Source organism: Pseudomonas mosselii (assembly GCF_019823065.1).
GTDB lineage: Bacteria > Pseudomonadota > Gammaproteobacteria > Pseudomonadales > Pseudomonadaceae > Aquipseudomonas > Aquipseudomonas mosselii.
The window spans coordinates 1,514,702-1,569,507 of the sequence record NZ_CP081966.1; the positions used below are offsets into that span (position 1 = coordinate 1,514,702).

Below are 54,806 nucleotides of genomic sequence, written 5' to 3' on the forward strand. Positions count from 1 at the left end.
CATCAGTGTGCCTTGAGGTTCTGCAGCTCGACCTGGGCGGCGCCTTCGGCGGCCACGTCGATACGGCCAATCACCCACGGTTGCTCGCCTTCGGCGCGCAGCACGTTGAGGGCATTGTCGACCTGGTCCTGAGCCACGCAGATGACCATGCCCACGCCGCAGTTCAGCACGCGGTGCATTTCATGCTCGTCGACGTTGCCTTTTTCCTGCAGGAAGTCGAACACCGCCGGACGCTGCCAGCTGGCCACGTCGACCACGGCCTGGGCGCCCTTTGGCAGTACGCGCGGGATGTTGTCCAGCAGGCCGCCACCGGTGATGTGGGCCATGGCCTTGACAGCGCCGGTCTGCTTGATCAGTTGCAGCAGCGGCTTGACGTAGATGCGGGTAGGCGCCATCAGCAGGTCGGCCAGCGGCTTGCCGTCGAGCTGGGTGTTGTCGATGTCGGTGCCGGAAACCTCGAGGATCTTGCGGATCAGCGAGTAGCCGTTGGAGTGCGGGCCGGAGGATGGCAGCGCGATCAGGGCGTCGCCGGTGACCACTTTCGAGCCGTCGATGATCTCGGACTTTTCCACCACGCCGACGCAGAAGCCGGCCAGGTCGTAGTCTTCGCCTTCGTACATGCCAGGCATCTCGGCGGTTTCACCACCGACCAGCGAGCAGCCGGCCAGTTCGCAACCGGCGCCGATGCCGGTGACCACGGTGGCGGCCACGTCGACGTTGAGCTTGCCGGTGGCGTAGTAGTCGAGGAAGAACAGCGGCTCGGCGCCGCATACAACCAGGTCGTTGACGCACATGGCGACCAGGTCCTGGCCGATGCTGTCGTGCTTGTTCAGGTTCAGCGCCAGGCGCAGCTTGGTGCCGACGCCGTCGGTGCCGGAGACCAGCACCGGCTGCTTGTAGCCGGCCGGGATCTCGCAGAGGGCGCCGAAGCCGCCCAGGCCACCCATGACTTCAGGACGTGCGGTGCGCTTGGCGACGCCCTTGATGCGTTCGACCAGTGCTTCGCCGGCGTCGATGTCTACACCGGCGTCTTTGTAGCTCAGGGAGGGTTGCTTGCTCATTGATCCAGGCCTTTAGGAGGGAGGGATTCAGAAAAACGACCGGGACGGCCAAGGCCGGTTTCAGAAACGGCGGCTGCCTGTACGTCACTGGTCTGCGAAGGCGCGCGATTTTATCAGGGTTGCCCCAAGGCGGCCATCCTCAGGCCGACGGGCAGGCGGGAAATCTGGGCAAAAAACCGTGTTTCACCCCCTGTGACTGGTTGGCGCGCCGGTGCCTGTATAAGGTATAGGCATGGCGACCCACGCAACGGGCCGGCAACGCGGAGTATTTGCCGTGGTTGCGCGGTCACAGCCGACAGGCAAGGGCGTGTCGCCCCAAGGTCATCTGGACAGGAATCCTCAATGCGTCTTCTCAATTTCCTCGCTGGCGCCTGCCTGCTTGTGGCCGGCACCGTCGCCCAGGCCGAAACCATCTCTGGCTTGTACCAGGTGCGCGAGCCTGTCGAAGGGCAGGGCAGCGAAGCCCGCGCCCAGGCGACCGGCAAGGCCCTGGATACCCTGGTGCTGCGCCTGACCGGCGATCCCAAGGCGGTGCAGAACCCGGCATTGGCCGCGCTGCGCAAGGACCCGCAGCAGATCATCAACCAGGTCGGCACCGAAGCCGGGCCGCCGGAGTCGGTGCTGGTCGAGTTCGACCCCGGCAGCACCGAGCGCGCCCTGCGCCAAGCTGGCCTGGCGCTGTGGGGCAGCAACCGGCCGTCGATTCTTGGCTGGTGGCTGAATGACAGCGTCGAGGGCAGTAGCCTGGTCGGCGATGGCCAGGCTGTCGCCGAACCCCTGCGCCGGGCCGCCCAGCACCGCGGCCTGCCGTTGCGCCTGCCGTTGGCCGACCTGCAGGAACAACTGGTGGCCAATGCCAAGCTGCTCGAAGGCAACGACCCGGCGCCGCTGCGCGAGGCCTCCGAGCGCTATGGCGCCGATGCGCTGCTGGCGGTGCACGCCCATGAAGCCGACGGCAAGTGGCAGGGCAAGTGGCAGTTGTGGCTGGGCGACCAGCGCGAGCAGGGCAGCGCCGAGGGCGCCGACCAGGCGGCCCTGGCCGATGCCGTGCTGCTGGCGGTGAGCAACCGCCTGGCGCCGCGTTACGTCACCCGTCCCGGCGCCAGCAGCGAGCTAGAGGTGCAGGTCCAGGGCATGAACCTGCAACGCTACGCCGAGCTCAGCCGAGTCCTGGAGCCATATGGCGCGCGCCTGCAGATGGCCGATGGCGGCACCCTGACCTACCGCGTCAGCGGCAATCGTGAGCAACTGCGCGCGCAGTTAAGCCTGGCCAAGCTCCAGGAACTGCCTGCCGAGCCCGTGCCCGCGACACCTGCGCCAAACACGCAGGACCCGGCCGGCGCCACGCCGCCGGCCACCGCCGCCAAGCCGTTCGACGGCTTGCGTTTTCGCTGGTAAGGAGTGGCTGAATGACTGACCTGCGTCGCTGGATCTGGCTGGGCGCGGCTTTTGTGATTGCCGTGCTGCTGTACTTCCTGCACAACATTCTCTCGCCGTTCCTGGTGGGCATCCTGCTGGCCTACCTGGCCGACCCGCTGGTCGACCGCCTGGAACGGTTCGGCCTGTCGCGCACCTGGGGCGTGGTGGTGGTGTTCAGCCTGTTCACCCTGATATTCCTGGCCCTGCTGCTGGTGCTGGTGCCGATGCTGGCCAAGCAGTTGCTACGCCTGTACGAACTGGCGCCGCAGATGCTCGACTGGCTGCAGCATGTGGCGCTGCCCTGGGTGCAGAGCCGCCTGGGCCTGGCCGATGGGTTCTGGAAATTCGACAAGATCAAGGCCGCCATCGGCGAGCACATGGGCCAGACCACCGACATCGTCGGGGTGCTGCTGTCCCAGGCCACTGCTTCGAGCCTGGCGTTGATTGGCTGGCTGGCCAACCTGGTGCTGATCCCGGTGGTGGGCTTCTACCTGCTGCGCGACTGGGACCTGATGATGGCCAAGCTGCGCAGCCTGCTGCCACGTCAACGCGAACCGCAGGTAGTGGGACTGGCCGGCGAGTGCCACGAGGTGCTGGGGGCGTTCGTGCGCGGGCAGTTGCTGGTGATGCTGGCGCTGGGCGTCATCTATTCCACCGGCCTGATGCTGGTGGGCCTGGAACTGGGCCTGCTGATCGGCATGCTCGCGGGGTTGGCGGCGATCGTGCCGTACATGGGCTTCATCATCGGCATCGGTGCGGCGCTGGTCGCCGGGTTGTTCCAGTTCGGCGGCGAGCTCTACCCGATGCTGGGCATCGTCGCGGTGTTCATGGTTGGGCAGGCGCTTGAAGGCATGGTGCTGACACCGCTGCTGGTGGGCGACCGCATCGGCCTGCACCCGGTGGCGGTGATCTTCGCGATCCTGGCCGGCGGCGAGCTGTTCGGCTTTACCGGCGTGTTGCTGGCGTTGCCGGTGGCGGCGGTGATCATGGTGCTGCTGCGGCATGTGCATGACCTGTACAAGGAATCGGACATGTATGCCGGGGAGATCGACCCCGACCTATGATCAATCGCGGGGCAAGCCCGCTCCCACGCTACCCTGGCAGAGGCTATAACGTGGGGGCGGGCTTGCCCCGCGATGCTTGTGAAACAGTGCAACTACTTGATTTTACTTGCGCTATTCCCCTCGCCGATTGTGCCGTCCGCGCTGCGGGTATAGACTTTGCACACTGTTCATCAAAGGCCCCCTGTGGTCCCCGCGACCGCCCGCGAGCATGAAACCGATCCAGTTGCCCCTGGGTGTGCGTCTGCGCGACGACGCCACCTTCATCAACTACTACCCCGGCGCCAATGCCGCGGCACTGGGCTATGTCGAGCGGCTGTGCGAAGCCGACGCCGGCTGGACCGAAAGCCTCATCTACCTGTGGGGCAAGCAGGGCGTGGGCCGCACCCACCTGTTGCAGGCCGCCACCCAGCGTTTCCAGCAGTTGGGCCAACCCGCTGTCTACCTGCCCCTGGCGCAACTGCTTGATCGCGGCGTCGAACTGCTCGACTACCTCGAACAGTACGAGCTGGTGTGCATCGACGACCTGCATGTGATTGCCGGCAAGGCGGACTGGGAAGAGGCGATGTTTCACCTGTTCAACCGCCTGCGCGACAGCGGCCGGCGCCTGCTGCTGGCGGCGTCCAGTTCGCCACGGGAACTGCCGATCAAACTGGCCGACCTCAAGTCGCGGCTGACCCTGGCGCTGATCTTTCAGATGCGTGGGATGTCCGATGAGGACAAGCTGCGCGCCCTGCAACTGCGTGCCTCGCGCCGTGGCCTGCACCTGACCGACGAGGTCGGCCACTTCATCCTCACCCGCGGTACGCGCAGCATGAGCGCGTTGTTCGACCTCCTCGAACGCCTCGACCAGGCCTCCCTGCAGGCCCAGCGCAAGCTGACCATCCCGTTCCTCAAGGAAACCCTCGGCTGGTAGCCCTGAGAACACGGTGCCAGAGCATCAAAACGGAAAAGTCACATCTTTTTCGATAAAATTTGCAAATGGGTCCGATAGAAGGCATAGTTTCCCCCTTCTAAAGGACTACAGACACGGTCGTGCCCATGCTGAAGCGCTTCGCACCCCTCGTGCCACTTGCACTTGTCACCCTTCTTTACGGCTGTGCCTCCACCGGCCCGGTCGCACCCTCGCAGGACCACCGCGTGGCCGCCGAGCAATCGGTCAAGGCCAAGGCTTCCGCCTCTTCCGTATTCACCGAGGAAGAGCTGGCCAGCGAAGACGACCTTGACGCCTTCTCCAGCAACGGCAAGCCATACCAGCTGCCTGTGCTGGCCGACAGCATTCTCGAACGCGGCATGGCCCTGATCGGCACCCGCTACCGCTTCGGCGGCACCTCCGAGAAGTCCGGCTTCGACTGCAGCGGTTTCATCGGCTACCTGTTCCGCGAAGAGGCGGGCATGAACCTGCCGCGCTCGACCCGCGAGATGATCAACGTCGACGCGCCCAAGGTCGCCCGTAACAAGCTCAAGCCCGGCGACCTGCTGTTCTTCAGCACCAACGGCCGTGGCCGCGTGAGCCATGCCGGCATCTACCTGGGTGACAACCAGTTCATCCACTCCAGCAGCCGCCGCAGCGGTGGTGTGCGTATCGACAGCCTGGGCGATCGCTATTGGAGCAAGACCTTCATCGAGGCCAAACGCGCGCTCGCCATGGCGCCGACCACGATCTCGCGCAATTGATTTGATATCAAAATGCTGTAACCTCGCACGGCGGCGTAGCTGAAAAGCTCGCCGCCGTGCGCATTTACAGAAAGCGTCTAATCTAAATTCTCAACTCTTTTTACCTTCGGCCGTGGCCGTCGGATTTTCGACAGGACGTTCGCATCATGGCGATGTTGGCGCGCTTCGCATTCTTTTCCCTGGTGGCCCTGCTTGCGGCCTGCTCCAGCCGTGCACCTGCGCCGGCGCCCACGCCCAAACAGCCGATGGTGTTCAATCAGGCGCCTTCGTCGCCTGCGGCCGACGATGTATTGTTTCGCGCCATCGGCCTGGTGGGCACACCGTATCGCTGGGGTGGCAATACACCGGATGCCGGGTTCGATTGCAGCGGCCTGATCGGCTATGTCTACCGTGATGCGGCGGGTATCAGTCTGCCACGCTCGACTCGCGAGATGATCGTCATGCGCGCGCCAAATGTGGATATCAATTCGCTGCAGTCGGGTGATCTGGTGTTCTTTGCCACCAGCGGCGGGTCGCAGGTCAGCCATGCCGGCATCTACGTCGGTGAAGGGCGCTTCGTGCATGCACCGTCGACGGGCGGCACCGTGCGCCTGGACTACCTGTCCAACAGCTACTGGGCCAAGGCCTACCTCCAGGCCAAACGGGTGCTGCCGCCGGGGCATCTGGCGCAGAATCCCTGATACCTACCGGCGCGGGCAGGGTATGAACTTGGTCCAGTATTGCCTGGCTGGCATCAAGCCTGTTTGAGCAGAAGCGCCACTCCGGGATAGTACTGCCCCAGTTCGTTGTGCAGCTTGCGGTAGGCATACGGGAAGTACCAGGCAAGCGCACAGGCCGTGTGCTTCTGCAGATCGTCCACCAGGTCCTGCAGTTCCTCGGGGCTGGCATGCTGGCCGGCCTTCCACGGTGTGACGAACAGTGCCCCGGCCTTGAGTTGGCTGCCATACGCGATCGGCTTGGCCAGGGCGGCGGTTTCCTGCAGGGCCGCTGTCAGGTCGAGGCGAGCGATGCGCGGCCAGCGCTGGCCAGCGTGCAGGTACAGCGACTCCTCGGCGCTGCTGATCGACAGGTCGCAGCGCCCGTCGCGCTCGCCCTCGTCGCGCTGTTTCTTGCTCATGTGCCGTTCCAGCGCCACCAACTCACCCTGCCAGGCGGCAGCGGCGAGCAGGCCGACGTTGCTGGCTGTGCCGTGCCAGTAGGGCGCCTCGTTGTCGCCCTGCAACTGGTTGAAGCGGTCGATGCAGTCGACCCAGCGCTCGAGGGCCGGGCGCAGGAACTCCAGGCGCGGGTTGTTGATCATCAGGCCTTGCATGCTGCGCTCTCCTTGTCATTGTGATCCGGGTCGGCCGGGTGATGGCTATGTGATATCACTGCTCTGAGTGTGGCACAAGCTGGTGAATCGGCCATTGATCCAGGCCAGATCGGCCCTCGCTCGATTGACGCTCCCGGTGCAACCCTCTAACCTTCGCGGCGTGCTTCAGGTGCCCCGCGAGCTGCGGTTCGGCAGGGTGAAACTGGGAAGCCGGTGGGCGCCAGTAGGCGCGAGTCCGGCGCTGCCCCCGCAACGGTAGATGAGTCGACGGCTACGCAAGGCCACTGGATGTCCATGTCCGGGAAGGCGCGTAGCCAGGGCCTGCGCCCGCTCATGAGCCCGGAGACCGGCCTGTCACTGCCAAACGGCATCACGGAGGGTGATGCGCGGTGCGATGTGGCCCTTGCCATGCCTCCTGCGCGCTCCTCGTCTGCCTGCCTTTTACCTGTCGCCGCCGCTGCGACAGCCTGCGGAGACCCCTGATGAGCGAATCCATCGAACGCGACGAACGTCACCTGGCGCGCATGCAGCGCAAGAAGGCGATCATCGACGAGCGCATCGCCAATTCCCCCAATGAATGCGGCCTGCTGCTGGTGCTGACCGGCAACGGCAAGGGCAAGAGCAGCTCGGCCTTCGGCATGCTTGCCCGCGCCCTTGGCCATGGCATGCAGTGCGGCGTGGTGCAGTTCATCAAAGGCCGCAACAGCACCGGCGAGGAGCTGTTTTTCCGCCGATTTCCCGAGCAGGTGCGTTATCACGTGATGGGCGAGGGTTTTACCTGGGAAACCCAGGACCGCCAGCGCGACATCGCCGCTGCCGAGGCCGCCTGGGCGGTGTCGCGGCAGTTGCTGCAGGACCCCTCTATCCAGTTCGTCGTGCTCGATGAGCTGAACATCGCCCTCAAGCACGGCTACCTGGACCTCGACCAGGTGCTATCGGATATCCAGGCGCGTCCGCCGATGCAGCATGTGATCGTCACGGGGCGCGCTGCCAAGCCGGAGATGATCGAACTGGCTGACACCGTCACCGAGATGGGCATGCTCAAGCACGCCTTCCAGGCCGGTATCCGCGCGCAGAAGGGCGTCGAACTGTGAGTGAGTCGCGCCAGTGTCCCGCCGTGCTGATCGCGGCCCCGGCCTCGGGCCAGGGCAAGACCACGGTCACTGCCGCCCTGGCCCGCCTGCACCGCAACCTCGGGCGCACGGTGCGGGTGTTCAAGTGCGGGCCTGACTTTCTCGACCCGATGATCCTCGAGCGCGCCAGCGGTGCACCGGTCTACCAGCTCGACCTGTGGATGATCGGCGCCGAGGAGAGTCGCCGCCTGTTGTGGGAAGCGGCGGGCGAGGCCGACCTGATCCTGATCGAGGGCGTGATGGGCCTGTTCGACGGCACGCCGTCGAGCGCCGACCTGGCGCGCCACTTCGGCGTGCCGGTGTTGGCGGTGATCGACGGCACGGCCATGGCCCAGACCTTTGGTGCCTTGGCTCTAGGCCTGGCGCGCTACCAGCCCGACCTGCCGTTCGCCGGGGTGCTGGCCAACCGGGTCGGCAGCCTGCGTCATGCGCAACTGCTCGAAGGCAGCCTGACCGAAGGCCTGCGCTGGTACGGCGGGTTGTCCCGCGAGCGCGGCATCGAGCTGCCCAGCCGTCACCTTGGCCTGGTCCAGGCCAGCGAGTTGAACGACCTGGATGCACGCCTGGATGCCGCCGCCGAAGCCCTGGGCGCCAGTTGCGATGCCGCGCTGCCGCCACCGGTCCGTTTTGCCGAGCCTGAGCCTGTGAATGTGACTGCGTCGCTGGCCGGGGCGCGCATCGGTGTGGCCCGCGATGAGGCCTTCGCCTTCACCTATGGCGCCAATCTTGACCTCCTGCGTGGCCTCGGTGCGCACCTGGAATTCTTCTCGCCGGTGCATGACCGCGAGCTACCCGTGGTGGACAGTCTCTACCTGCCCGGCGGCTACCCCGAACTGCATCACCAGGCGCTGGCCGCCAACGCGCCGATGCTGGAAGCGATCCGCGCCCATCATGCCGCCGGCAAGCCGTTGCTGGCCGAGTGCGGCGGCATGCTCTACCTGCTCGACGCGCTGACCGACGTGGCGGGCGAGCGCGCCACGCTGCTGGGCCTGCTGCCGGGCGAGGCGACCATGCAGAAGCGCCTGGCGGCCCTGGCCCTGCAGGCGGTCGAACTACCCGAAGGCACCCTGCGAGGCCACACCTACCACCACTCGCTGACCAGCACGGAGCTTGCGCCGATCGCCCGCGGCCAGAGCCCCAACGGCGGTCGGGGCAACGAGGCGGTCTATCGTCTGGGGCGTCTGACCGCCTCCTACGTGCACTTCTACTTCCCCTCCAACCCCGACGCGGCGGCGGCGCTGCTGCGACCATGAGCCGACACGCCTACAGCGAAGCCGAACGCCAGGCCATCTACCGGGCCATTGGCGAACGCCGCGACATGCGCCATTTTGCCGGGGGCGAGGTGGCCCCCGAGTTGCTCGGACGCCTGCTCGCCGCCGCCCACCAGGCGCCCAGCGTGGGCCTGATGCAGCCGTGGCGGTTCATCCGTATCAGCCAGCGTGCCTTGCGCGAGCGGATCCAGGCGCTGGTGGAGCAGGAGCGGGTGCGCACCGCCGAGGCCCTGGGCGAGCGCTCCGATGAATTCATGAAGCTCAAGGTCGAAGGCATCAACGACTGCGCCGAAGTGCTGGTGGCCGCGTTGATGGACAAGCGCGAGGCGCATGTCTTCGGCCGCCGCACCCTGCCCGAGATGGACCTGGCCTCGCTGGCCTGCGCCATCCAGAACCTGTGGCTGGCGGCACGCGCCGAAGGGTTGGGCATGGGCTGGGTATCGCTGTTCGACCCCGAGGCCCTGGCCGAACTGCTGGGCATGCCCGCGGGCGCCAAGCCCATGGCGGTGCTGTGCCTGGGGCCGGTGACCGAGTTCTATCCGGCGCCGATGCTGGTGCTGGAAGACTGGGCCGAACAGCGGCCCTTGAGCGAGATGCTGTACGAGAACCATTGGGGAGAGCGTCCATGAGCGTGGCCTTGCTGACCGTGGCGGGCGTGGCCCTGGATGCGCTGCTGGGCGAGCCGCGCCGGCGTCATCCGCTGGTGGGCTTCGGCAACTTCGCCTCGCGCCTGGAGCAACGTTTCAACGCCGGTGGGCGCGGCTGGCGCAGCCATGGCGTCACCGCGTGGTTCCTGGCGGTGGTGCCGCTGACCCTGCTGGCGCTGATCCTGTCCTGGCTGCCGTACATCGGCTGGCTGGTGGATGTGCTTGCGCTGTACTGCGCCCTGGGCCTGCGCAGCCTGGGCGAGCATGTGCTGCCGGTGGCCCAGGCCTTGCGCCAGGGGGACCTGGCCGAGGCGCGGCGGCGTGTCGGTTGCCTGGTCAGCCGCGAAACCCGCGAGCTGGACGAGCCCGCCGTGGCCCGGGCGGCCACCGAGTCGGTGTTGGAAAACGGCAGCGACGCGGTGTTTGCCGCGCTGTTCTGGTTTGTCGTGGCCGGTGCGCCGGGGGTGGTGCTGTACCGCCTGAGCAATACCCTGGATGCCATGTGGGGCTATCGCAACGAGCGCTTCGAACGCTTCGGCTGGTGCGCGGCGCGCATCGACGATGGGCTGAACTATATTCCCGCCAGGCTGGTGGCGCTGACCTATGCGCTGCTGGGCAAGACCCGCCTGGCCCTGGCCTGCTGGCGCAACCAGGCGCCGCTGTGGGATAGCCCCAACGCCGGCCCGGTGATGGCCGCGGGTGCCGGCGCGCTGGGCGTGGAGCTGGGCGGCCCGGCGGTGTATCACGGCGAGCTGCATGAACGACCGCGCCTGGGTGAGGGGCCGATGGCCGACGCCCAGGCCATCGAGCGCGGCTGGAGCCTGGTGCAGCGCGGCGTGTGGTTGTGGGTGCTGTTGATCTGCGTGGGAGCCTATCTGAATGCTTGAACACGGTGGCCGCCTGCTGCGGGCGGTGAAACAGTACGCCATTCCACGGGAGCAGTGGCTCGACCTGTCCAGCGGTATCGCGCCATGGTCCTATCCGATACCGCCGATTCCGCTGGAGGCCTGGGCCCGTCTGCCGGAGACCGAAGACGGCCTGGAGACGGCGGCGCGAAAGTATTATGGCGCGCAGCCGTTGCTGGCGGTGGCCGGCTCCCAGGCGGCGATCCAGGCCTTGCCGCACCTGCGCCCGAGCGGGCGGGTCGGGGTCCTGTCGCCGTGCTATGCCGAGCATCCGCATGCCTGGGCACGGGCAGGGCACACGTTGGTCGAACTGGACGAGACCGAGGTCGAGGACGTGCTCGACAGTCTTGACGTCCTGGTGCTGGTCAACCCCAACAATCCCACCGGCCGTCGGGTAACCCGCGAACGCCTGCTGGCCTGGCATGCGCGTCTGGCCGAGCGCGGTGGCTGGCTGCTGGTGGACGAAGCCTTCATGGACAATACGCCCGAACACAGCGTGGTCGAGCAGGCCGGGCAACCTGGCCTGATCGTGTTGCGCTCGTTCGGCAAGTTCTTCGGCCTGGCCGGTGTGCGGTTGGGCTTCGTCGTCGCTCAGACGGATGTGCTGCGACGTCTGGACGAGGCACTCGGGCCCTGGGCCGTCAGCGGCCCGACCCGAGTGCTGGGGCAGGCCTGTTTCGCCGACGACGCGGCGCACCTGGCGCAGATTGCCCGTTGCGCCCAGGCCAGCCAGCGCCTGGCCTCGTTGCTCGACGGCGCGGGCCTGCCACCCAGTGGCGGCTGCGACCTGTTCCAGTACGTGCGTGATGAGCGCGCCGCGCACCTGCATGACTTTCTCGCCCGCCGCGGCATTCTGGTGCGCCTGTTCGATCAGCCGCCCGCGCTGCGTTTCGGCCTGCCCGCCACGGCCGCCGACGAACAACGCCTGGCCCAGGCCCTGGCGGACTACCAGAAGGAATCGGCATGACCACCCTCATGGTGCAAGGCACCACCTCCGATGCCGGCAAGAGCACGCTGGTGACCGCCCTGTGCCGCTGGCTGCTGCGCCAGGGCATCGCCGTGGTGCCGTTCAAGCCGCAGAACATGGCGCTCAACAGCGCCGTGACCGCCGACGGTGGCGAGATCGGCCGCGCCCAGGCGGTGCAGGCCCAGGCCTGCCGGCTGGCGCCGCACACCGACATGAACCCGGTGCTGCTCAAGCCCAACAGCGACACCGGCGCCCAGGTGATCGTCCATGGCCGTGCGGTGACCAGCATGAACGCCGTCGCCTACCACGACTACAAGGCCATCGCCATGCAGGCGGTGCTGGCGTCCCACGAGCGCCTGAGCGAAGCCTACCCGGTGGTGATGGTCGAAGGCGCCGGCTCCCCGGCGGAGATCAACCTGCGTGCCGGCGACATCGCCAACATGGGCTTCGCCGAGGCGGTCGACTGCCCGGTGATCCTGGTGGCCGACATCAACCGCGGCGGCGTGTTCGCCCACCTGGTCGGCACCCTGGAACTGCTGTCGGCGAGCGAGCAGGCGCGGGTCAAGGGCTTTGTCATCAACCGTTTCCGTGGCGACATTGCCTTGCTGCAACCGGGCCTGGACTGGCTGGAGCAGCGCACCGGCAAGCCGGTGCTGGGCGTGTTGCCCTATGTCACCGACCTGCACCTGGAGGCCGAGGACGGGATCGATACCCGCCAGGGGGCGAAGGGCGAGCGCGTGCTCAAGGTGATCGTTCCGGTGCTGCCGCGAATCAGCAACCACACCGACTTCGACCCGCTACGCCTGCATCCGCAGGTGGACCTGCAGTTCATCGGCCCTGGCCAGCCGATCCCAGCCGCCGACCTGATCATCCTGCCCGGCTCCAAGAGCGTGCGCGGCGACCTGGCGCAACTGCGCGAGCGTGGCTGGGATACCGCCATCGCCCGGCACCTGCGCTACGGCGGCAAGCTCATCGGCATCTGCGGTGGCCTGCAGATGCTCGGCGAGCAGGTGCATGATCCACTGGGCCTGGAAGGGCCCGCCGGCTCCAGTGCGGGCCTCGGCCTGCTGGCCTACAGCACCGTGCTGGAGGCCGAGAAGCAGCTGCGCAACGTGGCCGGCACGCTCGATCTCGAGCAGGTTCCGGTGTCGGGTTACGAGATCCATGCCGGGGTTACCCACGGTCCGGCGCTGGAGCGTCCGGCGGTGCTACTGGCCGATGGCCGCGCCGACGGGGCCATCAGTGCCGACGGGCAGATCCTCGCCACCTACCTGCATGGCCTGTTCGAGGGCACCCAGTCGTGCGCCGCGCTGCTGCGCTGGGCGGGTCTGGCCGATGTGCAGGCCATCGACTACGAGGCCCTGCGCGAACGCGATATCGAGCGCCTGGCCGACCTGGTCGAGCAGCACCTGGACACCGCGCGTCTGCGCCAACTGTGTGGAGTCGTCTGACATGCGCAGCCTGATCCTCGGCGGCGCCCGTTCGGGCAAGAGCCGCCTGGCCGAGCAACTGGCCGAGACCAGCGGCCTGCCGGTGACCTATATCGCCACCAGCCAGCCGCTGGATGGCGAGATGAATGAACGCGTGCGTCTGCACCGCGAGCGCCGTCCGGCCCATTGGGGGCTGGTGGAGGAACCCCTGGCGCTGGCTGATGTGCTGTACGCCGAAGCCGCCGAAGGGCGCTGCCTGCTGGTGGACTGCCTGACCCTGTGGCTGACCAATCTGCTGATGCTCGAGGATGACCTGCGCCTGGCGCAGGAGCGCGATGCGCTGCTCGATTGCCTGGAACAGCTGCCGGGCACCCTTGTCCTGGTCAGCAACGAAACCGGCCTGGGCGTGGTGCCCATGGGCGAACTGACCCGTCGCTACGTCGACCTGGCGGGCACGCTGCACCAGGCCGTGGCCGAGCGCTGCCAACGCGTGGTGCTGACTGTCGCTGGTCTCCCTCTCATGCTCAAAGGACCTGCCCTATGACCCAGATGTGGTGGCGTGACGCCTGCCAACCCCTCGACACCGCCGCCATGGACCAGGCCCGCGCTCGTCAGCAGCAGCTGACCAAACCGGCCGGCTCCCTCGGCCAACTCGAAGGCCTGGCGATACGCCTGGCCGGCCTGCAAGGGCGCGAGCGTCCCAGCCTGGAGCGGATCGCCATCACGATCTTCGCCGGCGACCATGGCGTGGTGGAGGAGGGCATCTCTGCCTACCCGCAGGCGGTGACCGGACAGATGCTGCGCAATTTCGTCGGCGGTGGCGCGGCGATCAGCGTGCTGGCGCGCCAGCTGGACGCAGACCTTGAGGTGGTCGACCTCGGTACCATCGACCCGACGCTGCAACTGCCCGGTGTCCATCACCTGAGTCTTGGGCCTGGCACGGCCAACTTCGCCTGTCAGCCGGCGATGAGCGATGCGCAACTGGCTGCGGCGCTGCAGGCCGGACGCGACAGCGCCCTGCGCGCACTCGACAACGGCGCTCAGCTGTTCATCGGCGGGGAAATGGGCATCGGCAACACCACCGCGGCGGCGGCGCTGGCCAGCACGTTGCTGGGCTGCCCGGCGCGTGAGCTGAGCGGCCCGGGCACCGGCCTGGACAGCGCCGGCGTGCGGCACAAGGCCGAAGTGATCGAGCGCGCCCTGGTGCTGCACGGTCTGCGCGCCGACCAGCCGTTGCAGGCGCTGGCCTGTGTCGGCGGCTTCGAGATCGCCGCGCTGGCCGGCGCCTACTTGGCGTGCGCCCAGCATGGCGTGGCGGTACTGGTCGATGGTTTCATCTGCAGTGTCGCCGCCCTGGTGGCGGTACGCCTCAATCCACAGTGCCGCCCCTGGCTGCTGTTCGCCCACCAGGGCGCCGAGCCGGGGCACAAGGCCTTGCTGGCGGCCCTCGAAGCCGAGCCGCTGCTGACCCTGGGCTTGCGCCTGGGCGAGGGCAGCGGTGCGGCGCTGGCGGTGCCGCTGATCCGCCTGGCCTGCGCGCTGCATGGGCAAATGGCGACCTTCGCCGAGGCGGCGGTTGCGGATCGCCCGGCATGATCCTCGACCTGCTGCGCCACGGCGAGACGGAAAAAGGGGGCGGCTTGCGCGGCAGCCTCGACGACGCCTTGACCGAGACTGGCTGGGCGCAGATGCGCCAGGCCGTCACCGACGTCGGCCCCTGGGACGTGCTGGTCAGTTCGCCGCTGCAGCGCTGCGCGGCGTTCGCCGATGAGCTGGGCGCGCGCCTGAACCTGCCGGTGCTGCGCGAGGCTGGTGTGCGCGAGCTGCACTTCGGTGAGTGGGAAGGGCAAAGCGCCGCGCAGATCATGCAGGTCGACGCCGATGCCCTGGGGCAGTTCTGGAATGATCCGTATGCCTTCACCCCGCCGGGCGGCGAACCGGTGCTGGCCTTTGCCGAACGGGTGCTGGCGGCGGTCGAGGGTTTGCGCCGTGTGCATGCAGGCAAGCGCGTGCTGCTGGTCACCCATGGTGGGGTGATGCGTCTTCTCCTGGCACGGGCACGTGGCTTGCCGCGTGAGCAATTGCTGCAGGTCGAGGTCGGGCACGGCGCGCTGGTGCGACTGATGCTGGATCACGACGGGCAAATGCGCGAGGTGGGTTGAGATGCTGCCGTTCTGGATCGCACTGCAGTTCCTCAGTAGCTTGCCGGTCCGCTTGCCGGGCATGCCGGAGCCCCGCGAGATGGGGCGCTCGCTGCTGTGCTATCCGCTGGTGGGGCTGCTGTTTGGCCTGTTGCTGTGGCTGGCCAGCCATCTGCTGCAAGGCACTGCGGCGCCCTTGCACGCGGCCTTGTTGCTGGCGCTGTGGGTGCTGCTCAGCGGCGGGCTGCACCTGGACGGCCTGGCCGACAGCGCTGATGCGTGGCTGGGGGGCTTCGGTGATCGCGAACGCACCTTGCAGATCATGAAGGACCCGCGTAGCGGGCCGATTGCCGTGGTCACGCTGGTGCTGGTATTGCTGCTGAAGTTCTGCGCCCTCTGGGTGCTGGTCGAGCGGGGCGCTGACGGCCTGTTGGTGTTGGCTCCGGTGGTGGGGCGGGCGGCGATGCTCGGGTTGTTTCTCGGCACGCCCTACGTGCGCGCGGGCGGGCTGGGCGCGGCCTTGGCCGAACACCTGCCCCGGCGCGGTGCGGGCTGGGTATTGCTGGGCTGTACGCTGGTCGGCCTGGCGCTGGGAGGCTGGGCGGTGTTGTGGCCGCTGCTGGCGGCATTGCTCGTATTCGTGTGGCTGCGTCTGCTGATGTGCCGTCGGTTGGGCGGAACCACAGGGGATACGGCTGGGGCGTTGCTGGAACTGCTGGAGCTGACGGTGGTGGTTACCCTGGCGCTGTTAGTCTAGCAGCCCTTGGGTTTGTGTCGCTCTACAGGGGGCAGGATGTGCCCTGCATGGATCTCGGAAACCAATTCCACGTATTGCGCTTATCCTCGTTTGCTCCTCAAAACCACCAAGAGCCCCTGCCATGCACCCCTGGATGCTCGCCAGTCTGCTGGCCACCAGCAACTGCATTGGGCCTTCTACAGCTTCCGTGAGGGCAGTTGGGATGGCATGGATTACGAGCTGGGTTCGGCCAAGGTGCCGTGGCGCTATTGGCAAGCCATCGAGAACGCCGCGCCGGACCCCTTGCCGCGCAAGGCCACGGCTGAGTTCGAGCCGATCCGCCAGCGCCTGCTACCCAAACCGACACCGTGAAATTTCTTGCAACATCCATAATGCGGGTATATACACGTATCCATGCTGACCAGTGAATGCATCTGTACCCATTTGCGTCGCGCCGCCCGTGGGGTGAGCCGACATTACGACGAGGCCCTTGCCGGCTTCGGCATCAATGTCGCCCAGTTTTCCCTGCTGCGCCAGGTGCAGCGCCTCGACCGCCCCAGCATCACCTGCCTGGCCGAGGCCATGGGCCTGGAGCGCAGTACCTTGGGCCGCAATCTCAAGGTGCTTGAGGCCGACGGCCTGGTGCGTCTTGCCGGCGGCGACGACCAGCGCAATCGCGTGGTGCTGCTGAGCGAAGCGGGCAGGGCGTGCCTGGACGCCGCCTACCCGGCTTGGCAGCAGGCCCAGAGGCAGTTGGTGGAACGGCTGGGCGAAAGCCAGCGTGACGAGTTGGTGCGCTTGCTGGAGCAGCTTGCCTGAACGACTACGATAGAAAGCGGGTATATACCCGCATAAACCTTGCGATGGGCTGGAGACAACGACAATGACTTCCCTTTGGCGGAGCAGCGGTTGGGTACTTCTGGGGGCGGCGCTGATCCTGGCGCTGTCGCTGGGGGTGCGACATGGTTTCGGCCTGTTCCTGGCGCCGATGAGCGCCGAGTTCGGCTGGGGCCGTGAGGTGTTCGCCTTCGCCATCGCCTTGCAGAACCTGATCTGGGGCCTGGCCCAGCCGTTTACCGGCGCCCTGGCCGACCGCCTGGGCGCGGCCAAGGTGGTGGTGATCGGCGGCATCCTCTACACCGCTGGCCTGGTGATGATGGGCATGGCCGACTCGGCCTGGTCGCTGTCGCTGAGCGCCGGCCTGCTGATCGGCATCGGCCTGTCCGGCACCTCGTTCTCGGTGATCCTTGGGGTGGTCGGGCGCGCCGTGCCGCCGGAAAAGCGCAGCATGGCCATGGGTATCGCCAGCGCCGCCGGCTCCTTTGGCCAGTTCGCCATGCTTCCCGGCACCTTGGGCCTTATCCAGTGGCTGGGTTGGTCGGCGGCCTTGCTGGTGCTGGGCCTGATGGTGGCGTTGATCGTGCCGTTCGTAGGCCTGTTGCGTGATAACCCGCTGCCTAGCCATGGCGCCGAACAGAGCCTTGGCCAGGCGCTGCGCGAAGCTTGCTCGCACTCCGGCTTCTGGTTGCTGGCGCTAGGCTTCTTCGTCTGCGGCTTCCAGGTGGTGTTCATCGGCGTGCACCTGCCGGCCTACCTTGTCGACCAGCACTTGCCGGCGATAACCGGCACCACCGTGCTGGCGCTGGTCGGCCTGTTCAATATCGTCGGCACCTATACCGCCGGCTGGCTCGGCGGGCGCATGTCCAAGCCGCGCCTGCTGACCGGCTTGTACCTGCTGCGCGCCGTGGTCATCGTGCTGTTCCTCTGGGCGCCGGTGACCCAGTTCAGTGCCTACCTGTTCGGTATTGCCATGGGCCTGCTGTGGCTGTCCACGGTGCCGCTGACCAACGGCACCGTTGCCACGCTGTTCGGCGTGCGCAACCTGTCGATGCTCGGCGGTATCGTGTTCCTGTTCCACCAGCTGGGCGCGTTCCTCGGCGGCTGGCTGGGTGGGGTGGTCTATGACCAGACCGGCAGCTATGACCTGGTGTGGCAGATCTCGATCCTGCTCAGCCTGCTGGCCGCGGCCCTTAACTGGCCGGTGCGCGAGCGCCCGGTCGCCCGCCTGCAGGCCCAGGCCGCGTGAACGGCCTGCTCGGGCGTGGCTTGCTGCTGATCGCCGCGATACTGGTGCTGGCGCTGGTGTGGTGGGGCTGGCACAAGGGCGGGCTGGCGTTGATGCAGTTGGGCATGAGCCTGTGTTAAGCGCTACCCTGCACAATCAAGGAATCATGTGCAGGAGACCGCTATCATGCATGCCCGCTGGCTAACCCTCCCTTTGCTGGCCCTGGCCGCAGCCACTTCGAGCTGGGCAGCCGATTGTCCGGCGTTGCTCCAGGGCAGCCTGCCGGAGCTGCGCGGCAAGGAGCAGATCGACCTGTGCCAGCGTTTCGCCGGCAAGCCGCTGGTGGTGATCAACACCGCCAGCTACTGCGGCTTCGCCCCGCAGTTCGAAGGCCTCGAAGCTACCTATAAGGACTACCGCGAACAGGGCCTGGAAATGCTCGGCGTGCCGTCCAACGACTTCAAGCAGGAAGACGCCGACAGCGACAAGACCGCCAAGGTCTGCTACGCCAACTACGGCGTGACCTTCACCATGACCAAGGCCCAGCCGGTGCGCGGCAAGGACGCGATCCCGCTGTTCGTCGAGCTGGCCCGGCAGAGCAGCGCGCCGAAGTGGAACTTCTACAAGTATGTGGTGGACCGCAAGGGCAAGGTGATCGGCAACTTTTCCAGCCTGACCAAGCCTGATGATCCGGCGTTCAGGGCGGCGATCGACAAGGCGATTGCTTCGCAGCCTTGAGGACCATGAGCGGCCTATCCGAACTGGTATATAGGCCAGTTTCGGCAGGAGGATGTTGATGGCTTCACTGAGCCAGTAATTGCCCGGATACGCGCCTGCTGGTTAGCCAACTGGTGAAGCTGCAATTATTTTTGCCCAGCTACGAAGTGACATTGTCTAGCTAGTAGATAAGCGCCTCGCTTACTCAGGGTGCACAGTCAGCGCAACCAGTCGAATGACTACGGGTCGCACCATCAATACACAGAAGAACGCTACGGGCATCGCCAGCTGGTACGCCTTGAGTACGTTGTGCAGGTAGTCGGCAGCGACCCCGCCATTGGCGGCGGTAATCACGAAGCACATCAACAATGCCATGATCGCTGACATGTAGAACGCGAACACATAGGGTGTGGCGCCTGCGCGCAATTTGCGACGATTCCGGATCGAGGACAATTCGTTCATGGGGGCCTCTGTTCGAATGAATGGGCGTGCAGGTTAACAAGGGCTGTACGCGACGCTGTAGACGCTGTTCACTGAGTTCTTTATAAAGAGAAACTTACGAATCAGCCAGGCATCCCATGGACCTGCTCAACGCCATCCGCAGTTTCATCAAGGTCGTCGAAGCCGGCAGCATTGCCGGCGGTGCTCGCAATCTGGGTCTCAGCCCCGCAGCCGTTAGCCAGAACCTGGCGCGGCTGGAGACGCATCTGCAGGTGCGCTTGCTGACCCGCACCACTCGCAGCATGGCCCTGACGCCGCCCGGCAGCCTGTACTACGAGCGCGTACGGCATATCGAGCGTGATCTTGCCCAGGCCGAGCTTGCGGTCACCACGCCGGAAAGCGAGCCTCAGGGGCGCTTGTGCATTGCCTCGACATCGGCCTTCGGACGGCACGTGCTGGCGCCGCTCATCCCGGCATTTAGCGCCCGTTATCCGCTGCTTTCGATAGAGTTGGTGATGGCTGATCGCAAGGTCAATCACGCCCGCGAAGACGTCGATGTGAGCCTGCGCATCACGCCGCAGCTGGAAGACCACTTGTTGGCTAGGCATATAGCCCGTATTCCTTTCATCTGCTGCGCAGCACCCGGCTACCTGGCCAGGGCCGGTTTGCCGGCCACACCAGAGGCTTTGCACGATCACAGTTGTTTAGTGTTCCGCTACCCGGTGGATGGCCGATTCCTGCCCTGGGGATTCATGCGTGACGGTATGCGCTTCGAGGCCCGCTTCGGTCGGGTGCTGATCAGTGATGATATCGACGCATTAACCCAGATGGCGCTGAATGATGGTGGTATTACCCGCCTGGCCGAGTTCGTCGTGCGCCCGCACCTGGATGCCGGCCGGCTGGTGCCGCTGTTTGAATTCGGCGACAGCGGGCAGGCCTATGCCCAGACCGAGCCGATGGATATATACCTGTGCCTGGCTGACCGCTTTGCACTGACGACCAAGGTGCGAGTGTTCATGGAATACCTGCAGCAGTGCCTGGGCCAGCAGTGGTGCGCACAGGCATGAAAAAACCGCCACGAGGGCGGTTCTTCATGCTGCGACAGTGACTCAGAAGCGGTAGGTCAGCGAAGCACCAACGCCGTGAGCGCTGTTTTCGTACTTGGCCTGGTAAGTACCCTTGGTCGGGCTTGCCAGGTTGACCTTGGTGTCTTCCTCCCACAAGTAGGAGTAGGCCACGTCGATGGTCATGTCGTCGTTGGGGCTCCAGCCGGCACCCAGGCTGAAGATCTTGCGATCGCCCGTGGGGATGCGCGGCGAACGGTCCTGGTTGTTGGTTGGCGACTGGTCGACCGAGAAGCCGGTACGCAGTGTCCACTGCTTGTTCACCTTGTAGGACGCACCAACCGCGCCTGCCCAGGTGTCATGCCAGTTTTGTTCCTCGGTGATGGTGCCGAATTGCCCACGCAGCGCCGCTGGCACTTCGTTGTCGACGGTGATGTCCTTCAGGCGGCTCCAGCGCGTGAAGGTGGTACCTGCGTACAGGGTCCACTGGTCGTCGAGCTCATGGGTGACCGAGAAGTCCACCGACTCAGGGGTCTTGATCTTCAACTCGGCATCGAACTTACTGCCACTGTACGGGCCGATCAGGACGCTGTTGACCTTGGTGTTGCCTTCGAGCTTGTAGTCCACCATCGAGTGGTAGGTCAGGCCGAGGCGGGTGTGGTCGGTGGCCTGGACCAGGATGCCGATGTTGTAGCCGACCGCGGTATCGTCGCCCTTGATTTTCACTTCGCCATCGTTACGGCCAGGGGTGAAGCGGTTGACGATGTTCGAACCCAGCTCGCCCTTGATACGGTTGATTGTCGGGCCGAAGCCTATCGACACCTTGTCGTTGAATGCATAGCTGATGGTGGGCTGGAAGGTCACCACTTCGACATGGCTCTTCTTGCCCCAGTAGCGTGCGGCATCGCCGCTGCCGTAGTCGGTCACCAGGCCAAAGGGTACATAGACGCCGAAACCGAGAGCCCAGTGGTCATCGATCGGCTTGACGTAGTAGCCCATCGGCACGCCGACGGTCGGGACCATGTCGCCGTCGGTTTCCCCCCCGAAGTTGCTGCCACGGCCTGAAATATCGGACTTGGCGAAGATGGCTGCGCCACCCACGGTGACTTCCTGACGTTTGAGGCGTGACATGCCTGCCGGGTTTCCGTAAACGGTGCTGGCATCATCGGCAGAGGAAGAACGCCCCGCAAAACCTGTTCCCATGCCGCTGACACTTTGTTCGTTCAGCGCGAAACCGCTGGCGAGCAAGTGGCTGGAAGCGAAGGCAACGGCAATACCGAGAGAGGTTTTGAGCAATACTTTTTTCATTATTAGAAACTCCTTGGGATCTCCGAGGCGGAAAGCTACCAATAAATTCCACTCCACGCTATAGCCTAGAACGCAGGAGATAGAGCGGTTTTGTAGGACAATCCGACCAAAATTCCGTTTTTTTGGGTGTAGGACGCGTTGGCTCAGGAGGCTGGGGTGAGCATTGGCTCGATACATTGGTGCCAGGCGTGGGTGAAGTCCCGCAGGCGCCCTTGGGGCTGGAAGGTCTGCCGCCAAATCCGTGCCAGGCCCAGCAGATCGTCGGCCGCCGGCAAGGGCAGGGCTTGCTCTTCGATCAGCATCCAGGCGATGGCGGTGGCGTAGCGCAGGTTGACGGTGAGTTCGAGGTGCGGGCCGCCGAGGAAGGCGTGCTGGCTGGCCAGGCCGCGCACCAGGCTGGCCAGTTCGGGGTCGCGGGCAAGGTATTCGTCCCACAGGCAACGGTGACGATTCCCACCGATCCGGTAAAGCCCATGGCCACGTCGGTCATGCAGGGCGGCCCCCAGCGCAGACTGGCTCGCGGCAACGCCCAGTAACAAAGCTTCGGCGCTGTCGCTGTGGCGACCCAGGTAGATCAGGGTCGGCCGAATCACATATCGACTCAACTCGTTCGCAGCGATGCCCATGATGCCCTCTGCTGAAAAGGGCCGACGGGCGCTGGAGCTTGGCAGCTGGTGAGTGGTCAGGCCCGCCGGAAGCGGCAGATGCCGCTCGAGTTGAAGTGTAGTGTGATAACAGTGGTGTAAAAGGCTGTTTTTAAATCGATTGCAGCCCGAAGGCGCAGGGCATATGCCCATTGGCGATTAGGCCAATTACCTTCAGGCTGGGTTTTGCATGGCGTATTCATGGCGTGAATTACCCGCCATTCATTCATGCGGTCAGCGACTGGCGGGTGCGCTCGATCACCGCTTGCAGCGGTTCTGCCCGGTTGTACTGCTCCGGATAGAGGCGCTCGCTGTGGCAGGCGATGCCATGCTCGTCGACCAGGGTGAAGCTGAAGCTGCCCTTGCGTGGTGCAACGATGAGGCACTTCAATGGGGCGAAGGCCTGGGAAAGGGTGCCGAAGGCAACCTGGATTTGTTGATGGTTACTCATATTGTTGGATGTTCCTGCGTAAGACACGGTGTTTGATCCGTGCACAATAGAAACGTTCCAGTGACGTCTTTATTAAGGAGACGCAGAACCTGACTGGAACAGGGCAGCCAGAGGGGCGCATGCAATAAGTGGGCGCTGGGCTGACTGGTAGGTACGACAGAAGGCAGGCAGCACACCGACACCAGGGTTCTGGGCGTCGGGGAAGATCCTGATCAATCTGAAACGTGATTCGTGCTGGGCAAGGTTTGCCGAGTGAATCATCGAATGGGCCGGTCCCGATGGGGCAGTGCTTGCTCGTTACCGAGCACTTGGGCTGCAGGGACTGAGTGGCCAGAATGACTTCAGCTGGGTACTAACGGGGCGCAACCCTACACGAACTTTTCGGGGTTGGCAAGTTTTTGGCTTTTCTAGCGGTAAGCCGATAATTATGTCGTCAATCGCGCCTGGTGTGAAGAGGGTGAAATGTTCAGCCAACCACCCTCCTGTACTGATTCCGTGCACCGCGATGCCATTTGTTGGTGCGGTTGTACACACTCGGTTGAACAGTTGTAACCCTCTTGCAACGTCCTGTGGACGGCTCGCCAATGACTTGACTGGGGGCTTAAGTCAATGAAAAAAAACACTAATTTTTGCTGGTGAAAAAATCGTCAGTTTGACTGAAAGCCCCATTTCACAGGGGTTTGCGAGCTACCTCAAGGGGTTGTCCACCGAGTTATCCACAGGTTCTGTGGATTGTCCCGGGCGCTTGCTCTAGGACGGGCGTGCCAGCTGTTTCATCCATTGTCCGACAATCGGTGGGTAGTGGTGGCATCGGCATTTTCCTTGGGAAAACGTCAAGAAAAAATCGTGGAAAAAAATGGCGATCAGCCGAAAGTCGCCCAGGTCAGTCCACAAAAAAAGGAGTAGAGTGGCGCGCCTCTCGAATCACCCTTGCTGTAGGTCATGAAGCTTCGCGGTAAACACCTCGCCAGTCCTGATGCCTCGCCATCGCTGCCTTCCTCCAAGCGTTTTTCCCTGAAAGTGGCCCTGTGGCTGCTCGACAGCTCGCGCCTGGGGGACAAGCCCAGCGTCAAGCACCTGGCCGGGCGCATGCTCAAGCAGCCGGCGCGCCAGGGCGTGGTGGTGGCCCAGAGCCGCCTGGGGCAGATGCTCTGCCGCGACTGCGGCAATGCCCGCGACCGGCGCATCGGTCATGAACTGCTGCGCCAGGCGGCCCGCGCCGGTGATCGCCGGGCCCAACTGGAGTATGGCCGGTTGTGCCAGGCCCAGGAGCCGGAGCAGTCCCGCTATTGGCTGGAGCTGGCGGCGGGGCAGGGCTCGCAGGAGGCGCGGCGGTTGTTGCGCCAGTGGTTCGGTAGTTAACCGGAGCAGCTGTGTAAAACCATTTGTTGGGGGGCGCATGGCTGAGGTGCTCTCTTGCTGGGTACTGACCACGCAACCCTGTCACCAGGCTGATAAGCTGCGCAGCATTCGTCAATGTTCGATCGGGGTAGGCATGACAGTGGATCTGACCAGCATTTTGCTGGGCTTGGTGGCGGGCGCCGTGCCCTGCCTGGGCTGGGTCATGCAGGTTCAGCGCGGACAGGGGGCGCGCAAGGCCGAGCAGGCCTTGCTCGAAGAGCGCCTGAATGCCGCCCAGTTGACCCAGGCCGGCCTGCAGGCCCAGCTGGAGGCCAGTCGCGACGAGATCAGCGACCTCAGCGAGGCCAACACCATCAAGCAGACCCAGCTGGCCGCCCAGGGCAGGGAACTGGAGCTGCTGCAGATCGACCGCGACAACGCCCGTGATGCCGCCCATGCCTGGCACCTGGAGCGCGCCAACCGCGAGGCCGAGCTGCGCCGTCTCGAGGCCCAGGCTGCACGCCTGGAAGCCGAGCTGCGTGAACAGCAGGAGAGCCATCAGCAACGCCTCGAAGACCTGCAGGAAGCCCGCGACACCCTGCGCGCGCAGTTCGCCGACCTTGCCACCAAGATCTTCGACGAGCGCGAGCAACGCTTCGCCCAGACCAGCCAGCAGCACCTGGGCCAGTTGCTCGACCCGCTCAAGGAGCGTATCCAGGCGTTCGAGAAGCGCGTCGAGGAAAGCTACCAGCAGGAGGCCCGCGAGCGTTTCTCCCTAGGCAAGGAACTCGAGCGCCTGCAGCAGCTCAACCTGCGCCTGTCCGACGAGGCCACCAACCTTACCCAGGCGCTCAAGGGCCAGAAGACCCAGGGCAACTGGGGCGAACTGATCCTGGAGCGGGTGCTGGAGCACGCGGGCCTCGAAAAGGGCCGCGAATACCAGACCCAGGTCAGCCTGCGCAGCGCCGATGGCGAGCGCTTCCAGCCCGATGTGCTGATCATGCTGCCGGGCGACAAGCAGGTGGTGGTGGATGCCAAGGTCAGCCTGACGGCCTACCAGCAGTTCGTCGGCAACAACGACGAAGCCGCGCTCAAACAGCACGTACAGTCGCTGCGCAATCACGTCAAGGGCTTGTCCAGCAAGGATTACAGCCGCCTTGAGGGCTTGCACAGCCTCGACTTCGTGCTGCTGTTCGTGCCCATCGAGGCGGCTTTCTCGGCGGCACTGCAGGCCGAGCCCAACCTGTTCCAGGAGGCCTTTGACCGACAGATCGTGATCGTCAGCCCGACCACCTTGCTCGCCACCCTGCGGGTGATCGACAGCCTGTGGAAGCAGGAACGCCAGGGGCAGAACGCCCGCGAGATCGCCGAGCGCGCCGGCTGGCTGTACGACAAGTTTGTGCTCTTCATTCAGGACCTGGACGAGCTCGGCGCACGCCTTGCCCAGGTGGACAAGGCCTACGCCGCGGCACGCAACAAGCTGTGCGAGGGGCGCGGCAACCTGGTCAGCCGCAGCGAGCAGCTCAAGCTGCTCGGCGCCCGGGCCAGCAAGAGCCTGCCGGCTGAGTTGATTGAGCGCGCCCTAAACGATGAGGCGCTTACTGAACCAGGCTCAGATGCCGATTGAGCAGGGCGCGCAGGGCTGCCGGCTTGACCGGCTTGGCCAGGTAGTCGAGGCCTGCGGCATGCACCAGGGCGATGGTCTCGTTGCGCCCGTCGGCGCTGATCACCACCCCGGGCACTGGCTCGCCCAGGCGTGTTCGTAGCCAGCCCATCAGCCCGGTACCGGTCTCGCCGTCATCCAGGTGGTAGTCCACCAGCGCCAGGTGCGGGCGCAGGCCCTTGCCGAGCAGGGCCTCGCATTCGGCCTGGTTGCGCGCGGTCCACACCTGACAACCCCAACGGCTGAGCAGGCTGTTCATGCCGATCAGGATGCTGTCCTCGTTGTCCACGCACAATACCTGCAGCCCGGCCAGCGGCTGCCCGGCCTGCTCCACGGGGGCGGGCGTCGCGGGCGCGGGGCTGTGGGCGATGGGCACGCTGACGCGGAACACGCTGCCCTTGCCCGGCCAGGAGCGTACCTCCAGCGGATGCCCGAGCACCCGGCACAGGCCGTCGGCGATCGCCAGGCCCAGGCCCAGGCCTTTCTCGGCGCGGGTCTGGTGGCTGTCCAGGCGCTTGAACTCCTGGAAGATCACCTGCAGCTTGTCGTCGGCGATGCCCGGGCCACGGTCCCACACCTCCAGCCACAGGCGTCCACTTTGTCGCCGCGCACCCAGCAGCAGCGGGCTCTTGCCGTAGCGCAGGGCGTTGGTGAGGAAGTTCTGCAGCACCCGGCGCAGCAGTTTCATGTCGCTGTCCACCCGCAGGCGGCTGCCGCGCAGGCGGAACTCCAGGCCCTTCTCGGCGGCCAGCACCTTGAACTCGGCGCCGAGGGTGTCAAACAGCTCGTTGAGGGCGAAGGGCTTGATGTCGGGGGTGACCTTGCCGTTCTCCAGTCGCGAGATATCGAGCAGGTCGCTGATCAGCTCCTCGGCCGAGCGCAGCGAGCTGTCCATGTGCTGCACCAGTTGCCGGGCCTCGTCGTTCATGGCCTCGGCTTGCTGCGACAGAGCGGCGGAGAACAGCCGGGCAGCGTTGAGCGGCTGCATCAGGTCGTGGCTGACGGCGGCGAGGAAGCGGGTCTTGGACTGGCTGACCGCCTCGGCGCGGCTCTTGGCCTCGGTCAACGCCTGGTTGAGCTGCGACAGCTCGTGGGTGCGCTCGGCGACGCGTTGCTCCAGGCCCTCGTTGGAGTCGCGCAGGGCCTGTTCGGCCTCGCGGAACGGGGTGATGTCGGTAAAGCTCATGACGAAGCCGCCGCCAGGCATCGGGTTGCCGATCAGCTCGATCACCCGGCCATTGGGGAACAGCCGCTCGGAGGAGTGGGCCCGGCCCTGGCGCATCCAGTGCAGGCGCCGCGCCACATGCACCTGGGCCTCGCCCGGCCCGCACAGACCGCGCTCGGCGTTGTAGCGGATGATGTCGGCGATCGGCCGGCCGACGCTGATCAACCCGTCGGGGTAGTTGAACAGCTCCAGGTAGCGGCGGTTCCAGGCCACCAGGCGCAGGTTCTGGTCGACCACGCTGATCCCCTGATTGATGTTCTCGATGGCGCCCTGCAGCAGCGCGCGGTTGAACTGCAGCACCTCGCTGGCTTCGTCGGCGATGCGCACCACATCCTCAAGCTGCATGTCGCGGCCTTCGATGGCGGCCTTGACCACGGCGCGGGTCGAGGAGGTGCCGAGCACGCCGGCCAGCAGCCGTTCGGTGTGCTCGATCCAGTCACCATCGGCGTTCTGATTGGGGTTGAAGCCCTTGCCCTGGCGGTAGGCGAAGCGGATGAAGCTTTGCCGGGCGCGCTCCTCGCCGACGAAGCGCGCGGCGAGCTTGAGCAGGTCGTCGATCTGCACCGCCAGCAGGGGTTTGCTGGAGGGGCGGGCGCTGGTCTGCTGGCCGATGAAGCGCCCAGCCTGCCAGTGCTCGGAAACCCGTGTGCGGGACAGGATCGAAACCCAGGCGAACAGGGTGAAGTTGCCCGCCAGCGACAGCACCACGCCCTGGGTGAGCGGGGTGATCGGCAGGTTGAGCGGGTTGCCGTGCAGCCAGGCCAGCCCCGGGAACAGCTGCAGCGACCAGCCCAGGCTGTGGGCGGCGATCGGCAGCACCAGGGTGTAGAACCACAGGAAGATGCCGGCGGCCAGGCCCGCGAACACGCCGCGGCGGTTGGCCTGCTTCCAGTACAGCGCGCCGAGCATCGCCGGGGTCAGCTGGGTCACCGCGGCGAAGGCGATCTGGCCGATGGTCGCCAGGCTCGCGGTGGAGCCAAGCAGCCGGTAGCTGACGTAGGCCAGCAGCAGGATGACGACGATGGTCACCCGGCGCACCGAGAGCATCCAGTGGCGGAACACCTCGAACGGCCGCTCGGCGTTGTTGCGCCGCAGCAGCCAGGGCAGCAGCATGTCGTTGGAGACCATGGTCGACAGCGCCACGGCCTCGACGATGACCATGCCGGTGGCCGCCGAGGCGCCGCCGATGAACGCCAGCAGAGCCAGGCTCGGGTGGGCCTCGGCCAGCGGCAGGCTGATCACGAACGAATCGGAAATCACCGTGCCCGGCAGCAGCATCTGCCCGGCCAGGGCGATGGGCACCACGAACAGCGCGGCCAGGGCCAGGTACAGCGGGAACACCCAGCGGGCCAGGCGCATGTCCTGGGGCTCGATGTTTTCCACCACGGTGACGTGGAACTGCCGGGGCAGGCAGATGATCGCCATCATCGCCACGGCGGTCTGCACCACCATCGACGGCCAGTTGATGGTCTCTTCCCAGTAGTCGCTCAGGTGCACCGACTGCCGCGCCTGGGTGAATAGGTCGTCGAAGCCGTCATACAGGTTGAACACCACGAAGACACCCACGGCAAGGAAGGCCAGCAGCTTGACGAGCGATTCGAAGGCAATCGCCAGGACCATGCCGCGGTGGTGCTCGGTGACGTCCAGGCTACGGGTGCCGAAGACAATGGCGAACAGCGCCAGCACCAGCGATACCACCAGCGCGGTGTCCTGCACCCGGCTGCCGGTGGCATCGGCGTTGGCGCCGATCAACAGGTTCACCCCCAGCACGATGCCCTTGAGCTGCAGGGCGATGTACGGCAGCACCCCGACCAGGCAGATCAGTGCCACCACCACCGCCAGGGTCTGCGACTTGCCATAGCGGGCGGCGATGAAGTCGGCGATCGAGGTGATGTTCTGCTGCTTGCTGATCAGCACCATCTTCTGCAGTACCCAGGGGGCGAAGATCAGCAACAGCACCGGCCCCAGGTAGATGGGCAGGAACGCCCAGAGCTGCTCGGCGGCCTGGCCGACCGCGCCGAAGAAGGTCCAACTGGTGCAGTACACCGCCAGCGACAGGCTGTACACCCAGGCGCGCAGGCGCGGCGGCAACGGCGTGCTGCGGCGGTCGCCATAGAAGGCGATGGCGAACATGATGGCCATGTAGGCCAGGGCGACCACGGCGATCAGCCCGCTGGACAACGACATGCAAACTCCGGAGCAAAAAAGAAAACGCGGTCCCGATCAATCAGTCTGGCACGCAGGGCGCGGTTCGTCAGCGCCGACGATGGTCGCAGTGGCAGGACGTCGCAGGGCCCGCGATCGGCCGGTATTGCCAACTAAGGCCGGCGGGCGGTGCGTGTTCCCAGCCAGTAGAACACTGCCGCCAGCATCACCGACCCGATCAACAGATAGAACACCGTCACCGGCACCACATGCCCCAGTGCCAGGCCTACCAGGATCGGCCCGAGCCCAGCGCCCAGGTTGGAGAGGTTCTGCGCGCCATAATAAACCCCGCGCAGATGCTCCGGCGCAATCAGGTCGATGAACATGAACTCGGCCGGAATCACGATGATCTCGCCCAGGGTGAACACCAGCATGGCCAGGCACCACGCCGGCGCCGAAGCAGCCACGGAGAACCCCAGCAACCCGGCAGCGAACATGGCCATGCCAGCCATCAGCCAGGGCATCAGGTGCTGACGGGTGATGCGTCGGCCGATCAGGTATTGCAGGCCGATCACTCCCAGGGCATTGGTGGTTACCAGGTAGCCGGCCAGGCGCGCCACCTCGGCGGGATCGTTCAGGGTCACCACCAGGTACTGCGAAAGGTAGGCGGTGAACTGGCCGAACACCACGGCACTGAGCACGCCGCCCAGGGTGAAGCACACCAGGCGCCGGTCGCGCAGCATGCCCAGGGCGACCTGGGCGAAGCCCGCTGCCGGCCGGTCATCGCGCAGGCTCAGCAAGCTGCGTTCGCCAAGGCGGTAATAGACCAGGCTCAGGCCGAGGCCGATCAGGGCCGAAACCACGAACGGCAGGTGGTCGTCCGCCTCGATCAGCAGCACCCCAAGCATCGGCCCCGCGGCCCAGGCGATGTTGTTGAAGGTGTACTTGATGGCGAATACTTCGCCGCGTCGGTTCTCTGCCAGCAAGGCGCAGAACCCGGCCTTGGCGGCAATGTCGACCACGGTCTGGGCCAGGTAGGCCACCACCAGGAAGCAGAAGAACAGCGCAGCCGAAGTGCTGGCCACGATGCCGACGAAGGCCAGGGCGAACACCGAGGTGCAGGCGACGATCAGCGTATGACTGCGCAGGGTGTCGACCAGGTGTCCGCCATAGAGGCTGAGCATTGATGCCAGGAGCATCGCGCCGCCGACCAGCAGGCCGGTCTGGCCGACCGACAGGCCCAGGTGCGTTGACAGGTACACCACCAGATAGGGCAGGGTGATCGCCCGGGCCATGGTCAAGGTGAAGGTGGTGAACAACAGCAGGCGAACCGCAGCGGGGTAGCCTTTAAGGGCGCGGAGCATCGACCGATCCTTGTCATTGTCAGCGGTCAAGCATATGCCAGGTGCCGGCCTGGCTGCTATATCTTTAAAATCGATAACAGATAGAGAAATTACCCGTTATATAGATATTCTTTGCAGGCATAAGATATCTCTACCTTACACAAGGCCAGGAGACACCTTATGCCATGCACCCAGACCCGCGCGCCTTCCTGGCGCCCGTTCAGCCAATTGGCCCACCCCCGCGAAGTGATCCGCCAGTTCACCCCCAACTGGTTCGCCGCGACCATGGGTACCGGCGTGCTGGCCCTGGCCTTTCATCAAGTCCAGGTGCCGGGGTTGGACAGCGTGGCCGAGGGCCTTTGGTGGCTGACCATCGGCCTGTTTACCCTGTTCTGCGTCCTGTACGGCGCCCGTTGGGTAATGTTCTTCGATGAGGCGCGGCGGATTTTCGCGCACTCCACCGTGTCGATGTTCTTCGGCACCATCCCCATGGGGCTGGCCACCATCCTCAACGGCGCCCTGGTGTTCGGCATGGCGCGCTGGGGTGAGGCCGTGGTGCCGTGGGTTGAAATGCTTTGGTGGCTGGACGTGGGCCTGGCGCTGCTGTGCGGCGTGGCCATTCCCTACCTGATGTTCACCCGCCAGGAGCACAGCATCGACCAGATGACCGCGGTGTGGTTGCTGCCGGTGGTGGCTGCTGAAGTCGCCGCCGCCAGCGGCGGGCTGCTGGCGCCGCACCTGGTGGATATGCACCGGCAATTCCTGGTGGTAATCACCAGCTATGTGATGTGGGCGGTGTCGTTGCCGGTAGCGTTCAGCATCCTCACCATCCTGATGCTGCGCATGGCCCTGCATAAACTGCCGCCGGCGAACATGGCCGCTTCCAGTTGGCTGGCGCTAGGCCCGATCGGTACCGGTGCTTTGGGCATGCTGGTGCTCGGCGGCGATGCCCCTGCAGTGTTCGCCGCCAATGGCCTTGGCGGCCTCGGCGAGGTGGCACACGGGTTGGGCCTGGTGGCCGGCATCGTGCTGTGGGGCGCGGGGTTGTGGTGGTTGCTGACAGCGGTGCTGATCACCTTGCGCTACATGCGCCAGGGCATGCCGTTCAACCTGGGCTGGTGGGGGTTCACCTTCCCGCTGGGGGTGTACTGCCTGGCCACGTTGAAACTGGCTGCCTGGCTGGAGTTGGGCTTCTTCACTGTGTTCGGCCAGGTGCTGGTGGTGGCGCTGGCGCTGCTCTGGCTGCTGGTGGCCAGCCGGACCCTGCGCGGGGCCTGGCGCGGCGAGCTGTTTGTGTCGCCATGCATCGCGCAGTCTTGAGGGTGATCCAGTAGGGGCGGCTTGCCCGCTCCTACAAGTTCCTTGTGCCTATGGACATTCCCGTGCAGATTTGTGGCTTATCACGCTGTACGTGCCTCCAATGACAAAGCCCAACCAGGTACAAGGACGATGAGTCACCCCTCGCAATTCACCCTGCTCGGCAAACGGCGCTTCCTGCCGTTCTTCATCACCCAGTCGCTGGGCGCCTTCAACGACAACCTGTTCAAGCAGTCGCTGATCCTGGCGATCCTCTACAAGCTGAGCCTGGAAGGCGACCGCTCGATCTGGGTCAACCTCTGCGCCTTGCTGTTCATCCTGCCGTTCTTCCTGTTCTCCGCGCTGGCCGGGCAGTTCGGCGAGAAGTTCGCCAAGGACCGGTTGATCCGCGCGATCAAGCTGGCCGAGATCGTCATCATGGCCATCGGCGCGACCGGTTTCGTCACCCATCATCTGGAGTTGATGCTGGTGGCGCTGTTCGCCATGGGCACCCACTCGGCGCTGTTCGGCCCGGTGAAATACTCGATCCTGCCCCAGGCCCTGCGCGAGGAGGAACTGGTGGGCGGCAACGGCCTGGTGGAGATGGGCACTTTCCTGGCGATCCTGGCCGGGACCATCGGCGCCGGGATGCTGATGTCCTCCAGCCAGTACGCGGTGCTGGCCGCCGCCGGGGTGGTGGGCACTGCGGTGCTGGGCTACCTGGCCAGTCGCTGGATCCCACGCGCCGCCGCCGCCGCGCCGCAGATGAAGCTGGACTGGAACATCTTCAAGCAGTCCTGGCTGACCCTGCGCCTGGGCCTTGGCCAGACCCCGGCGGTGTCGCGCTCGATTGTCGGCAACTCGTGGTTCTGGTTCGTCGGTGCCATCTACCTCACGCAGATCCCGGCCTACGCCAAGGACTGGCTGCACGGCGACGAGACCGTGGTGACTCTGGTGCTAACCCTGTTCTCGGTGGGCATCGCCGTCGGTTCGCTGCTGTGCGAGCGCCTGAGCGGACGCAAGGTGGAGATCGGCCTGGTGCCGTTCGGCTCGTTCGGCCTGACCCTGTTCGGCCTGCTTTGGTGGTGGCATTCGGGGGATGTGCCGGTCGGCGTCGTGCCCCATGACTGGCTGGCGTTGCTGGGCATGAGCCAGGCCTGGTGGATCATGCTGTCGATCGTTGGCCTGGGCATCTTCGGCGGCTTCTACATCGTGCCACTGTACGCGCTGATCCAGGCACGCACGCCGGAAGACCAGCGGGCCCGGGTGATTGCCGCCAACAACATCCTCAACGCGCTGTTCATGGTGGTGTCGGCGATCATCACCATCGTCCTGCTGAGCCTGGCCAAGCTGAGCATCCCGCAGCTGTTCCTGGTGGTGTCTTTGCTCAATATCGCGGTCAACGCCTACATCTTCCGCATCGTGCCGGAATTCACCATGCGCTTCCTGATCTGGCTGCTCAGCCACTCGATGTACCGGGTCGAGCACCGCGAGCTGCAGCGCATTCCCGATGAGGGCGCGGCGCTGCTGGTGTGCAACCATGTGTCGTTCGTCGATGCGCTGTTGATCGGTGGGGCGATCCGCCGGCCGATCCGTTTCGTCATGTACTACAAGATCTACAATTTGCCGGTGCTCAATTTCGTGTTCCGCACCGCCGGCGCCATCCCCATCGCCGGGCGTGGCGAGGACGAGGCCACCTACGAGCGTGCCTTCGCCCGTATCGCCCAGTACCTGGCCGACGGCGAGCTGGTGTGTATCTTCCCCGAAGGCAAGCTGAGTTCGGACGGTGAGATCGATGTGTTCAAGGGCGGGGTGAACCGCATCCTGCAGGAGACGCCGGTGCCGGTGATTCCGCTGGCGTTGCAGGGGCTGTGGGGCAGTTTCTTCAGTCGCGACCCGAACAAGGGTTTCTTCAAGCGCCTGTGGTCGCGGGTGACCCTGGTGGCCGGCGCCGCCATCCCGGTGGAGGCGGCGCAGCCCGAGGCGCTGCGCGAGCAGGTGAGCCTGCTGCGCGGCGACGTTCGCTAAGGGAAACGGAGGGAGGTCAGCTGGCGCTGACCTTCAGGCCGACCAGGCCGGTGATGATCAGGGCGACACTGGCCAGGCGGATGAGCGCCATGGATTCGCCGAACAGGATGATCCCGGCGATCACCGTGCCGACCGCGCCGACACCGGTCCAGATAGCATAGGCGGTGCCCAGCGGCAGTTCCTTCATGGCCAGGCCCAGCAGGCCGAGGCTGATGACCATGGCGCCGACGGTGAGAATGGTCGGCAGGGGGCGGGTGAAGCCGTCGGTGTACTTGAGGCCGACAGCCCAGCCGACTTCGAACAGGCCGGCGAAGAACAGGATGATCCAGGACATGGTAAGTCTCCATCGATTCAATGATGGGGCCGTCCCCGGTATGTTCACGCACAGCGTCGTGAGGCCGTCCTCACAGTGCGCACTATACTGCACATTTGCCGCGGGCGAGGCAAGCGTGACGGATCAATGGTGCTTGTACCGGCCATCGTCACTGGCTGGCCGGTACGCATGTACACCTACGTCAAGACCAGCTCAGGATGGGCCAGCCATTGGTCTGCGCATGCTCGCGCAGCACCGGGTCCGGGTTCACCACGTGCGGGTGATCGACCTTCAGCAGCAGCGGCAGGTCGTTGCGTGAATCCGAGTAGAAACTCGCGCCCTCCAGGTTTTCCTGTTCCTGGTCCAGCCACTCCAGCAGGCGGGTGATCTTGCCTTCGCGGTAGGTGAGCACGCCGTGGGTCTTGCCGGTGAACACGCCGTTGACCGCCTCCAGCTCGATGGCCAGGTACTCGTCGACGCCCAGGCGCGCCGCGATCGGTCCGACCAGGTGGGTGCCGCTGGCCGAAATGATCAGGATCCGGTCGCCGCGCTTGCGGTGTTCGGCGATGCAACGGCAGGCGTCGCCGTAGATGATCGGCTCGATCACATCCTCCACCCAGGGCTCGACCAGGTGCTCGACCTCTTCCAGGGTACGCCCGGCGATGGGCTCCAGGCTGAAGGCCATGTAGTCCTCCATCGCCAGGTGGCCCTTGCCGTAGGCTTCCATCAGCTCGTGGTCGCGCTTGAGGAAAGCCTTGCCGTCCACCCAGCCCAGCCGGGCCATCTGCTCGCTCCAAAGCGACGCGCAGTCGCCGTGGATCAGGGTTTCGTCCAGATCGAAGATTGCCAGTGCCATGCGTTGATGCTCCTTAGGCCACTTCCCGTAGCGCCGTGGGGTCGATCGACAAGGATACCCGCTGCCCGTCCGCGTGCAGGTCGGCCGCGCAGCGGTTGAGCACGTCGACCACCAGCTCGACGTCGCGCACCCGCACCCGGTAACGGATGACGTTGCCCAGCAGGCTGTGGCTGCGGATCTCGCCGTCGAGCTCACCGTTCAGGCCCAGGGTGATCGACTCCGGGCGGATTGCCAGGCGTCCGCTGACCGGGCGTTGCAGCAGGCGGCTGGCGCTGTCGGCGTCGAGCAGGTTGTAGTTGCCGATGAAGCCCGCGGCGAACAGGTCCACGGGCGCGGTGTAGAGGGTCTCGGCATCGCCGCTCTGGACGATGCGGCCCTGGTTCATCAGGACGATGCGGTCCGACATGGTCAGCGCCTCTTCCTGGTCGTGGGTGACGAAGATGGTGGTCAGCCCCAGCTCGCGCTGGATGGCGCGGATCTGCTCGCGCAGGTGCTTGCGGATGCGCGCATCCAGTGCCGACAGCGGCTCGTCGAGCAGCAGCAGGCGCGGGCGGGTGACCAGCGAGCGGGCCAGGGCCACGCGTTGGCACTGGCCGCCGGACAGCTGGTGCGGGTAGCGCCCGGCGAAGCTGCCCAGCTCCACCAGGTCGAGTACTTCGCGCACCCGCGCCTGGCTCTCGTCGGCCTTGACCTTCTGCATGCGCAGGCCGAAGGCGACGTTCTGTTCCACGGTCATGTTGGGGAACAGGGCGTAGCTCTGGAACACCATGCCGATGCCACGCTTCTGCGGGCTCAACGGCACGATGTCCTGGCCGTCGAGCAGGATCCGCCCGCTGTCCACCGGGGTCAGCCCGGCGATGCAGCGCAGCAGGGTGGACTTGCCGCAGCCGGAGGGGCCGAGCAGGGTGACGAACTCGCCGCGCTCGATCTGGCAGTCGATGTTCTCGAACACCGGGCTGCCGGCGTAGCTCTTTTGCAGTTTCTGTACGCTGACGAAGCTCATGTCAGGTCTTGTCCTTGTTCAGGCGGTTGGCGACCCAGGTCAGCACCAGCACGAAGGCGAAGTAGGAGATGACCAGCGCGCTGTTGAAGTGGCCGCTGCTGTTGCGCATGTTGTTCAGGTACACCTGCAGGGTCTCGTAGCGGGTGCCCACCAGCAGGTTGGCGAACACGAACTCGCCGAACAGGAACGAGAACGACAGCAGCAGCGCCACCATCAGGCCCTTGCGCAGGTTGGGCAGCACCACCAGGAACGCCGCCTGCCAGGTACTGGCGCCGAGCAGCTGGGCGGCGTCCATCAGGTCGCGCAGGTTGATGGCCTGCAGGTTGTTGGTGATGGCTTGATACATGAACGGCAGGGCGATGGTGAAGTAGCAGCCGATCAGGATCCACGGCGTGCCGACCATGGCCATCGGCCCGCTGCCGTACAACTGCAGCAGACCCACCGACGACACCACCGGCGGCACGGCGAACGGCAGCAGGATGAGGACGTTCATCAGCGCGTCGAGCTTGGGGAAGTGGTAGTGGACCACGAACAGCAACGGCAGGATCAGCAGCACCGAGAGCAGCAGCGCGCCGACGCATACCAGCAGCGACTGGCCGAAGGCGGCGAGAAAGCGCGGCTCGCTCCACAGTGCGACGTACCACTTGAAGGTCAGACCGCTGGGCAGCAGGGTCGCCGACCAACTGGTGGCCAACGAGTAGAGCAGGGTGCCGGCCAGCGGCAGCAGCAGGATCAGGAACAGCAGGTACACCACCACGCGGTGGTAGAGCCCGCCAGCGTTGTTTTCAGCGCGCATGGTAGCTCCTCTTGAGCAGCCATTGATGGATCACCGTGACCACGGTCATCAGGCCCACCAGCACCATCGCCAGGGCGCTGGCCAGGTTCGGGTCGAGGCTGATGTCGCCGGCCACCAGGCCCGCGATGCGGATCGGCAGCACGTTGAAGTTGCCGGTGGTCAGGGCGTAGACAGTGGCGTAGGCGCCGAGGGCGTTGGCCAGCAGGATGACGAAGGTGCCGAGCAGCGCCGGGGTCAGCACCGGCAGGCCGATATGCCGCCAGAACTGCCAGTGGCTGGCGCCGAGCAGTGCGGCGGACTCGCGCCAGTCCTCGCGCAGGGCGTCGAAGGCCGGGTAGAGCAGCAGCACGCCCAGGGGGATCTGGAAGTAGGTGTACACCAGGATCAGGCCGGTCTTGGAGTAGATGCTGAAGTCGCCGAGCAGGCCCATCTGCTTGAGCAGCAGCGTCAGTGCGCCATTGAAACCGAGCAGGATGATGAAGGCGAACGCCAGGGGCACGCCGGCGAAATTGCTGGTCATGTTGGCGAAGGCGCTGACGAAGTCGCGCAGTTTCGAGTCGACCTGGCGCAGTGAATAGGCGCCCAGGGTGGCGATGACGATGCCGAACAGGCTCGACCAGAAGCTGATCTCCAGGCTGCGTTGCAACGCCTGCAGGTAGAACTTCGAGGCGAAGACCTTGCTGAAGTTGGCCAGGCCCCAGCCGCTTTCGCCCTGCAGACTGTTTAGGGCGACCCAGGCCAGCGGCGCGATCTGGAAGATGATGAAGAACACGGCGAACGGCAGCAGGCAGAGCAGGGCCAGGTAGCGGCCGCGATGGCTTGCATTCACTTGAGCAGCTCCCGGCAGACCGGTTTGTCGTGGGCGGCGCCGAGCAGCTCGCAGATCGTGCCGCACAGCTCGGTCTGCAACGGCTTGGCCGCGGGATCGAGGCTGAACGCCTCGCCGAACACGAACAGCGGCACTTCGCGTTCCTCGGCCAGCAGGCCGTTGTGCGAGCGGTCGTTGTTCATGCCGTGGTCGGCGGTGACCAGCACCTGGTAGCCCTCTTCGAGCCAGCGCGGCAGGTAGTCGGCCAGCAGGATGTCGGCGCTGCGGGCGGCGTTGCGGTACTGGCTGCTGTCCAGGCCGTGGCGGTGGCCGGCGTCGTCGATGTTCATCGGGTGCACCAGCAGGAAGTTCGGCGCATGGCGGCGGCGCAGGTATTCGGCGTCGGCCAGCAGGTGCGAGTCGGGGTAGTGGTCTGCGTAGTAGAACAGGCCGTGCTGGATCGGCAGCTTCGGCGCGTGGGTATGGCGGTCGCGCAGGGGGTCGAAGGGTGAGCGGTTGTACAGCTCGCTCATCCAGTGATAGGCCGCGGCGGCAGTGCCCAGGCCGGCCTCGCGGGCGTAGTGGAACACGCTGCGCTGGTTGGACAGGCGGTTGACGTTGTTATGGACGATGCCGCTGTCGATCGGCGGCACGCCGGTGAGGATGCATTCGTACAGCGGTCGCGACAGTGACGGCAGCTCGCACTCCACCCGGTACAGCGCGGCGCGGTCGGCCTCGACGTAGGCGTGCAGGTGGCCCATGGCATGGTGCGCGACCTGGTGGTTGAGGCCGTCGAGCAGGACCAGGATGACGTTGTGGTTCATTTATGACTCCGAAAAAGCGGGGAGGGCTTTGCCCTCCTTTCGCGACGCAAGGCCGCTCCCACAGAGGTAGTGCAAACCTCTGGGGCGACGTGGGCCCTGTGGGAGCGGCCTTGCGTCGCGATGGGCTGCGCAGCTGCCCCGGGTTGGCCCAGCCTTACTCCATCTCGATGATCACCTGCTCCTGCCACTTCTGCGGCAGGGCCTTGGAGGTCGCTTCCCAGGCTTCGGCGTTCTTGATCGGCTGGGCGGCCTTGTACTGCTCGTTGGGCAGCAGCTTGGCCTGCACGTCCGCTGGCAGCTTCAGGTGCTCGGCGCGGATTGGCCGGGCGTGACCGATGGCCAGGTTGGTCTGCCCGGCATCGCTGAAGATGTACTCACGGGCAAGCTTGGCCGCGTTCGGGTGCTTGGCGTATTTGTTGATGATGGTGGTGTAGCCGGAGGTGATCGAGCCGTCCGATGGGATCAGCACCTCGAAGCGTTTCGGGTCGATCTGGTCGCGGTAGCTCAGGCCGTTGAAGTCCCATACCACGCCGACTTCCACCTCGCCCTTCTCGAGGGTCTGGATGGTCGGGTTGGCCAGCGACAGGCGCTTCTGCTGGGCCAGCTTGGTGAACAGCTGCAGGCCCGGCTCAATGTTGCTCTCGTCGCCCTTGTAGGCGATGGCGGCGGCGAGCACGCCGTTGGCGGCCTGGGCGGCGGTGCCGACGTCACCGATGGCGACCTTGTACTTGCCCTTTTCCAGGTCGTGCCAGGTGGTCGGGCGTTCGTCTTCCTTGACCAGGTCCTTGTTGATGATGAAGGCGATGGTGCCGGTGTAGGCCAGCGCCCAGTGGCCGTCCTGGTCCTTGGCCCACGCCGGCACCTGGTCCCAGGTGCTCGGCTTGTAGGCCTGGGTGACACCCTTGGCGACCGCGATCGGACCGAAGGCGGCGCCGACGTCGCCGATGTCGGCGCTGGCGTTGTCCTTCTCGGCGTCGAACTTGGCGATCTCCTGGGCCGAGCTCATGTCGGTGTCGCTGTGCTTGAGGCCGTATTTTTTCGCCAGGTCGTCCCAGGTGCCTTTCCAGTTGGCCCAGGCATCGGGCATGCCCACGCTGTTGACGGTGCCTTCCTTGCGGGCGGCGTCTTCAAGGGCCTTGAGGTCCTGGGCCATGGCCGAGGTGCAAAAAGCGATGGCCGAACCGAGCAGTGACGCCATGAACAACTTTTTCATCCGAAGCTCCTTTGGTGGGTGCCTTGCATTCGTTGTTATGAACAGAAGCGGTGCTTGCGAACCCCTGGTCTAGGTCAGCAAACCTTGAGCCAAGGTAGGCCTGTTGCGTGACAGTTTGATGTAAGAAGAAGGAGTGGGTGGCAGGCCGATGGCTCTCGGGATACAGCGTAGACCACATCGAAAGCCTTGAATCGCGTGGCCTGGCCCGGATCTGGCAAGTCCCTGGGCGAGGCTTTGTCACAGGATGTTCATCAGCCTTGCCTAGGCTTGTAGCCATCGCCACATGCCCCTTTATGGGGCTGGACTAGTCCAGATAGGTAACCTTTGATGCAAGCGACGCCACCGCGCGCGGTAACAGTCATCTGCCATGCCCTGCAGGAGCAGATCGAACACGGCCTGCTGGCCCCCGGCGGCAAGCTGCCGGCCGAGCGTCGGCTCAGCGAAGTGTTCGACACCACGCGCATCACCCTGCGCGAGGCACTGGTGCAGCTGGAGGCCCAAGGGCTGATCTACCGCGAGGAGCGCCGTGGCTGGTTCGTCGCGCCCGAGCGTCTGACCTACGACCTGATCGAGCGCAGCCACTTCCATGCGATGGTGCGCGACCAGGGGCGGGTGCCGAGCACCGAGTTGCTGTCGGCACGCCTGCAACCGGCCTCGGCGGCGATCTGCGCGCGCCTGCGCCTGCCGGCGTTGTCCAGCGTGGTGCGGATCTGCCGTTTGCGGCGCATCGATGGGCGGGCGGTGCTGTACGCCGAGCACTATCTCAACCCGCGCTACTTCCCGGGGATCCTCGAGCTGGACCTGGCCCGGTCGCTGACCGAGATCTATGCGCGGGAGTACGCCATTCACTATGGGCAGGTGTGCTTCGAGATCCTGCCGACCGCGTTGCCAGTGGCGGCGGCAGGGGCGCTGAAGGTCTCGACGGGCAGCCCGGGCTTGCACATCACCCGGGTCAACAGCGACCAGCATGGGCATCTGATCGACTGTGACCTGGAATACTGGCGGCACGATGCGATCCGCATCCGCGCCGAGGCGGGCTAGGGGCGCGAAGCGGCCCTAACTGCTAGCGCCTCCGGTCTCAGCCATGCCGCCACCGCCAGCCGTCACCACCTGCACTGACAGCCGTGGCGTCGCCAGGTCCAGACCGGCTTCATCGAGCTGCCGCTTCAAGGCCAGGTTGAACGCCCGCGACACCTCCCACTGTTTGATCGGCGCGGTCTTGAACCGCGCCCGCAGGATCGCCGAGCCCGACTCGAAGCTCTCCACCCCCTGCAACTCCAGCGGCGACCAGATGTTGCGGCGCATCAGCGGGTCGTTGCGCAGCTTCTGGCCCACTTCGCGGACCAGCGTGATGGCCTGGTCGATGTTCATGCTGTGCGGGATGGCCACGCGGAAGATCGCGTAGCCGAACTCCCGCGAGTAGTTCTTGATGCTCTTGATCTCGCTGAACGGGATGGTGTGCACGATGCCGTCGATGTCCCGCAGGCGCACGGTACGGATGGTCAGGCCTTCGACCGTGCCCAGGTGGCCGCCGACGTCGACGTAGTCGTCGATGGCCAGCGAGTCCTCGATGATGATGAACAGCCCGGTGATCAGGTCGGCCACCAGCGACTGGGCGCCGAAACCGATGGCCAGGCCGATGACGCCGGCACCGGCCAGCAGCGGGGTGACGTTCATGCCCATGTTGGCCAGGGCGACGATCACCGCGATGATGAAGATCACCACGAACATCACGTTGCGGATCAAGGGCATCATGGTCTGTGCCCGGGCGTTGGCCAGGCCACGGCGCGAGCGCACCAGGGCATGGTGCACGGCGGTGTCGGCGAGGATCCACACCAGCCAGGCGACGATCAGCGTGCCGGCCAGGCCCAGCAGGCGCAGGCTCACTTCATGGCCGTCGCCCTCGGCGAAGCTGATCATCGAGCGGCCCCAGACGCGCAGGCCCAGCTCGATGAACACCAGCCAGATGAACAGGTGCACCAGCACGTAGCCGAAGTTGCGCAGGCGTTCGGTGTAGACCGCCTGGCGCTTGTTGGCGCGCCGGGGTTTGGCGGCGTGGCGCCGCACCAGACCGTTGAGCACCATGCACACCACTACCAGCACCGTGCACATCAGCGACTGGCGCAGGGCAGTGCTGGTGTCGCCGGCGGAAACGAAGGTGGCGAACAGCGAGATCGCCACCAGGATCAGCGCCGGGAGGTACCAGAAACTGCCGAGCAGCTCGATGGTGTCGCTCAGGGTGCGCCGGGTCAGGCGTCGGGACAGGGGCTGGTTGCGGATCAGGTGGGCGATCGGGCGGCGAAAGCGCAGGATGAACAGCCCGGTGCACAGCGCCGCGACGACATTGGCCAGGGTGGCCAGGGCGTGGGCCAGGTGGCTGCCCAGGGCAGTGGTCAGGCGTGGGTCGCTCATCGCCTCGCCGAACGCGGCGAAGCTGCCGATCAGCCACAGCGGGCGGAACGCCTGGTGCCGCAGGATATGCAGGGCGCGGTGGCGATGCGGGCCATCGAGCAGCGAGAATGCGATCACGCAGATCGCCGAGAACAGTGTGCCGACCACCAGTGCGTAGGCCAGCACCATGGCCATCGACTTGCCCAGCGAGGAGGGCAGGGCGAAGCTCAGGTACACGGTGAACACCAGCGCCACCAGCCACGGTCCCAGCTTGCGCAGGGCGAAGCGCACCAGGTCCCAGGTACGCGGGTGCTGGGGCAGTTCCTCGGTCAGGCCGAAGCGCAGGCGCACGCGGTGGCCGATCCAGTTGAAGGTGTAGGCCAGCAGGCTCCAGACCAGGATCACCCCGGCAAAGCCGAACAGGATCGCCGGCCACTGGTGCACCGGCACCACCAGCGCGGCCAACTCATCCTGCGCCTGGTCGATTTCCAGCGACCAGCGCTTGAACGGACTGGCATCGCCGCTGAACTGCTGCTCGAAATCGTGCAGGGCGCCACCGATCAGGCCGAGCACGCCCTGTTCCACCGTGGGTTGCGCTTGTTTGCTGGCGTCGCGCAGCTTCTTCAGATCGGCCAGCAGCTTGGCCCGTTGCTGGTCGTTCTCCAGGCTCTTGATCACCTCGTCCAGCGACTTGCCCAGCGGTTCGCTGGCTTCGGGCTGGGCGGGTGTGCTGGAACCGAGCAGGCCCGGCAGGCCGGCGGCGTGCACCGGGGTGATGAACAGCAGGAACAGCAGCGTGATGCAACGCAGGAGGGCTGGCACCGGAAACTCTACCTCAGGTCAAACGTTTGCCCGAGTGTAGTGGTTTACGACGGCAGTTTCTCGAGGATCTTCCAGCAGGTGAGGCCGAAAATGCCAAGGGTGCCGATCCACATCATCAACACGCCGACATTGCGCTCGCGCAGGCTGAAGCCGATGGTCAGCAGCATCAGGAACAGGAACACCGGCACGAACAGGGACAGGAACGGCGATGACATGAACAGCATCCTTCTGTTTTGGGGGCCATGTATCAAGCATAGCGCTTTGCAAGCGAGGCGGATTGACCGGGGGCAGGCGGTGGGCAAGTCGCATCGGCACACCGCCGCTCCCACAGGTCCGCGTGGGAGCGGGTTGGCCGTCAGGGCAGTTCGCGGCTGCGGTAGAAGGCGCTGAGCACCTTCACCAGGTGCGCCAGGTCATGGCTGCCGCACAGTTCGCGAATCGAGTGCATGGCGAAGGTCGGCAGGCCGATGTCGACCGTGCGCACGCCCAGGTGGCTGGCGGTGATCGGGCCGATGGTCGAGCCGCAGCCCATGTCACTGCGCACCACGAAGCTCTGCACCGGCACTTCCTCGGCCATGCACAGGTGGCGGAAGAACCCGGCGGTTTCGCTGTTGGTGGCGTAGCGCTGGTTGTTGTTGACCTTGATCACCGGGCCGGCGTTGAGCTTGGGCCCGTGGTTGCCGTCGTGCTTGTCGGCGTAGTTGGGGTGCACGCCGTGGGCGTTGTCGGCCGAGACCATCAGCGAGCGCTGGATGGTGCGCACGTAGTCGTCGCCTTCGGGCAGCAGGCGTTGCAGGGTCTGCTCGAGCATGGGGCCGTCGGCGCCGCAGGCCGAGCAGGAGCCGACTTCCTCGTGGTCGTTGCACACCAGCACGCAGGTCTCGTCGCTATCGGCACCCAGCAAGGCCTGCAGGCCGGCATAGCACGACAGCAGGTTGTCCAGGCGGGCGGCGGCGATGAAGTCGCCGTTCAGGCCAATCAACGCGGCGTCCTGGGTGTCGTAGAAGCTCAGCTCGTAGTCGAGCACCACATCGGCGTTGAGGTCGTGCTCGCGGGCCAACTGCTCGGTGAGCAGGGCGCGAAAGTCGACGCGCTCGTCGCCGGCCACCTGGGCCAGGATCGGTGGCAGCTCGGTCTGCGGGTTGATCTGCCAGCCTTCGTTGGCGGTGCGGTTGAGGTGGATCGCCAGGTTGGGGATTACGGCGATCGGCAGCTTGAAGTCGATCAGCTGGCTTTCCACCTTGCCATCACGGCGGAAGGTAACCCGGCCGGCCAGCGACAGGTCGCGGTCGAACCAAGGGGCAAGCAGGGCGCCGCCGTACACTTCCACGCCCAGTTGCAGGAAGCCCTGGCGTTGCAGCTCGGGCTGCGGCTTGACCCGCAGGCATGGGCTGTCGGTGTGGGCGCCGACCATGCGGATGCCGCCCAACAGCGGCGAGAGCTTGCCGAGCTTGATGGCGATGATCGAGGAATCGTTGCGGGTCACGTAGTAGCGACCACCGGGCACGGTGGCCCAGCTGTCGCGTTCGTCCAGACGCTGGTAGCCGGCGGCCTCGAGGCGCTGCGCGAGGCTGGCGGTGGCATGGAAGGGCGTCGGGGAGGCCTTGAGGAATTCGATCAGGCCGGCATTCAGGGCATCGCGCATAAGTCACTCCAGACAGCAGTGGCGCGAGTTTAGCGTAATTGCTCGAAAATTTGTGCCGGCCCTGTTGCTGGCACTATACGGCTCGAGTAATCAGAACGGCGCCGGACACTCGAACTTCAGGCGTTCGCCAGATACCGGGTGGGTGAAGCTCAGCATCGACGCATGCAGGCACAGCCGCTCATGGGCCGCCAGCGCCTCGGGGTTGGCGTACAACCGGTCGCCCAGCAGCGGGTGGCCGATCGACAGCATGTGCACGCGCAACTGGTGCGAGCGCCCGGTGATCGGTGTCAGCTCGACCCGGCAATGATCGGCGCAGCGTTCGACGATGCGCCAGAAGGTCAGGGCGTGCTTGCCCTGTTCGTGGTCGACCACATGGCGCGGCTTGGTCGGCGGGTCATAGCGCAGCGGCAGGTCGATGCTGCCGCTGTCCAGGGTCGGTTGGCCCCAGCACAGCGCGGTATAGGCCTTTTCGGTCTCGCGGTCGTGGAACTGGCGCGACAGCTCGCGGTGGCTGTCGGCGTCGCGGGCGAGCAGGATGATCCCCGAGGTTTCCCAGTCCAGGCGGTGGACGATCAGGGCATCCGGGTAGCCGTTTTCCTGCAGGCGGGTGATCAGGCAGTCCTTGTTGTCCTCGGCGCGACCCGGCACCGACAACAGCAGGGTCGGCTTGTTGATCACCAGGATGGCGGCGTCTTCGTGAAGGATCTGGATGTTCGACAGCGGCATGTTCAGGTGTTCTCTGCAAAGCATTGTGGGAGCGGGCTTGCCCCGCGACGGCCATTGGAGGCAATCGCGGGGCAAGCCCGCTCCCACAAGGTAACCCTGAGCTACTGAAAGATCAGCGCTCGGGCAGGGTGATGTTCAGCTCCAGGATCGAGCAGCTGCCCTGGTTCTCCAGCGCCACCTGCACATCGTCGTTGCCGATGTTGACGTACTTGCGGATCACCTCGACCAGCTCCTTCTGCAGGGCGGGCAGGTAGTCCGGGGTGCTGCGCTGGCCGCGCTCGTGCGCCACGATGATCTGTAGACGCTCTTTCGCTACCGACGCGCTGGTCTGTTTCTGTCTGCCACGAAAGAAGTCAAAAAGGTTCATGGTTTACTTGCCTCCAAACAGACGCGCGAAGAATCCTTGCTTCTGCACGTCGATGAACCGCAGGGGCTTCTCTTTGCCCAGCAGACGGTCGACGGTGTCACTGTACGCCTGGCCGGCATCGCTCTGGTCGTCAAGGATGACCGGGATGCCCTGGTTGGAGGCCTTGAGAACGGCTTGCGACTCGGGAATCACACCCTTGAGCTTGATCGCCAGGATCTCTTCGACGTCGGCGATGCTGAGCATTTCGCCCTTCTCGACGCGCTCGGGGTGGTAACGGGTGATCAGCAGGTGTTCCTTGATCGGCTCCTCGCCGTTCTCGGAGCGGCGCGACTTGCTCGACAGGATGCCCAGCATGCGGTCGGAGTCGCGTACCGAGGACACCTCGGGGTTGGTCACGACGATGGCTTCGTCGGCGAAGTACATTGCCAGGTGCGCGCCTTTCTCGATACCGGCCGGCGAGTCGCAGATGACGTAGTCGAAGGTTTCCTTCAGCTCCATCAGGACCTTTTCCACGCCTTCCTGGGTCAGGGCGTCCTTGTCGCGGGTCTGGCTGGCGGCCAGCACGAACAGGTTCTCCAGGCGCTTGTCCTTGATCAGGGCCTGCTGCAGGTTGGCCTCGCCGTTGACCACGTTGACGAAGTCGTACACCACGCGGCGCTCGCAGCCCATGATCAGGTCGAGGTTACGCAGGCCGACGTCGAAGTCGACGATGACAGTCTTGTAGCCGCGCAGTGCGAGGCCGGTACCGATGGCGGCGCTGGTGGTGGTCTTGCCCACACCCCCCTTGCCGGAAGTGACGACGAGAATCTTGGCCAAGGTGTTTCACCCCTAAATAAACGGGACGCGTGTCCCTGCAAATACAAAAAACGGCAACGGGAAAAAAGTTGCGCTAAAAATGCCGGCAAGTATCCGTTAAAGACGGGTGATGTTCAACACGTCGCCGGACAGGCTGACCTGCACGCCCGAGCCCCACAGCGGGTCGCGGCGCAGGTCTTCGCACACTTTGTACTGGCCGGCGATGGAGACCATTTCCGCGGTCATCTGCTGGCAGAAGATGCGCGCCTTGGTGTTGCCCTTGATACCGGCCAGGGCGCGGCCGCGCATGGCGCCGTACACATGGATGTTGCCATCGGCGAGAAGTTCCGCGCCGGGGCTGACCGAGCCTGTCACCACCAGGTCGCCGCCCTGGGCGTAGATCTGCTGGCCGCCGCGCACCGGCGAGGTGATGATGCGGGTCGGGCGCACCTCGGGTTCGGCCGGCGCCGGTGGCGGAGCTGGCGCGGGTTCGGGCTTCTTCGCTTCCGGTTCGGGCTCGAGCGGGCGTTCACGGGCACCCGACGGCGGCAACACCGGCAGGTCGATGGCGATCGCCGCGGCGATGTCCTCGATGCGGCTGGCGCGGATCGCCAGGGTGCGCAGGCCATGGTGACGGCACACGCGCATCAGCCCGGGCAGGTCGATGGCGCCCGAGTCATGGGGCAGCTTGTCCAGGGCCAGCACCAGCGGGGTGTTGCTGAAGAAATTCGGCGCCTGCGCCACCTTCGCCGCCAGCTGGCGGTCGAGGGATTCGAGGTCGTTGCGCGCCAGTTCCAGCACGGTGATGGCAAGCATGCTGCCCTTGAGCTGGAACACGGGGGCGTTGTCGGGTGTCTGGTTGGGGCTCATGGTCTGCATAGACGGCTTGTTGCGAAAAAAGTGCCCTGACTTATAGCGATAAGACCGATTGCCCGCAACCGATGTAGAATGCCGGGCTCATGTCTTGCCGGAAGCTTCAATGGAACGCCCGCGTTTTCGATCCTCTTTCCTCCACCCGCGATTCTGGGGGCTGTGGCTGGGCCTGGGCCTGCTGTGGCTGGTCGCCCAACTGCCGTACCGTGCCCTGCTGGGCCTGGGCCGCGCCCTGGGCGCGGTGATGTACCGGGTAGCCGGCGAGCGCCGGCGCATTGCCGCGCGCAACCTCGAGCTGTGTTTCCCCGAACTGTCCGGCGACGAACGGCAATATCTGCTCAAGGAAAACTTCGCCTCCACCGGCATCGCCTTCTTCGAGATGGCCATGAGCTGGTGGTGGCCAAAGGCCCGGCTGGCGCGCCTGGCCCACATCGAGGGCATCGAGCACCTGCAGGCCGCCCAGCGCGAAGGCGAGGGCGCCATCCTCATGGCCGTGCACTTTACCACCCTGGAGATCGGCGCCGCGCTGCTGGGGCAGGCCCACACCATCGACGGCATGTACCGCGAGCACGGCAACCCGGTGTTCGACTTCGTCCAGCGCCGCGGTCGCGAGCGCCACAACCTCGATTCGCTGGCCGTGGAGCGCGACGACGTGCGCGGCATGCTCAAGCTGCTGCGCAAGGGCCGGGCGATCTGGTACGCGCCGGACCAGGACTATGGCATCAAGCAGAGTATCTTCGTGCCGCTGTTCGGCATTCCCGCGGCCACCGTCACCGCCACCACCAAGTTCGCCCGGCTGGGCAAGGCCCGGGTGGTTCCGTTCACCCAGCGGCGCCTGGAGGACGGCAGCGGCTATCGTCTGGTGGTGCATCCGCCGCTCGCTGACTTCCCCGGCGAAACCGAGGAGGCCGACTGCCTGCGCATCAACCAGTGGGTAGAGGGCGTGCTGCGCGAGTGCCCGGAGCAGTACCTGTGGGCGCACCGGCGCTTCAAGTCGCGGCCCGAGGGCGAGCCACGGCTGTACGACAAGAAGAAAAAATGACACTAGGGCCGCGTGGTAGCGGGCTGGCCCCGCGATAGGGCGGTCACTGGCAAGCACTGATTCCAGGGAGGAGCAATGACCTCAACCACCGGCCTGATCCTCTCCGGCGGCGGTGCCCGCGCGGCCTACCAGGTCGGCGTGCTGGCCGGCATCGCCGAGCTGCTGCCTCCTGGGGCGGCCAATCCCTTCCCGGTAATCGTCGGTACCTCTGCTGGCGCGATCAATGCCGTCAAGCTGGCCAGCGGGGCTACCCGCTTCGCCGAATCGGTGCAGCACCTGACCGCCTTCTGGCAGAACTTTCGCAGCCACCTGGTGCTGCGCAGCGACTGGCCCGGGGTGATCCGCCAGGCCAGCCGCTTCGTCGGCCACAGCCTGCTGGGGCTCGGCGGCCAGGTGCCGGTGGCGCTGCTCGACAGTCGCCCGCTGCGCCGCCTGCTGCATGAGCACCTGGACCTGGACGGCATCGCCCACTCCCTGGCGGCCAATCAGTTGCGCGCCATTGCCGTGACCGCCTTTGGCTACGAGTCCGGCCAGGCGGTGACCTTCTACCAGGGGCGCGACACCATCGAGCCCTGGCTGCGCCACCGGCGCATCGGCATGCCCACGCCGTTGACCATCGACCACCTGCTGGCCAGCTCGGCGATCCCGCTGTTGTTCGCGCCGGTGCGCCTGGGCGATGAGTTCTTCGGAGATGGCGCGGTGCGCCAGTCGGCGCCGATCAGCCCGGCGCTGCACCTGGGCGCCAGCCGCGTGCTGGTGGTCGGCGTCAGTGGCAACCCCCAGCGCCCGGCGCCGCCCTTGCCCACCCAGCGCGTGTTCAGCGGCCAGCAGCCGAGCCTGGCGCAGATCGGCGGGCATATGCTCAACAGCACGTTCATCGACAGTCTCGAGGACGATATCGAGTTGCTGCAGCGGCTCAACCATCTCAGCCACCTGATGCCGGCGCACCTGGACGCCCGGCGCCTGGGGCTGGCGCCGATCGAGGTGCTGGTGGTGGCGCCCAGCCAGCCGCTGGACGAGATCGCCGCCCGTCATCGGCGCGAGTTGCCAGCGGCGCTGAGGCTTTTCCTGCGTGGGCCTGGCGCTACCAAGACCAGCGGGGCGGGGGTGCTGAGCTACCTGCTGTTCGAGGCGAGCTATTGCAGCGAGCTGATCGAGTTGGGGCGCAAGGATGCGTTGGCCAAGAAACGGGAGCTGTGTCAGTTCCTCGGACTGCCTGGCTGAACACTCCTGTGGGAGCGGCCTTGCGTCGCGATAGGGCTGCGATGCAGCCCCAGGATGTGTGCCCGGTTCAAGATTGCCGGGGCCGCTTTGCGGCCCTTTCCGACCGGTCCGACGCCTCGGCAAGGCCGCTCCCACAGCGCTTATTCGGCGATCTGCAACTTGCGCGCCTGGGTATACACATACCGTAGCTTCTCGTATTCGAACGGCGAGTTGGTCTGCCCGTAGCGGAAGTTGGTGCTGTAGCGCTTGTCCACCGCCCGCAGCACGGTGAGCTCCGGGTGGTCGCTGGCGGTGTCGGGCACGTTCAGGTAGTTGATCTCCTTCTCCCCCACGTAGTCGACCACCAGTCCGGTGGTATCGCGCAGGTTCGATGGCCCGAGGATCGGCAGCATCAGGTATGGCCCGTCCGGTACCCCGTAGAAGCCCAGGGTTTGGCCGAAGTCCTCGCTCTGCCGGGGCAGCCCCATCTTGGTCGCCGGGTCCCACAGGCCGCCGACACCGATGATGGTGTTGAACATCAGCCGCGCGGTGATTTCTGCTGAACGCTTGGGCTTGAGCTGCAGCACGCTGTTGAACAGGTTGGGCACGTCGCCCAGGTTGTTGAAGAAGTTGCTCACCCCGGTGCGCACGAAGCTGGGGGTGACGTAGCGGTAGCCATCGACCACCGGCAGGAACACCCACTGGTCGAAGCGGTAGTTGAAGTGGTAGATGCGCCGGTTCAGCGACTCCAGCGGGTCGTAGATGTTCAGCGCGGCCAGGGTCGAGCGTTCGAACTCGCGCTGGTCCAGGCCGGGGTTGAACTTGAGTTCGCGCAGCGGATCGACGAAGCCGTCGGCCTCCACGGTCAGGGTTTCGGTCTTGTCGGCCTCGACCACGCTGGCACGCGGCGCGACTTCCTCGGCCAGGGCGCAGCCGCTGGCGAGCAGGGCGGTGACGAGCAGCAGTCTGTTAACCACGGAAGAACTCCAGCATGGCGTCGCTGTTGACGCGGTAGTTGAGGTTGCCGCAATGGCCGCCATGGGGGTAGAGCGTCAGCCGTTCGCCGAACACCCGGCGCAGGAAACCGATGTCGCCGGGGCCGAGGATCACGTCGTCGGCGTTATGCATCACGGCGATCTTGGGGCTGGCGCGCAGGTAGTCCTCCAGCGCGTACAGGCTCACCTGGTCGACCAGTTGCAGCAGGCTGTTGCCGTCGGTGCGCGCCCGCCACATGGGGATCACCTGCTCGGTCAGATAGCAGTCGAAGTCGCATTGCAGCGCCCGTTTGAAGAACGGCTCCAGGCTGCTGCCCTCGGTAATCGGGAACTTAGGCGGAATGATCAGGCCACGGCGGTTGATCAGGTCGGAGGTGAAGGCAATGTCGGCGGCCGAGAAGCGGAACGAAGTGCCGATGAGCATGGCCATCTGTTCATTGGACAGGTGTTGGCGCGACTTCTGGAAGTCATACAGCAGCGCTTCGTTGAGGTCGATGTAGCCCTTGTCCTGGAAGTAACGGGTCAGTTTCTCCAGCATCAACTCATAGAAGGTGGTGCTGCGGTCGATGCCCTTGACCCGGGTCTGCACCAGCTTGTCCAGGTTGGTGATCGAGGTGTACAGGTTGACCGGCGGGTTGAGCAGCAGCACGCGCTTGAAGTTGAAGCTCTGGCGGGTTTCGTCGAGCTTGCTGACGAACGCCGCGTCCAGCGCCCCGAGGCTGTAGCCGGTGAGGTAGTACTCGCTGACCGGCAGGCGTGCCTGCTGGGCGCGCACCGCTTGCATGACCCGGTACAGGTCCTTGGCGTCCTCGCTGGTCACCCCGGGAGTGGCGAAGCGCGAAGCGGCGCTCATGAAGTCCCAGCTGGTCGGCGATGACAGCTGCACCACGTGGTAGCCGGCCTGGTAGAACAGTTTCTTCAGGTACTCGTTGATGCTGCTGGAGTAGGGCGCGCCGGTACCGGCGATCAAGAAGATCAACGGCGCCTCGTGGTCCTGCTTGGCCAGGCGGTAGCGCAGTTTCTTCACCGACCAGAAGTTGTCGGGCAGGGTGAACTCGCGCTCCGGGCGCAGGGTAAGGCTGTAGTCGGCCTGGTCGATATCGTCGTCGCTGGGCAGCGTCGGGCGCTGTTCAGGCGGCGTGGTGGCGATGGTCGCCTCGAACGGGTTGGTCAACGGATAGCCGTAGCTCGCCGCGTCGATATCCCGCGCCGATGCGGCCGCAGCCAGGAGCAGGCCGCCGAGCAGGGCGGCGAGGCGCAAAGATCGAAGCATGTAGTCCCCCAAGGAAAACGCAAGGTCGTGCAATACGCAGGCTAGGACCACGGCGTGTTGGACAAAGTTGCCCGTTGCCCTGTCGTTCGTCGCACAAGATGTTGCCGCGCCGGACAACATTTGTCTTGTGCAACATAGCTGCAGGGCCATGATTTTGCCTTGTCGCGGCCCGTGGGCGATCATGCAATGCTTAGATTACCGCTATTGGAGATCCGCATGGCGCGTTGGTGGCCAGTCGTTGCCCTGTTGCTGTTCCTGCCCTTGTGGCTGGCCGCCAGTTATGGCGTGCGTTATGGGCTGATGGAGGATGCCCGGTGGGTCGGGCTGTGCAGCGTGCCGGGAGAGGTCTGGCAATGCCAGGCGCGTTCGCTGCTGGGCTTGGGGATACATTTCCAGGCCATTGCCTGGGGGGCATTGGGGTTGGCGTTGCTCAGCCAACTGACGCCTGGCCGAGGCGGGTGGTGGCTGGCGGCGCTGGCGCTGCTGTTCGGGATTCCGGCACTGGTGCTCTATACCGCGAGCATCGCGGTGTTTGCCGTGGTATTGGCGGGATTGCGGCTGGTCCGGCAAGCCGGCTCTCACAGGGCATGACGCCTGGCCTGTGGGAGCCGGCATGCCGGCGAATCGAGGACGAAGTCCTCGCAATCGGTTCACGCCAAGCGCAGTTTGAGGCTTCGCCATAACGCGCCAGCCATCAACACGCTGACCACCGCCCAGCCCCATGCCTGTCGATTCGCCAACCCTTCCTGGAACAACTGCGGTGCCACTCCAGCGCCCACGATAAAGGCCAGCAACGCCACCTCCGCCCGCCGCGCCGGCACCGGTCGCAGCAGATAGACCACCGCCGGCAACAGCAACGCCGCGCTGGGAAAGCTGCGATAACGCGGGTCGAACACCATCGCCAGCATGCTCACTGCCGCGGCGAATCCCGCCGCCAGCAACCAGGTGCCCGCGTGCGCCTCGAGCCAGGTGAACAGCCGCTGGCGCCAGCCGTCTGGACGAGCCAGGGCCAGTGCGCCGTGGGCCAGCACCAACAGGTTCAAGCCAGCCAGGGCACCCGCCCACAGCCACTCCCCGACAAAGCGGGCATTGGTGCGCATCAGTTCCCCCCACAGCCCCAGGCTGCCGGCACCCAGGGCCGCCAGCAACGGCAGCAGCAGGGCGGCACGGCGGCTTGCCGGGCGCCCGGCCAGGGTCAGGGTCGCCAGCATCAGCAACACGCTGGCCAGCAACCACTGCGGCCACAACGCCAGGTTGCTCACCGGCCCTTCGAGCACGACCTTGTCCTGGCGGTCGGCATCGTATAGCCCCCAGTAGCCGCCCACGGCGCCTTCGCTGGCACGTTTCCAGGGCTGGTCGAATGCCTCGATCAGGTTGTAGCGCCAGCCGTTGGCTTCGGCCAAGGCGACGAAGCCGCGGATGAAACGCGCCTCGTTGACCCGGCTCGGCTCGGCGGTTTCGCGCTGGCGTCCTTCGCTGGGCCAGCCGGTCTCGCCGATCAGGACGTCCTTGGGCGCGAAGCGGTTGCCGAACACCTGGCGCACCTCGGCCACATGGGCCAGCGCCGCATCGATGCCACGCGGGTCGTCTTCCCAGTAGGGCAACAGGTGGATGGTGAGGAAGTCCACCGCCGGTGCGATCTGCGGGTGTTGCAGCCAGAATTCCCAGACGTCGGCGTAGGTCACCGGCACCTTGACCTGGCTTTTCACTTTCTCGATCAGCCCGGCCAGGCGCTCGCCGGTGACTTCCTTGCGCAGCAGCGCCTCGTTGCCGACGATCACCGCGCTGACCACGTCGGGGTTGGCGTTGGCCGCGGCGATAAGCCGTTCGACTTCCTTGTCGGTGTCCATCGGGTTGGCGTTGACCCAGGCGCCGAGCATCACCTTCAGGCCATGCTGGCGGGCCAGCGCCGGGATTGCCTCAAGGCCGGTCATCGAATAGGTGCGGATGCACTGGAATCGCTCGCTCAGCAACGCCAGGTCGGCGTCCATGCGCGCCGGGCGTAGGCGAAACGGCTGGTCGAACGGCGACTGGTCCTTGTCGAAGGGGGTGTAGGACGCGCACTGCAGCTTGTGCGTCGGGCTCGCCGCATCAGGCAGGTGCACCGGCTTGCCGAGGCCGTACCAGAGCGCCCACAGGCCGCCAAGGGCGAGCAGGCAGGCGAGCAGGTACGCAGGCAGGAGCAGTCGGGTGTTACTGGGCATCGGGCAGTCCGTCGTCAAGCACAAAGGGCTAGATGATAGCCGCAAATGACCGGCGCCAAGCCTTTGGCATGCAAGGATCGCGCAGGTCGATCGAGTGTCATGGCGTTAATGGCACAGTGCTGTCGCTGATCGTTCGCTGGAGGTCGCTGACAGAGCAGGTCGTGCGCGGGGGCAGGTCGATGATGCTCTCTCCAAGACCTGACGAGGGATGCTTTGATGGCGACTTTTACAAGAGTACGACGTTTCCTGAGTGTGGGCGCCGCCCTGGTATTGACCATGAGCACTGCGCAGGCCATGGCCAAGGAAGTGAGCATCGGTTACGTGGATGGCTGGTCGGACAGCGTGGCCACGACCAACGTGGCCGCCGAAGTGATCAGGCAGAAACTCGGCTATGACGTGAAGCTGCAGGCCGTGGCCACCGGGATCATGTGGCAGGGCGTGGCCACCGGCAAGCTCGATGCCATGCTTTCGGCCTGGCTGCCGGTGACCCATGGCGAGTACTGGGCCAAGAACAAGGACAACGTCGTCGACTACGGACCGAACTTCAAGGATGCCAAGATCGGCCTGATCGTCCCCGAGTACGTCAAGGCCAACAGCATCGCCGACCTCAAGACCGATGCCAGCTTCAAGAACAAGATCGTCGGCATCGATGCCGGCTCCGGGGTCATGCTCAAGACCGAGCAGGCCATCAAGGACTACGACCTGACCGGCTACAAACTGACGGCCAGTTCCGGCGCGGCGATGACCGCCGAGCTGGGCCGCTCCTACGCCAAGCAGCAGTCCATCGCCGTGACCGGCTGGGTGCCGCACTGGATGTTCGCCAAGTGGAAGCTCAAGTTCCTCGAGGATCCCAAGGGCGTGTACGGCGCCGCCGAGACGGTCAACAGCATCGGCAGCAAGGAACTGGCGAGCAAGGCGCCGGAAGTGGCCGAGTTCCTGAAGAGATTCCAGTGGCAGTCCAAGGACGAGATCGGCGAAGTGATGTTGGCGATTCAGGAAGGCGCCAAGCCGGAGGCCGCGGCCAAGGACTGGCTGGCCAAGCATCCGGAGCGGGTCAAGGAGTGGACCGGCAAGTGATGGCTTGAGATGGGGCTGCCGTGCAGCCCTTTCGCCGGCAAGCCGGCTCCCGCAGTGTCGGCGCAGATCCCCTGTCGGAGCCGGCTTGC

General features: G+C 65.5%; 55 protein-coding genes, 1 pseudogene and 1 riboswitch (1 of these 57 cut by a window edge). Of the genes and pseudogenes, 30 read left to right on the forward strand and 26 right to left on the reverse strand.

Annotation, left to right across the window (positions count from 1 at the left end; genetic code table 11):
• Both purN and purM read right to left on the reverse strand, forming a co-directional pair.
• A protein-coding gene (purN, locus tag K5H97_RS06785) for a phosphoribosylglycinamide formyltransferase (RefSeq protein ID WP_028690911.1) crosses the window boundary here: on the reverse strand, positions 1–3 show its start. The gene continues 642 nt to the left of window position 1, outside the view; only the first 3 of its 645 coding nucleotides appear in the window; its start codon is at positions 1–3; its stop codon lies beyond the left edge, outside the window.
• Complete coding sequence (gene purM / locus K5H97_RS06790) at positions 3–1,061, reverse strand: phosphoribosylformylglycinamidine cyclo-ligase (protein ID WP_028690910.1); 1,059 nt, start codon at positions 1,059–1,061, stop codon at positions 3–5. Before purM ends, purN begins: the two co-directional genes overlap by 1 nt.
• Before the next feature lie 342 nt (positions 1,062–1,403).
• Between purM and K5H97_RS06795 the strand changes: the two genes are divergently transcribed.
• The 5 genes from K5H97_RS06795 to K5H97_RS06815 all read left to right on the forward strand — a co-directional run bounded on the left by K5H97_RS06795 (position 1,404) and on the right by K5H97_RS06815 (position 5,898).
• Positions 1,404–2,459, forward strand: a complete 1,056-nt coding sequence (locus K5H97_RS06795) for a DUF2066 domain-containing protein (RefSeq protein WP_028690909.1) — start codon at positions 1,404–1,406, stop codon at positions 2,457–2,459.
• Between the two features lie 11 nt (positions 2,460–2,470).
• Positions 2,471–3,544 (forward strand): AI-2E family transporter, encoded by a 1,074-nt coding sequence (locus tag K5H97_RS06800; RefSeq protein WP_028690908.1) that lies wholly within the window; start codon positions 2,471–2,473, stop codon positions 3,542–3,544.
• 208 nt (positions 3,545–3,752) lie between these two features.
• On the forward strand, positions 3,753–4,457 hold the full coding sequence (gene hda, locus K5H97_RS06805; RefSeq protein ID WP_028690907.1) for a DnaA regulatory inactivator Hda: 705 nt from the start codon (positions 3,753–3,755) through the stop codon (positions 4,455–4,457).
• Positions 4,458–4,582: 125 nt separating this feature from the next.
• Positions 4,583–5,218, forward strand: a complete 636-nt coding sequence (locus K5H97_RS06810; RefSeq protein ID WP_028690906.1) for a C40 family peptidase — start codon at positions 4,583–4,585, stop codon at positions 5,216–5,218.
• A 146-nt stretch (positions 5,219–5,364) separates the two neighbouring features.
• The gene (locus K5H97_RS06815; RefSeq protein ID WP_028690905.1) at positions 5,365–5,898 is read left to right on the forward strand and encodes a C40 family peptidase; all 534 of its coding nucleotides are present in this window, start codon (positions 5,365–5,367) and stop codon (positions 5,896–5,898) included.
• Between the two features lie 53 nt (positions 5,899–5,951).
• Here the strand turns inward: K5H97_RS06815 and K5H97_RS06820 are convergent, their stop codons facing one another.
• Positions 5,952–6,530, reverse strand: coding sequence for a hypothetical protein (locus K5H97_RS06820; RefSeq protein ID WP_028690904.1), 579 nt, complete (start codon positions 6,528–6,530; stop codon positions 5,952–5,954).
• A gap of 150 nt (positions 6,531–6,680) precedes the next feature.
• Positions 6,681–6,899, forward strand: a riboswitch (cobalamin riboswitch).
• 113 nt (positions 6,900–7,012) lie between these two features.
• Here K5H97_RS06820 and cobO point away from each other — a divergent pair.
• The 15 genes and pseudogenes from cobO (at position 7,013) to K5H97_RS06890 (ending at position 18,563) form a co-directional block, all read left to right on the forward strand.
• Positions 7,013–7,624: a cob(I)yrinic acid a,c-diamide adenosyltransferase gene (gene cobO / locus K5H97_RS06825; RefSeq protein WP_028690903.1), complete on the forward strand. Its 612-nt coding sequence runs from the start codon at positions 7,013–7,015 to the stop codon at positions 7,622–7,624.
• The gene (locus K5H97_RS06830; protein WP_028690902.1) at positions 7,621–8,916 is read left to right on the forward strand and encodes a cobyrinate a,c-diamide synthase; all 1,296 of its coding nucleotides are present in this window, start codon (positions 7,621–7,623) and stop codon (positions 8,914–8,916) included. The genes cobO and K5H97_RS06830 overlap by 4 nt, the downstream gene beginning before the upstream one ends.
• Positions 8,913–9,563 (forward strand): 5,6-dimethylbenzimidazole synthase, encoded by a 651-nt coding sequence (gene bluB / locus K5H97_RS06835; protein ID WP_028690901.1) that lies wholly within the window; start codon positions 8,913–8,915, stop codon positions 9,561–9,563. The genes K5H97_RS06830 and bluB overlap by 4 nt, the downstream gene beginning before the upstream one ends.
• Positions 9,560–10,468 carry an adenosylcobinamide-phosphate synthase CbiB gene (gene cbiB / locus K5H97_RS06840; RefSeq protein WP_028690900.1) on the forward strand — a complete coding sequence of 303 codons (909 nt, stop codon included), beginning with the start codon at positions 9,560–9,562 and terminating at the stop codon, positions 10,466–10,468. Before bluB ends, cbiB begins: the two co-directional genes overlap by 4 nt.
• Positions 10,461–11,453, forward strand: a complete 993-nt coding sequence (gene cobD / locus K5H97_RS06845) for a threonine-phosphate decarboxylase CobD (protein WP_028690899.1) — start codon at positions 10,461–10,463, stop codon at positions 11,451–11,453. The genes cbiB and cobD overlap by 8 nt, the downstream gene beginning before the upstream one ends.
• Positions 11,450–12,904 carry a cobyric acid synthase gene (locus tag K5H97_RS06850; RefSeq protein ID WP_028690898.1) on the forward strand — a complete coding sequence of 485 codons (1,455 nt, stop codon included), beginning with the start codon at positions 11,450–11,452 and terminating at the stop codon, positions 12,902–12,904. Before cobD ends, K5H97_RS06850 begins: the two co-directional genes overlap by 4 nt.
• A 1-nt stretch (position 12,905) precedes the next feature.
• Positions 12,906–13,427 carry a bifunctional adenosylcobinamide kinase/adenosylcobinamide-phosphate guanylyltransferase gene (cobU, locus tag K5H97_RS06855; protein ID WP_028690897.1) on the forward strand — a complete coding sequence of 174 codons (522 nt, stop codon included), beginning with the start codon at positions 12,906–12,908 and terminating at the stop codon, positions 13,425–13,427.
• Entirely contained in the window at positions 13,424–14,479 is a 1,056-nt protein-coding gene (cobT, locus tag K5H97_RS06860; RefSeq protein ID WP_028690896.1) for a nicotinate-nucleotide--dimethylbenzimidazole phosphoribosyltransferase, read from the forward strand. Before cobU ends, cobT begins: the two co-directional genes overlap by 4 nt.
• The gene (gene cobC / locus K5H97_RS06865; protein ID WP_028690895.1) at positions 14,476–15,045 is read left to right on the forward strand and encodes an alpha-ribazole phosphatase family protein; all 570 of its coding nucleotides are present in this window, start codon (positions 14,476–14,478) and stop codon (positions 15,043–15,045) included. The genes cobT and cobC overlap by 4 nt, the downstream gene beginning before the upstream one ends.
• 1 nt (position 15,046) lies before the next feature.
• Positions 15,047–15,781: an adenosylcobinamide-GDP ribazoletransferase gene (locus tag K5H97_RS06870; RefSeq protein WP_028690894.1), complete on the forward strand. Its 735-nt coding sequence runs from the start codon at positions 15,047–15,049 to the stop codon at positions 15,779–15,781.
• Positions 15,782–15,940: 159 nt separating this feature from the next.
• Positions 15,941–16,132 (forward strand): annotated as a pseudogene (locus K5H97_RS06875) (glycosyl hydrolase); the annotation flags it as partial.
• A gap of 42 nt (positions 16,133–16,174) precedes the next feature.
• Positions 16,175–16,579: a MarR family winged helix-turn-helix transcriptional regulator gene (locus tag K5H97_RS06880; RefSeq protein WP_028690892.1), complete on the forward strand. Its 405-nt coding sequence runs from the start codon at positions 16,175–16,177 to the stop codon at positions 16,577–16,579.
• 64 nt (positions 16,580–16,643) lie between these two features.
• Complete coding sequence (locus K5H97_RS06885; RefSeq protein WP_028690891.1) at positions 16,644–17,846, forward strand: MFS transporter; 1,203 nt, start codon at positions 16,644–16,646, stop codon at positions 17,844–17,846.
• Entirely contained in the window at positions 17,843–17,965 is a 123-nt protein-coding gene (locus tag K5H97_RS29555) for a hypothetical protein (protein WP_256582037.1), read from the forward strand. Before K5H97_RS06885 ends, K5H97_RS29555 begins: the two co-directional genes overlap by 4 nt.
• A gap of 46 nt (positions 17,966–18,011) precedes the next feature.
• Positions 18,012–18,563 (forward strand): glutathione peroxidase, encoded by a 552-nt coding sequence (locus K5H97_RS06890; protein ID WP_028690890.1) that lies wholly within the window; start codon positions 18,012–18,014, stop codon positions 18,561–18,563.
• 180 nt (positions 18,564–18,743) lie between these two features.
• Here the strand turns inward: K5H97_RS06890 and K5H97_RS06895 are convergent, their stop codons facing one another.
• The gene (locus K5H97_RS06895) at positions 18,744–19,004 is read right to left on the reverse strand and encodes a DUF2798 domain-containing protein (protein WP_028690889.1); all 261 of its coding nucleotides are present in this window, start codon (positions 19,002–19,004) and stop codon (positions 18,744–18,746) included.
• Between the two features lie 116 nt (positions 19,005–19,120).
• Between K5H97_RS06895 and K5H97_RS06900 the strand changes: the two genes are divergently transcribed.
• Complete coding sequence (locus tag K5H97_RS06900; protein WP_028690888.1) at positions 19,121–20,050, forward strand: LysR family transcriptional regulator; 930 nt, start codon at positions 19,121–19,123, stop codon at positions 20,048–20,050.
• Positions 20,051–20,092: 42 nt separating this feature from the next.
• On the opposite strand, the gene K5H97_RS06905 is transcribed toward K5H97_RS06900, so the two are convergent.
• The 3 genes from K5H97_RS06905 to K5H97_RS06915 all read right to left on the reverse strand — a co-directional run bounded on the left by K5H97_RS06905 (position 20,093) and on the right by K5H97_RS06915 (position 22,450).
• Positions 20,093–21,355 carry an OmpP1/FadL family transporter gene (locus K5H97_RS06905; protein ID WP_028690887.1) on the reverse strand — a complete coding sequence of 421 codons (1,263 nt, stop codon included), beginning with the start codon at positions 21,353–21,355 and terminating at the stop codon, positions 20,093–20,095.
• A 143-nt stretch (positions 21,356–21,498) separates the two neighbouring features.
• Positions 21,499–21,981, reverse strand: coding sequence for a hypothetical protein (locus K5H97_RS06910; protein ID WP_028690886.1), 483 nt, complete (start codon positions 21,979–21,981; stop codon positions 21,499–21,501).
• A 244-nt stretch (positions 21,982–22,225) separates the two neighbouring features.
• Complete coding sequence (locus tag K5H97_RS06915) at positions 22,226–22,450, reverse strand: hypothetical protein (RefSeq protein ID WP_028690885.1); 225 nt, start codon at positions 22,448–22,450, stop codon at positions 22,226–22,228.
• A 942-nt stretch (positions 22,451–23,392) separates the two neighbouring features.
• Here K5H97_RS06915 and K5H97_RS06920 point away from each other — a divergent pair.
• The gene (locus K5H97_RS06920; protein ID WP_028690884.1) at positions 23,393–23,812 is read left to right on the forward strand and encodes a tetratricopeptide repeat protein; all 420 of its coding nucleotides are present in this window, start codon (positions 23,393–23,395) and stop codon (positions 23,810–23,812) included.
• 247 nt (positions 23,813–24,059) lie between these two features.
• Positions 24,060–25,418, forward strand: a complete 1,359-nt coding sequence (rmuC, locus tag K5H97_RS06925; RefSeq protein ID WP_162175260.1) for a DNA recombination protein RmuC — start codon at positions 24,060–24,062, stop codon at positions 25,416–25,418.
• Here rmuC and K5H97_RS06930 read toward each other — a convergent pair.
• Positions 25,390–28,866: a hybrid sensor histidine kinase/response regulator gene (locus tag K5H97_RS06930; RefSeq protein WP_028690882.1), complete on the reverse strand. Its 3,477-nt coding sequence runs from the start codon at positions 28,864–28,866 to the stop codon at positions 25,390–25,392. The genes rmuC and K5H97_RS06930 overlap by 29 nt on opposite strands.
• Before the next feature lie 131 nt (positions 28,867–28,997).
• Positions 28,998–30,188: an MFS transporter gene (locus K5H97_RS06935; RefSeq protein WP_028690881.1), complete on the reverse strand. Its 1,191-nt coding sequence runs from the start codon at positions 30,186–30,188 to the stop codon at positions 28,998–29,000.
• Positions 30,189–30,347: 159 nt separating this feature from the next.
• Between K5H97_RS06935 and K5H97_RS06940 the strand changes: the two genes are divergently transcribed.
• Together K5H97_RS06940 and K5H97_RS06945 are read left to right on the forward strand one after the other, a co-directional pair.
• Positions 30,348–31,487, forward strand: a complete 1,140-nt coding sequence (locus tag K5H97_RS06940) for a TDT family transporter (RefSeq protein ID WP_028690880.1) — start codon at positions 30,348–30,350, stop codon at positions 31,485–31,487.
• A 129-nt stretch (positions 31,488–31,616) separates the two neighbouring features.
• Entirely contained in the window at positions 31,617–33,491 is a 1,875-nt protein-coding gene (locus tag K5H97_RS06945; RefSeq protein WP_028690879.1) for an MFS transporter, read from the forward strand.
• Between the two features lie 16 nt (positions 33,492–33,507).
• Here the strand turns inward: K5H97_RS06945 and sugE are convergent, their stop codons facing one another.
• The 7 genes from sugE to K5H97_RS06980 form a co-directional block, all read right to left on the reverse strand.
• Complete coding sequence (sugE, locus tag K5H97_RS06950; protein ID WP_028690878.1) at positions 33,508–33,825, reverse strand: quaternary ammonium compound efflux SMR transporter SugE; 318 nt, start codon at positions 33,823–33,825, stop codon at positions 33,508–33,510.
• 181 nt (positions 33,826–34,006) lie between these two features.
• The gene (locus K5H97_RS06955) at positions 34,007–34,660 is read right to left on the reverse strand and encodes an HAD family hydrolase (RefSeq protein WP_028690877.1); all 654 of its coding nucleotides are present in this window, start codon (positions 34,658–34,660) and stop codon (positions 34,007–34,009) included.
• A gap of 13 nt (positions 34,661–34,673) precedes the next feature.
• Positions 34,674–35,663 carry an ABC transporter ATP-binding protein gene (locus tag K5H97_RS06960; protein ID WP_028690876.1) on the reverse strand — a complete coding sequence of 330 codons (990 nt, stop codon included), beginning with the start codon at positions 35,661–35,663 and terminating at the stop codon, positions 34,674–34,676.
• A gap of 1 nt (position 35,664) precedes the next feature.
• Positions 35,665–36,459 carry an ABC transporter permease gene (locus K5H97_RS06965; RefSeq protein ID WP_028690875.1) on the reverse strand — a complete coding sequence of 265 codons (795 nt, stop codon included), beginning with the start codon at positions 36,457–36,459 and terminating at the stop codon, positions 35,665–35,667.
• Positions 36,449–37,288 carry an ABC transporter permease gene (locus K5H97_RS06970; protein WP_028690874.1) on the reverse strand — a complete coding sequence of 280 codons (840 nt, stop codon included), beginning with the start codon at positions 37,286–37,288 and terminating at the stop codon, positions 36,449–36,451. The genes K5H97_RS06965 and K5H97_RS06970 overlap by 11 nt, the downstream gene beginning before the upstream one ends.
• Entirely contained in the window at positions 37,285–38,091 is an 807-nt protein-coding gene (locus tag K5H97_RS06975; protein WP_028690873.1) for an alkaline phosphatase family protein, read from the reverse strand. Before K5H97_RS06975 ends, K5H97_RS06970 begins: the two co-directional genes overlap by 4 nt.
• Positions 38,092–38,245: 154 nt before the next feature.
• Positions 38,246–39,304: an ABC transporter substrate-binding protein gene (locus tag K5H97_RS06980; protein WP_028690872.1), complete on the reverse strand. Its 1,059-nt coding sequence runs from the start codon at positions 39,302–39,304 to the stop codon at positions 38,246–38,248.
• Between the two features lie 327 nt (positions 39,305–39,631).
• Between K5H97_RS06980 and K5H97_RS06985 the strand changes: the two genes are divergently transcribed.
• Positions 39,632–40,345 (forward strand): UTRA domain-containing protein, encoded by a 714-nt coding sequence (locus K5H97_RS06985; protein WP_028690871.1) that lies wholly within the window; start codon positions 39,632–39,634, stop codon positions 40,343–40,345.
• 15 nt (positions 40,346–40,360) lie between these two features.
• On the opposite strand, the gene K5H97_RS06990 is transcribed toward K5H97_RS06985, so the two are convergent.
• The 7 genes from K5H97_RS06990 to minC all read right to left on the reverse strand — a co-directional run bounded on the left by K5H97_RS06990 (position 40,361) and on the right by minC (position 46,929).
• Positions 40,361–42,517 (reverse strand): mechanosensitive ion channel family protein, encoded by a 2,157-nt coding sequence (locus K5H97_RS06990; protein ID WP_028690870.1) that lies wholly within the window; start codon positions 42,515–42,517, stop codon positions 40,361–40,363.
• Between the two features lie 44 nt (positions 42,518–42,561).
• Complete coding sequence (locus tag K5H97_RS06995) at positions 42,562–42,732, reverse strand: hypothetical protein (protein ID WP_167388396.1); 171 nt, start codon at positions 42,730–42,732, stop codon at positions 42,562–42,564.
• Positions 42,733–42,872: 140 nt separating this feature from the next.
• On the reverse strand, positions 42,873–44,162 hold the full coding sequence (locus tag K5H97_RS07000) for a M18 family aminopeptidase (RefSeq protein ID WP_028690868.1): 1,290 nt from the start codon (positions 44,160–44,162) through the stop codon (positions 42,873–42,875).
• A gap of 90 nt (positions 44,163–44,252) precedes the next feature.
• Complete coding sequence (locus K5H97_RS07005) at positions 44,253–44,888, reverse strand: RluA family pseudouridine synthase (protein ID WP_028690867.1); 636 nt, start codon at positions 44,886–44,888, stop codon at positions 44,253–44,255.
• A gap of 112 nt (positions 44,889–45,000) precedes the next feature.
• Positions 45,001–45,255 (reverse strand): cell division topological specificity factor MinE, encoded by a 255-nt coding sequence (minE, locus tag K5H97_RS07010; protein ID WP_011532731.1) that lies wholly within the window; start codon positions 45,253–45,255, stop codon positions 45,001–45,003.
• Positions 45,256–45,258: 3 nt separating this feature from the next.
• Complete coding sequence (gene minD, locus K5H97_RS07015; RefSeq protein WP_028690866.1) at positions 45,259–46,071, reverse strand: septum site-determining protein MinD; 813 nt, start codon at positions 46,069–46,071, stop codon at positions 45,259–45,261.
• A gap of 96 nt (positions 46,072–46,167) precedes the next feature.
• Complete coding sequence (gene minC / locus K5H97_RS07020) at positions 46,168–46,929, reverse strand: septum site-determining protein MinC (RefSeq protein WP_028690865.1); 762 nt, start codon at positions 46,927–46,929, stop codon at positions 46,168–46,170.
• Between the two features lie 100 nt (positions 46,930–47,029).
• On the opposite strand from minC, the gene K5H97_RS07025 reads away from it, so the two are divergent.
• On the forward strand, positions 47,030–47,965 hold the full coding sequence (locus K5H97_RS07025) for a lipid A biosynthesis lauroyl acyltransferase (RefSeq protein WP_028690864.1): 936 nt from the start codon (positions 47,030–47,032) through the stop codon (positions 47,963–47,965).
• Between the two features lie 75 nt (positions 47,966–48,040).
• Positions 48,041–49,189 carry a patatin-like phospholipase family protein gene (locus K5H97_RS07030; RefSeq protein WP_028690863.1) on the forward strand — a complete coding sequence of 383 codons (1,149 nt, stop codon included), beginning with the start codon at positions 48,041–48,043 and terminating at the stop codon, positions 49,187–49,189.
• Between the two features lie 140 nt (positions 49,190–49,329).
• Here K5H97_RS07030 and K5H97_RS07035 read toward each other — a convergent pair whose 3' ends face one another.
• Positions 49,330–50,145, reverse strand: a complete 816-nt coding sequence (locus tag K5H97_RS07035; protein WP_028690862.1) for an MlaA family lipoprotein — start codon at positions 50,143–50,145, stop codon at positions 49,330–49,332.
• Positions 50,138–51,436 (reverse strand): alpha/beta fold hydrolase family protein, encoded by a 1,299-nt coding sequence (locus tag K5H97_RS07040; RefSeq protein ID WP_028690861.1) that lies wholly within the window; start codon positions 51,434–51,436, stop codon positions 50,138–50,140. The genes K5H97_RS07035 and K5H97_RS07040 overlap by 8 nt, the downstream gene beginning before the upstream one ends.
• Positions 51,437–51,652: 216 nt before the next feature.
• Here K5H97_RS07040 and K5H97_RS07045 point away from each other — a divergent pair, with 216 nt between their 5' ends.
• Positions 51,653–52,027 (forward strand): hypothetical protein, encoded by a 375-nt coding sequence (locus K5H97_RS07045; RefSeq protein WP_028690860.1) that lies wholly within the window; start codon positions 51,653–51,655, stop codon positions 52,025–52,027.
• 59 nt (positions 52,028–52,086) lie between these two features.
• Here the strand turns inward: K5H97_RS07045 and K5H97_RS07050 are convergent, their stop codons facing one another.
• The gene (locus K5H97_RS07050; RefSeq protein WP_028690859.1) at positions 52,087–53,640 is read right to left on the reverse strand and encodes a glycoside hydrolase family 17 protein; all 1,554 of its coding nucleotides are present in this window, start codon (positions 53,638–53,640) and stop codon (positions 52,087–52,089) included.
• Positions 53,641–53,856: 216 nt separating this feature from the next.
• On the opposite strand from K5H97_RS07050, the gene K5H97_RS07055 reads away from it, so the two are divergent.
• A complete protein-coding gene (locus K5H97_RS07055) occupies positions 53,857–54,717 on the forward strand; it encodes a glycine betaine ABC transporter substrate-binding protein (RefSeq protein ID WP_028690858.1) in 861 nt (286 codons plus the stop codon).
• Positions 54,718–54,806: the final 89 nt, after the last annotated feature.

What these genes read in the sequence shown, in the direction of transcription:
- purM (WP_028690910.1), bottom strand. Translation starts at nt 1,061, where the DNA reads ATGAGCAAGCAACCCTCCCTGAGCTACAAAGACGCCGGTGTAGACATC.
- K5H97_RS06795 (WP_028690909.1), top strand. Translation starts at nt 1,404, where the DNA reads ATGCGTCTTCTCAATTTCCTCGCTGGCGCCTGCCTGCTTGTGGCCGGC.
- K5H97_RS06800 (WP_028690908.1), top strand. Translation starts at nt 2,471, where the DNA reads ATGACTGACCTGCGTCGCTGGATCTGGCTGGGCGCGGCTTTTGTGATT.
- hda (WP_028690907.1), top strand. Translation starts at nt 3,753, where the DNA reads ATGAAACCGATCCAGTTGCCCCTGGGTGTGCGTCTGCGCGACGACGCC.
- K5H97_RS06810 (WP_028690906.1), top strand. Translation starts at nt 4,583, where the DNA reads ATGCTGAAGCGCTTCGCACCCCTCGTGCCACTTGCACTTGTCACCCTT.
- K5H97_RS06815 (WP_028690905.1), top strand. Translation starts at nt 5,365, where the DNA reads ATGGCGATGTTGGCGCGCTTCGCATTCTTTTCCCTGGTGGCCCTGCTT.
- K5H97_RS06820 (WP_028690904.1), bottom strand. Translation starts at nt 6,530, where the DNA reads ATGCAAGGCCTGATGATCAACAACCCGCGCCTGGAGTTCCTGCGCCCG.
- cobO (WP_028690903.1), top strand. Translation starts at nt 7,013, where the DNA reads ATGAGCGAATCCATCGAACGCGACGAACGTCACCTGGCGCGCATGCAG.
- bluB (WP_028690901.1), top strand. Translation starts at nt 8,913, where the DNA reads ATGAGCCGACACGCCTACAGCGAAGCCGAACGCCAGGCCATCTACCGG.
- cbiB (WP_028690900.1), top strand. Translation starts at nt 9,560, where the DNA reads ATGAGCGTGGCCTTGCTGACCGTGGCGGGCGTGGCCCTGGATGCGCTG.
- cobD (WP_028690899.1), top strand. Translation starts at nt 10,461, where the DNA reads ATGCTTGAACACGGTGGCCGCCTGCTGCGGGCGGTGAAACAGTACGCC.
- K5H97_RS06850 (WP_028690898.1), top strand. Translation starts at nt 11,450, where the DNA reads ATGACCACCCTCATGGTGCAAGGCACCACCTCCGATGCCGGCAAGAGC.
- cobU (WP_028690897.1), top strand. Translation starts at nt 12,906, where the DNA reads ATGCGCAGCCTGATCCTCGGCGGCGCCCGTTCGGGCAAGAGCCGCCTG.
- cobT (WP_028690896.1), top strand. Translation starts at nt 13,424, where the DNA reads ATGACCCAGATGTGGTGGCGTGACGCCTGCCAACCCCTCGACACCGCC.
- cobC (WP_028690895.1), top strand. Translation starts at nt 14,476, where the DNA reads ATGATCCTCGACCTGCTGCGCCACGGCGAGACGGAAAAAGGGGGCGGC.
- K5H97_RS06870 (WP_028690894.1), top strand. Translation starts at nt 15,047, where the DNA reads ATGCTGCCGTTCTGGATCGCACTGCAGTTCCTCAGTAGCTTGCCGGTC.
- K5H97_RS06880 (WP_028690892.1), top strand. Translation starts at nt 16,175, where the DNA reads ATGCTGACCAGTGAATGCATCTGTACCCATTTGCGTCGCGCCGCCCGT.
- K5H97_RS06885 (WP_028690891.1), top strand. Translation starts at nt 16,644, where the DNA reads ATGACTTCCCTTTGGCGGAGCAGCGGTTGGGTACTTCTGGGGGCGGCG.
- K5H97_RS06890 (WP_028690890.1), top strand. Translation starts at nt 18,012, where the DNA reads ATGCATGCCCGCTGGCTAACCCTCCCTTTGCTGGCCCTGGCCGCAGCC.
- K5H97_RS06895 (WP_028690889.1), bottom strand. Translation starts at nt 19,004, where the DNA reads ATGAACGAATTGTCCTCGATCCGGAATCGTCGCAAATTGCGCGCAGGC.
- K5H97_RS06900 (WP_028690888.1), top strand. Translation starts at nt 19,121, where the DNA reads ATGGACCTGCTCAACGCCATCCGCAGTTTCATCAAGGTCGTCGAAGCC.
- K5H97_RS06905 (WP_028690887.1), bottom strand. Translation starts at nt 21,355, where the DNA reads ATGAAAAAAGTATTGCTCAAAACCTCTCTCGGTATTGCCGTTGCCTTC.
- K5H97_RS06910 (WP_028690886.1), bottom strand. Translation starts at nt 21,981, where the DNA reads ATGGGCATCGCTGCGAACGAGTTGAGTCGATATGTGATTCGGCCGACC.
- K5H97_RS06915 (WP_028690885.1), bottom strand. Translation starts at nt 22,450, where the DNA reads ATGAGTAACCATCAACAAATCCAGGTTGCCTTCGGCACCCTTTCCCAG.
- K5H97_RS06920 (WP_028690884.1), top strand. Translation starts at nt 23,393, where the DNA reads ATGAAGCTTCGCGGTAAACACCTCGCCAGTCCTGATGCCTCGCCATCG.
- K5H97_RS06930 (WP_028690882.1), bottom strand. Translation starts at nt 28,866, where the DNA reads ATGTCGTTGTCCAGCGGGCTGATCGCCGTGGTCGCCCTGGCCTACATG.
- K5H97_RS06935 (WP_028690881.1), bottom strand. Translation starts at nt 30,188, where the DNA reads ATGCTCCGCGCCCTTAAAGGCTACCCCGCTGCGGTTCGCCTGCTGTTG.
- K5H97_RS06940 (WP_028690880.1), top strand. Translation starts at nt 30,348, where the DNA reads ATGCCATGCACCCAGACCCGCGCGCCTTCCTGGCGCCCGTTCAGCCAA.
- K5H97_RS06945 (WP_028690879.1), top strand. Translation starts at nt 31,617, where the DNA reads ATGAGTCACCCCTCGCAATTCACCCTGCTCGGCAAACGGCGCTTCCTG.
- sugE (WP_028690878.1), bottom strand. Translation starts at nt 33,825, where the DNA reads ATGTCCTGGATCATCCTGTTCTTCGCCGGCCTGTTCGAAGTCGGCTGG.
- K5H97_RS06955 (WP_028690877.1), bottom strand. Translation starts at nt 34,660, where the DNA reads ATGGCACTGGCAATCTTCGATCTGGACGAAACCCTGATCCACGGCGAC.
- K5H97_RS06960 (WP_028690876.1), bottom strand. Translation starts at nt 35,663, where the DNA reads ATGAGCTTCGTCAGCGTACAGAAACTGCAAAAGAGCTACGCCGGCAGC.
- K5H97_RS06965 (WP_028690875.1), bottom strand. Translation starts at nt 36,459, where the DNA reads ATGCGCGCTGAAAACAACGCTGGCGGGCTCTACCACCGCGTGGTGGTG.
- K5H97_RS06975 (WP_028690873.1), bottom strand. Translation starts at nt 38,091, where the DNA reads ATGAACCACAACGTCATCCTGGTCCTGCTCGACGGCCTCAACCACCAG.
- K5H97_RS06980 (WP_028690872.1), bottom strand. Translation starts at nt 39,304, where the DNA reads ATGAAAAAGTTGTTCATGGCGTCACTGCTCGGTTCGGCCATCGCTTTT.
- K5H97_RS06985 (WP_028690871.1), top strand. Translation starts at nt 39,632, where the DNA reads ATGCAAGCGACGCCACCGCGCGCGGTAACAGTCATCTGCCATGCCCTG.
- K5H97_RS06995 (WP_167388396.1), bottom strand. Translation starts at nt 42,732, where the DNA reads ATGTCATCGCCGTTCCTGTCCCTGTTCGTGCCGGTGTTCCTGTTCCTG.
- K5H97_RS07000 (WP_028690868.1), bottom strand. Translation starts at nt 44,162, where the DNA reads ATGCGCGATGCCCTGAATGCCGGCCTGATCGAATTCCTCAAGGCCTCC.
- K5H97_RS07005 (WP_028690867.1), bottom strand. Translation starts at nt 44,888, where the DNA reads ATGCCGCTGTCGAACATCCAGATCCTTCACGAAGACGCCGCCATCCTG.
- minE (WP_011532731.1), bottom strand. Translation starts at nt 45,255, where the DNA reads ATGAACCTTTTTGACTTCTTTCGTGGCAGACAGAAACAGACCAGCGCG.
- minC (WP_028690865.1), bottom strand. Translation starts at nt 46,929, where the DNA reads ATGCAGACCATGAGCCCCAACCAGACACCCGACAACGCCCCCGTGTTC.
- K5H97_RS07025 (WP_028690864.1), top strand. Translation starts at nt 47,030, where the DNA reads ATGGAACGCCCGCGTTTTCGATCCTCTTTCCTCCACCCGCGATTCTGG.
- K5H97_RS07030 (WP_028690863.1), top strand. Translation starts at nt 48,041, where the DNA reads ATGACCTCAACCACCGGCCTGATCCTCTCCGGCGGCGGTGCCCGCGCG.
- K5H97_RS07040 (WP_028690861.1), bottom strand. Translation starts at nt 51,436, where the DNA reads ATGCTTCGATCTTTGCGCCTCGCCGCCCTGCTCGGCGGCCTGCTCCTG.
- K5H97_RS07045 (WP_028690860.1), top strand. Translation starts at nt 51,653, where the DNA reads ATGGCGCGTTGGTGGCCAGTCGTTGCCCTGTTGCTGTTCCTGCCCTTG.
- K5H97_RS07050 (WP_028690859.1), bottom strand. Translation starts at nt 53,640, where the DNA reads ATGCCCAGTAACACCCGACTGCTCCTGCCTGCGTACCTGCTCGCCTGC.
- K5H97_RS07055 (WP_028690858.1), top strand. Translation starts at nt 53,857, where the DNA reads ATGGCGACTTTTACAAGAGTACGACGTTTCCTGAGTGTGGGCGCCGCC.